The organism is Taklimakanibacter deserti (assembly GCA_003574785.1).
Map to the genome: position 1 here is coordinate 451447 of QORU01000002.1, position 54806 is coordinate 506252.

At 63.7% G+C, this 54806-nt stretch carries 59 protein-coding genes and 1 pseudogene (1 of these 60 running past the window's edge); 23 read left to right on the forward strand and 37 right to left on the reverse strand.

Going from position 1 to position 54806, the window contains the following annotated elements:
• Window positions 1-72 precede the first annotated feature (72 nt).
• Entirely contained in the window at window positions 73-789 is a 717-nt protein-coding gene (locus DS839_RS05385) for a GntR family transcriptional regulator (RefSeq protein ID WP_368911208.1), read from the reverse strand.
• 172 nt (window positions 790-961) lie between these two features.
• Between DS839_RS05385 and DS839_RS05390 the strand changes: the two genes are divergently transcribed.
• The 3 genes from DS839_RS05390 to DS839_RS05400 are packed head-to-tail and all read left to right on the forward strand — an operon-like array spanning window position 962 to window position 2687.
• The gene (locus tag DS839_RS05390) at window positions 962-1549 is read left to right on the forward strand and encodes a hypothetical protein (protein ID WP_162918320.1); all 588 of its coding nucleotides are present in this window, start codon (window positions 962-964) and stop codon (window positions 1547-1549) included.
• Window positions 1546-2139 carry a hypothetical protein gene (locus DS839_RS05395; protein ID WP_119269248.1) on the forward strand — a complete coding sequence of 198 codons (594 nt, stop codon included), beginning with the start codon at window positions 1546-1548 and terminating at the stop codon, window positions 2137-2139. Before DS839_RS05390 ends, DS839_RS05395 begins: the two co-directional genes overlap by 4 nt.
• Window positions 2136-2687 (forward strand): hypothetical protein, encoded by a 552-nt coding sequence (locus tag DS839_RS05400; protein ID WP_119269249.1) that lies wholly within the window; start codon window positions 2136-2138, stop codon window positions 2685-2687. The genes DS839_RS05395 and DS839_RS05400 overlap by 4 nt, the downstream gene beginning before the upstream one ends.
• On the opposite strand, the gene DS839_RS05405 is transcribed toward DS839_RS05400, so the two are convergent.
• The 6 genes from DS839_RS05405 to DS839_RS05430 all read right to left on the reverse strand — a co-directional run bounded on the left by DS839_RS05405 (window position 2659) and on the right by DS839_RS05430 (window position 8706).
• The gene (locus tag DS839_RS05405) at window positions 2659-3909 is read right to left on the reverse strand and encodes a hypothetical protein (protein WP_119269250.1); all 1251 of its coding nucleotides are present in this window, start codon (window positions 3907-3909) and stop codon (window positions 2659-2661) included. The genes DS839_RS05400 and DS839_RS05405 overlap by 29 nt on opposite strands.
• 64 nt (window positions 3910-3973) lie before the next feature.
• On the reverse strand, window positions 3974-4498 hold the full coding sequence (locus DS839_RS05410; RefSeq protein ID WP_119269251.1) for a hypothetical protein: 525 nt from the start codon (window positions 4496-4498) through the stop codon (window positions 3974-3976).
• A complete protein-coding gene (locus tag DS839_RS05415) occupies window positions 4495-5316 on the reverse strand; it encodes a class I SAM-dependent methyltransferase (RefSeq protein WP_119269252.1) in 822 nt (273 codons plus the stop codon). Before DS839_RS05415 ends, DS839_RS05410 begins: the two co-directional genes overlap by 4 nt.
• Before the next feature lie 68 nt (window positions 5317-5384).
• Window positions 5385-6254, reverse strand: a complete 870-nt coding sequence (locus DS839_RS05420; RefSeq protein WP_368911210.1) for a carbohydrate ABC transporter permease — start codon at window positions 6252-6254, stop codon at window positions 5385-5387.
• A gap of 3 nt (window positions 6255-6257) precedes the next feature.
• Window positions 6258-7226 carry a carbohydrate ABC transporter permease gene (locus DS839_RS05425; RefSeq protein WP_368911212.1) on the reverse strand — a complete coding sequence of 323 codons (969 nt, stop codon included), beginning with the start codon at window positions 7224-7226 and terminating at the stop codon, window positions 6258-6260.
• Window positions 7227-7323: 97 nt separating this feature from the next.
• Window positions 7324-8706, reverse strand: coding sequence for an ABC transporter substrate-binding protein (locus tag DS839_RS05430; RefSeq protein ID WP_368911213.1), 1383 nt, complete (start codon window positions 8704-8706; stop codon window positions 7324-7326).
• 231 nt (window positions 8707-8937) lie between these two features.
• Here DS839_RS05430 and DS839_RS05435 point away from each other — a divergent pair, with 231 nt between their 5' ends.
• The gene (locus tag DS839_RS05435) at window positions 8938-9717 is read left to right on the forward strand and encodes an SDR family NAD(P)-dependent oxidoreductase (protein WP_119269254.1); all 780 of its coding nucleotides are present in this window, start codon (window positions 8938-8940) and stop codon (window positions 9715-9717) included.
• Here the strand turns inward: DS839_RS05435 and DS839_RS05440 are convergent, their stop codons facing one another.
• A complete protein-coding gene (locus tag DS839_RS05440; protein WP_119269255.1) occupies window positions 9718-10449 on the reverse strand; it encodes a copper homeostasis protein CutC in 732 nt (243 codons plus the stop codon).
• Window positions 10450-10541: 92 nt separating this feature from the next.
• On the opposite strand from DS839_RS05440, the gene DS839_RS05445 reads away from it, so the two are divergent.
• The 3 genes from DS839_RS05445 (at window position 10542) to DS839_RS05455 (ending at window position 15385) form a co-directional block, all read left to right on the forward strand.
• Window positions 10542-11432: a LysR family transcriptional regulator gene (locus DS839_RS05445; RefSeq protein ID WP_119269256.1), complete on the forward strand. Its 891-nt coding sequence runs from the start codon at window positions 10542-10544 to the stop codon at window positions 11430-11432.
• A gap of 67 nt (window positions 11433-11499) precedes the next feature.
• On the forward strand, window positions 11500-13533 hold the full coding sequence (locus DS839_RS05450; RefSeq protein WP_119269257.1) for a molybdopterin-containing oxidoreductase family protein: 2034 nt from the start codon (window positions 11500-11502) through the stop codon (window positions 13531-13533).
• Between the two features lie 145 nt (window positions 13534-13678).
• Window positions 13679-15385: a chloride channel protein gene (locus DS839_RS05455; RefSeq protein WP_368911243.1), complete on the forward strand. Its 1707-nt coding sequence runs from the start codon at window positions 13679-13681 to the stop codon at window positions 15383-15385.
• Between the two features lies 1 nt (window position 15386).
• On the opposite strand, the gene DS839_RS05460 is transcribed toward DS839_RS05455, so the two are convergent.
• From DS839_RS05460 to DS839_RS05470, 3 genes are read right to left on the reverse strand one after another with little or no spacing between them, the layout of a single operon-like run.
• Complete coding sequence (locus DS839_RS05460; protein ID WP_119269259.1) at window positions 15387-17696, reverse strand: xanthine dehydrogenase family protein molybdopterin-binding subunit; 2310 nt, start codon at window positions 17694-17696, stop codon at window positions 15387-15389.
• Window positions 17693-18676 (reverse strand): FAD binding domain-containing protein, encoded by a 984-nt coding sequence (locus DS839_RS05465; RefSeq protein WP_119269260.1) that lies wholly within the window; start codon window positions 18674-18676, stop codon window positions 17693-17695. The genes DS839_RS05460 and DS839_RS05465 overlap by 4 nt, the downstream gene beginning before the upstream one ends.
• Window positions 18673-19152 (reverse strand): (2Fe-2S)-binding protein, encoded by a 480-nt coding sequence (locus DS839_RS05470; protein ID WP_119269261.1) that lies wholly within the window; start codon window positions 19150-19152, stop codon window positions 18673-18675. Before DS839_RS05470 ends, DS839_RS05465 begins: the two co-directional genes overlap by 4 nt.
• Window positions 19153-19377: 225 nt before the next feature.
• Here DS839_RS05470 and DS839_RS05475 point away from each other — a divergent pair, with 225 nt between their 5' ends.
• Window positions 19378-19965, forward strand: coding sequence for a TetR/AcrR family transcriptional regulator (locus DS839_RS05475; RefSeq protein ID WP_368911215.1), 588 nt, complete (start codon window positions 19378-19380; stop codon window positions 19963-19965).
• Window positions 19966-19989: 24 nt separating this feature from the next.
• Here DS839_RS05475 and DS839_RS05480 read toward each other — a convergent pair whose 3' ends face one another.
• Window positions 19990-20523, reverse strand: a complete 534-nt coding sequence (locus DS839_RS05480; protein WP_119269263.1) for an Lcl domain-containing protein — start codon at window positions 20521-20523, stop codon at window positions 19990-19992.
• Window positions 20524-20843: 320 nt separating this feature from the next.
• Here DS839_RS05480 and DS839_RS05485 point away from each other — a divergent pair, with 320 nt between their 5' ends.
• The gene (locus DS839_RS05485; protein ID WP_119269264.1) at window positions 20844-22010 is read left to right on the forward strand and encodes a M20 aminoacylase family protein; all 1167 of its coding nucleotides are present in this window, start codon (window positions 20844-20846) and stop codon (window positions 22008-22010) included.
• Entirely contained in the window at window positions 22007-23221 is a 1215-nt protein-coding gene (locus tag DS839_RS05490) for a diaminopropionate ammonia-lyase (protein WP_119269265.1), read from the forward strand. The genes DS839_RS05485 and DS839_RS05490 overlap by 4 nt, the downstream gene beginning before the upstream one ends.
• Window positions 23222-23224: 3 nt before the next feature.
• Here the strand turns inward: DS839_RS05490 and DS839_RS05495 are convergent, their stop codons facing one another.
• From DS839_RS05495 to DS839_RS05515, 5 genes and pseudogenes are all read right to left on the reverse strand, one after another.
• A complete protein-coding gene (locus DS839_RS05495; protein ID WP_119269266.1) occupies window positions 23225-23710 on the reverse strand; it encodes an Lrp/AsnC family transcriptional regulator in 486 nt (161 codons plus the stop codon).
• A 68-nt stretch (window positions 23711-23778) separates the two neighbouring features.
• Window positions 23779-25029: a cysteine desulfurase-like protein gene (locus DS839_RS05500; protein ID WP_119269400.1), complete on the reverse strand. Its 1251-nt coding sequence runs from the start codon at window positions 25027-25029 to the stop codon at window positions 23779-23781.
• A 30-nt stretch (window positions 25030-25059) separates the two neighbouring features.
• Window positions 25060-25797 carry an amino acid ABC transporter ATP-binding protein gene (locus DS839_RS05505; RefSeq protein WP_119269267.1) on the reverse strand — a complete coding sequence of 246 codons (738 nt, stop codon included), beginning with the start codon at window positions 25795-25797 and terminating at the stop codon, window positions 25060-25062.
• Window positions 25797-26468: an amino acid ABC transporter permease gene (locus DS839_RS05510; protein ID WP_119269268.1), complete on the reverse strand. Its 672-nt coding sequence runs from the start codon at window positions 26466-26468 to the stop codon at window positions 25797-25799. Before DS839_RS05510 ends, DS839_RS05505 begins: the two co-directional genes overlap by 1 nt.
• Before the next feature lie 76 nt (window positions 26469-26544).
• Window positions 26545-27338 (reverse strand): annotated as a pseudogene (locus DS839_RS05515) (transporter substrate-binding domain-containing protein).
• A 293-nt stretch (window positions 27339-27631) separates the two neighbouring features.
• Between DS839_RS05515 and DS839_RS05520 the strand changes: the two are divergent.
• From DS839_RS05520 to DS839_RS05530, 3 genes are all read left to right on the forward strand, one after another.
• Entirely contained in the window at window positions 27632-28372 is a 741-nt protein-coding gene (locus tag DS839_RS05520; RefSeq protein ID WP_119269269.1) for a FadR/GntR family transcriptional regulator, read from the forward strand.
• 154 nt (window positions 28373-28526) lie between these two features.
• Complete coding sequence (locus DS839_RS05525; protein WP_119269401.1) at window positions 28527-28682, forward strand: YjiS-like domain-containing protein; 156 nt, start codon at window positions 28527-28529, stop codon at window positions 28680-28682.
• Window positions 28679-29521 (forward strand): helix-turn-helix domain-containing protein, encoded by an 843-nt coding sequence (locus DS839_RS05530; protein WP_119269270.1) that lies wholly within the window; start codon window positions 28679-28681, stop codon window positions 29519-29521. Before DS839_RS05525 ends, DS839_RS05530 begins: the two co-directional genes overlap by 4 nt.
• 1 nt (window position 29522) lies before the next feature.
• Here DS839_RS05530 and DS839_RS05535 read toward each other — a convergent pair whose 3' ends face one another.
• Window positions 29523-30080, reverse strand: coding sequence for a 2'-5' RNA ligase family protein (locus tag DS839_RS05535; RefSeq protein ID WP_119269271.1), 558 nt, complete (start codon window positions 30078-30080; stop codon window positions 29523-29525).
• Between the two features lie 119 nt (window positions 30081-30199).
• On the opposite strand from DS839_RS05535, the gene DS839_RS05540 reads away from it, so the two are divergent.
• Together DS839_RS05540 and DS839_RS05545 are read left to right on the forward strand one after the other, a co-directional pair.
• The gene (locus tag DS839_RS05540) at window positions 30200-30499 is read left to right on the forward strand and encodes a hypothetical protein (protein ID WP_119269272.1); all 300 of its coding nucleotides are present in this window, start codon (window positions 30200-30202) and stop codon (window positions 30497-30499) included.
• The gene (locus DS839_RS05545) at window positions 30496-30927 is read left to right on the forward strand and encodes a PIN domain-containing protein (protein WP_119269273.1); all 432 of its coding nucleotides are present in this window, start codon (window positions 30496-30498) and stop codon (window positions 30925-30927) included. The genes DS839_RS05540 and DS839_RS05545 overlap by 4 nt, the downstream gene beginning before the upstream one ends.
• An 88-nt stretch (window positions 30928-31015) precedes the next feature.
• On the opposite strand, the gene DS839_RS05550 is transcribed toward DS839_RS05545, so the two are convergent.
• Together DS839_RS05550 and DS839_RS05555 are read right to left on the reverse strand one after the other, a co-directional pair.
• The gene (locus DS839_RS05550) at window positions 31016-31444 is read right to left on the reverse strand and encodes a CBS domain-containing protein (protein ID WP_119269274.1); all 429 of its coding nucleotides are present in this window, start codon (window positions 31442-31444) and stop codon (window positions 31016-31018) included.
• A gap of 101 nt (window positions 31445-31545) precedes the next feature.
• Window positions 31546-32097, reverse strand: a complete 552-nt coding sequence (locus DS839_RS05555) for a GNAT family N-acetyltransferase (RefSeq protein ID WP_119269275.1) — start codon at window positions 32095-32097, stop codon at window positions 31546-31548.
• A gap of 94 nt (window positions 32098-32191) precedes the next feature.
• Between DS839_RS05555 and DS839_RS05560 the strand changes: the two genes are divergently transcribed.
• Window positions 32192-32791 (forward strand): YdeI/OmpD-associated family protein, encoded by a 600-nt coding sequence (locus tag DS839_RS05560; protein ID WP_119269276.1) that lies wholly within the window; start codon window positions 32192-32194, stop codon window positions 32789-32791.
• A gap of 3 nt (window positions 32792-32794) precedes the next feature.
• Here the strand turns inward: DS839_RS05560 and DS839_RS05565 are convergent, their stop codons facing one another.
• The 4 genes from DS839_RS05565 to DS839_RS05580 all read right to left on the reverse strand — a co-directional run bounded on the left by DS839_RS05565 (window position 32795) and on the right by DS839_RS05580 (window position 37555).
• On the reverse strand, window positions 32795-33757 hold the full coding sequence (locus DS839_RS05565) for an MBL fold metallo-hydrolase (protein ID WP_119269277.1): 963 nt from the start codon (window positions 33755-33757) through the stop codon (window positions 32795-32797).
• Window positions 33758-33856: 99 nt separating this feature from the next.
• Entirely contained in the window at window positions 33857-34432 is a 576-nt protein-coding gene (locus DS839_RS05570) for a TetR/AcrR family transcriptional regulator (protein ID WP_119269278.1), read from the reverse strand.
• 71 nt (window positions 34433-34503) lie between these two features.
• Window positions 34504-35685, reverse strand: a complete 1182-nt coding sequence (locus DS839_RS05575; protein ID WP_119269279.1) for a lytic murein transglycosylase — start codon at window positions 35683-35685, stop codon at window positions 34504-34506.
• 67 nt (window positions 35686-35752) lie between these two features.
• On the reverse strand, window positions 35753-37555 hold the full coding sequence (locus tag DS839_RS05580; RefSeq protein WP_119269280.1) for an FAD-dependent oxidoreductase: 1803 nt from the start codon (window positions 37553-37555) through the stop codon (window positions 35753-35755).
• Window positions 37556-37663: 108 nt separating this feature from the next.
• Between DS839_RS05580 and DS839_RS05585 the strand changes: the two genes are divergently transcribed.
• Window positions 37664-38407, forward strand: coding sequence for a sulfite exporter TauE/SafE family protein (locus DS839_RS05585; RefSeq protein WP_119269281.1), 744 nt, complete (start codon window positions 37664-37666; stop codon window positions 38405-38407).
• A gap of 6 nt (window positions 38408-38413) precedes the next feature.
• On the opposite strand, the gene DS839_RS05590 is transcribed toward DS839_RS05585, so the two are convergent.
• The gene (locus DS839_RS05590) at window positions 38414-39031 is read right to left on the reverse strand and encodes a CGNR zinc finger domain-containing protein (RefSeq protein WP_119269282.1); all 618 of its coding nucleotides are present in this window, start codon (window positions 39029-39031) and stop codon (window positions 38414-38416) included.
• Window positions 39032-39194: 163 nt separating this feature from the next.
• Here DS839_RS05590 and DS839_RS05595 point away from each other — a divergent pair, with 163 nt between their 5' ends.
• A complete protein-coding gene (locus tag DS839_RS05595; RefSeq protein ID WP_162918321.1) occupies window positions 39195-40367 on the forward strand; it encodes an MFS transporter in 1173 nt (390 codons plus the stop codon).
• Here the strand turns inward: DS839_RS05595 and DS839_RS05600 are convergent.
• On the reverse strand, window positions 40364-41260 hold the full coding sequence (locus DS839_RS05600; protein ID WP_119269284.1) for a LysR family transcriptional regulator: 897 nt from the start codon (window positions 41258-41260) through the stop codon (window positions 40364-40366). The two genes, DS839_RS05595 and DS839_RS05600, sit on opposite strands and share 4 nt — an antisense overlap.
• 104 nt (window positions 41261-41364) lie before the next feature.
• Between DS839_RS05600 and DS839_RS05605 the strand changes: the two genes are divergently transcribed.
• Window positions 41365-42219 (forward strand): isocitrate lyase/PEP mutase family protein, encoded by an 855-nt coding sequence (locus DS839_RS05605; RefSeq protein WP_119269285.1) that lies wholly within the window; start codon window positions 41365-41367, stop codon window positions 42217-42219.
• Here DS839_RS05605 and DS839_RS05610 read toward each other — a convergent pair.
• From DS839_RS05610 to DS839_RS05625, 4 genes are all read right to left on the reverse strand, one after another.
• The gene (locus tag DS839_RS05610; protein ID WP_119269286.1) at window positions 42216-42980 is read right to left on the reverse strand and encodes an SDR family NAD(P)-dependent oxidoreductase; all 765 of its coding nucleotides are present in this window, start codon (window positions 42978-42980) and stop codon (window positions 42216-42218) included. The two genes, DS839_RS05605 and DS839_RS05610, sit on opposite strands and share 4 nt — an antisense overlap.
• A complete protein-coding gene (locus DS839_RS05615) occupies window positions 42973-43731 on the reverse strand; it encodes an SDR family NAD(P)-dependent oxidoreductase (RefSeq protein ID WP_119269287.1) in 759 nt (252 codons plus the stop codon). Before DS839_RS05615 ends, DS839_RS05610 begins: the two co-directional genes overlap by 8 nt.
• Entirely contained in the window at window positions 43728-44129 is a 402-nt protein-coding gene (locus tag DS839_RS05620) for a RidA family protein (RefSeq protein WP_119269288.1), read from the reverse strand. Before DS839_RS05620 ends, DS839_RS05615 begins: the two co-directional genes overlap by 4 nt.
• Before the next feature lie 94 nt (window positions 44130-44223).
• Window positions 44224-45150 carry a LysR family transcriptional regulator gene (locus DS839_RS05625; protein ID WP_119269289.1) on the reverse strand — a complete coding sequence of 309 codons (927 nt, stop codon included), beginning with the start codon at window positions 45148-45150 and terminating at the stop codon, window positions 44224-44226.
• A 93-nt stretch (window positions 45151-45243) separates the two neighbouring features.
• Between DS839_RS05625 and DS839_RS05630 the strand changes: the two genes are divergently transcribed.
• Window positions 45244-46065, forward strand: coding sequence for an NAD(P)H-dependent oxidoreductase (locus DS839_RS05630; protein WP_119269290.1), 822 nt, complete (start codon window positions 45244-45246; stop codon window positions 46063-46065).
• A 269-nt stretch (window positions 46066-46334) separates the two neighbouring features.
• On the opposite strand, the gene DS839_RS05640 is transcribed toward DS839_RS05630, so the two are convergent.
• Genes DS839_RS05640 through DS839_RS05655 form a run of 4 tightly spaced genes read right to left on the reverse strand, consistent with a single transcriptional unit; the run spans window position 46335 to window position 51161 of the window.
• Entirely contained in the window at window positions 46335-47357 is a 1023-nt protein-coding gene (locus tag DS839_RS05640) for a c-type cytochrome (RefSeq protein ID WP_368911220.1), read from the reverse strand.
• 15 nt (window positions 47358-47372) lie between these two features.
• Window positions 47373-49796: an endopeptidase La gene (lon, locus tag DS839_RS05645; protein WP_368911221.1), complete on the reverse strand. Its 2424-nt coding sequence runs from the start codon at window positions 49794-49796 to the stop codon at window positions 47373-47375.
• 11 nt (window positions 49797-49807) lie between these two features.
• Window positions 49808-50203, reverse strand: a complete 396-nt coding sequence (locus DS839_RS05650) for an Hsp20/alpha crystallin family protein (RefSeq protein ID WP_368911222.1) — start codon at window positions 50201-50203, stop codon at window positions 49808-49810.
• Between the two features lie 58 nt (window positions 50204-50261).
• The gene (locus tag DS839_RS05655; protein WP_119269292.1) at window positions 50262-51161 is read right to left on the reverse strand and encodes a LysR family transcriptional regulator; all 900 of its coding nucleotides are present in this window, start codon (window positions 51159-51161) and stop codon (window positions 50262-50264) included.
• A 188-nt stretch (window positions 51162-51349) separates the two neighbouring features.
• On the opposite strand from DS839_RS05655, the gene DS839_RS05660 reads away from it, so the two are divergent.
• The 3 genes from DS839_RS05660 (at window position 51350) to DS839_RS05670 (ending at window position 53820) form a co-directional block, all read left to right on the forward strand.
• Complete coding sequence (locus DS839_RS05660; RefSeq protein ID WP_119269293.1) at window positions 51350-52396, forward strand: zinc-dependent alcohol dehydrogenase family protein; 1047 nt, start codon at window positions 51350-51352, stop codon at window positions 52394-52396.
• 246 nt (window positions 52397-52642) lie between these two features.
• Window positions 52643-52930 (forward strand): helix-turn-helix domain-containing protein, encoded by a 288-nt coding sequence (locus tag DS839_RS05665; protein WP_368911224.1) that lies wholly within the window; start codon window positions 52643-52645, stop codon window positions 52928-52930.
• The gene (locus DS839_RS05670) at window positions 52927-53820 is read left to right on the forward strand and encodes a complex I NDUFA9 subunit family protein (RefSeq protein WP_119269295.1); all 894 of its coding nucleotides are present in this window, start codon (window positions 52927-52929) and stop codon (window positions 53818-53820) included. The genes DS839_RS05665 and DS839_RS05670 overlap by 4 nt, the downstream gene beginning before the upstream one ends.
• Window positions 53821-53830: 10 nt before the next feature.
• Here DS839_RS05670 and DS839_RS05675 read toward each other — a convergent pair whose 3' ends face one another.
• The 3 genes in view from DS839_RS05675 to DS839_RS05685 are tightly spaced (at most 21 nt apart) and all read right to left on the reverse strand, a layout consistent with a single transcriptional unit that may run on beyond the window.
• A complete protein-coding gene (locus tag DS839_RS05675) occupies window positions 53831-54247 on the reverse strand; it encodes a GFA family protein (protein WP_119269296.1) in 417 nt (138 codons plus the stop codon).
• Window positions 54248-54268: 21 nt separating this feature from the next.
• Window positions 54269-54727 (reverse strand): SRPBCC family protein, encoded by a 459-nt coding sequence (locus tag DS839_RS05680; RefSeq protein ID WP_119269297.1) that lies wholly within the window; start codon window positions 54725-54727, stop codon window positions 54269-54271.
• On the reverse strand, window positions 54724-54806 hold the end of the coding sequence (locus tag DS839_RS05685; protein ID WP_119269298.1) for an ArsR/SmtB family transcription factor. It continues 247 nt past the right edge of the window; the window shows 83 of its 330 coding nt (coding positions 248-330); its start codon lies off the right edge, out of view; the stop codon is at window positions 54724-54726. Before DS839_RS05685 ends, DS839_RS05680 begins: the two co-directional genes overlap by 4 nt.

Consider the following 54806-nt stretch of genomic DNA (forward strand, 5'->3'; position numbering starts at 1 on the left):
GGTGGCGGCCAGCAGAAAGGTTTTTCCGATCGTGCGGCGTGAAATCATGTTTTCCTCCCTAGCAGTAACGGTTCACGTTGCGTTGGATTGGACGTCGAGACTCTCGAAGTAGTTCGGCCGCAGCTGGGCCAAGACCGGCAGATCGAGCAGAATCTGGCGCAGATGAGTGCGCATCGCCGTATCGGCTCCCTGGGCGTCGCCCCTGGCGATCGCTTCGACGATGGCATGATGCTGCGTGACGGCGCGCCCGGCGGCCGAGCTGTTGAGAAAGCTCAGCTGGCGTAAGCGGTCCATCTGGGCTTTTACATTGTTGACGATGGTCCAGACATGCGCCTTGTCGGCGGCAGTGGCGAGCGTGCGATGGAACGCCTCGTCGAGCTGCATGAAACTGCCCGCATTCTGTCGGGCGACCTCACGCTGCGTCCTGACTTGCTGGCGCAAGTTGGAGATGACGCGCGGATCACGCTTTTCGGTGACGATCTTGACGATATCGGCTTCGACCGCCTCGCGCACGAAACGCGCATCCATGACGGAAGCGATGTTGATCTTGCGCACCAGGGTGCCACGCTGCGGGCGGATCTCGACCAGCCCCTCTTCGGCAAGCTTGATGAAGGCTTCGCGGACCGGCTGCCGGCTGATCGCAAAGGCGCGCGCGATCTCGGCTTCGGAGATCAGCCCGCCCGGCTCAAGTTCACCGCGGATGATCCGTTCACGAAGCGACCGATAGACCTGCGGCCCGACCGGCGCGCCTTGCTCGACGCCCCAATCGATCGTGGTGTGGGTTCCCAACCGCTCCTCCCTACGGTTGCGACCAGTTTGCACCAACTACCATACTAGTCAACAATGACTTTCAGCCAATGGCTCCCCCTGCAAATAGCCCGGCTATCGCGAAGTAAAGCTGAGGGCGCTTTTGATTGACAATCCGTGCTGCGGCCTTCATTTCCATTTCATCCGGAGGGTTGTGCAGCTGAAACGTCCCGACTTCATTTCATACAGAAAAAGAGCAGCCACTTTTGTCGTTGCCGGGCTGGGTGCCGGCGCTGCCGCCGTCGCGTCCTTTTCCGCCGCCCTCTATCACGCAGCCCATCCCGATCAATTGCCTGTCGTCGCGGCGGGCGAAGCTCTCGATACCGGGCGCTTCACCGTCACGCTTCTCGATGCAAAATTCGGCAAGGAAGGCAATTCCTCATCATCGACCAAAGGCGCGCGCCTCGCCGTCGAGATGGAACTCACCAACCGATCGGCCGCGACCAGCAACGCCTATATGCGCCTGCTGACGATCACGAATGCGCCCACCACTCTCGACCCGCCGAGCTTCTACCTCGCGCGCGACAATGCCATTCTCTTCGACCTCCATCCCAATATGCCGGAGCGGGTGATCGCCACATGGTACTGGCCGGCGCAAGCGGCGCCGCCGAAATCAGTCGAATTCAGCGTCGCCAGCCAGATCCATAAGCGTCGCGACAATCTCTATGGCGCGCCGGGCTGGTTCGACCGGCCGCCGGTCGCCAAGGTCGTCCTCCCCGTCAAGACCGAGGCCGCGCCATGATCCGCAAGCTCGCTCACGTTCTGGCGATCGGGCTCGCCATCCTCGTTCTCTACAGCTTGCAGAAGACGCGGCCGGGCTATGGCGAGATCACCAGCCCGATCGCCGTCGCCGGCAAGGCCGGCGAAAAACTCTCAGGCCGCAATTTCGAGCTGACCGTGACGAATATCCGCCTGGCGCGAGAGATCAGACTCACCGCCTTCGGAAAGGATCGGCTCTACAGCACATCCGGCATCTGGGCCGTCGTCGAAGCGGAAGCCGCCGCGCGCCATGAGAGCATCACGCTCACTTCGGCGGCCTGGCTCGGACCGGATGGCGTGCGCTATGCTTCGAGCGAACGCCTGTCCAATGCCCCCGGTCTTCTGACCGTCCAGCGCCTCGAGCCCGGCCTCCCCTCGCGCGCGCTGATGATCTTCGAATTCCCTGAAAGCGAATGGCAAGGCGGTTCGATCCTCGTTGCGCCCACCCCGTTCCTCGCCCTCGAAAATGAGATGCATATCGCGGCCGATCTCCCGGCCAAGGCCGCCATTCATCCCGCACTTGCCCTCGTCCGTGGCTCTTCGTCCACCGATTGGAGCATTGCCACGGAATGAGCGTGCTGCCGCCTTTGACACCGCGCGACCGGCGTATGCGCTGGCTGAGCCTTGCCGCGCTGATCGTGCTCTTGCCCGTCGCCATCGGGGTCAGATCCTATGGCGGCGTGACCGGCTGGCGCGCCGAGCAGGACCTCGATCCATTGACCGCGGAACCGGGCAAGACGATTTCCTATGGCGGGGCGGAATGGCGGCTCGAAGGCCTCTATCAGCTGCGCCAGGACGACAAGAAATCGGCCATCATCCTCGCCGAGTTCGAAGCCAAGATCGCGGATCCCGCCGCCTTCGCCGCCGGCATGTGCCGCATCAAGCTCAGCGACCGCGGCGAAAAAAGGTGGCTGCCGCAATTCCTGACGCCTTACGCGGTCCGCAAAGCCAGGCCTTCGATCGATGAGCGCGTGACCTGCGGCTCGGCGACGATCAAGCCGCTGAAGTCGGGCGAGACGGTGAAGATGGCGGAAACATTCCTGGTGCCGGTCGACGTCACCAAGTTCGATCTCATCGTCTCCGCGGCCAATGTCAGGCCGGCCTACCTTGTACTGCGCTGATCTCGCCGTTGCGCCGATTCTCGGATGAGACGGCATAGTCGAGGACGGCGGCAAGCAGGCAGATTCTCATGGCATCGAGCAGGATGCCGCCGTCGAGATCGCTCGGGCTGCCGATGAAGATGGTGATCGGATCGGCCAGCATCTGCCAGGTGACGAGATCGGCGGCGCCGATCCACCGGGTAAGGCCGACCCACGCCCAGGCGCCAATCCAGCTCACGGCCTGATAGGCGATCACGAAAGTCAGCAAGGTTGCCGGTCCCGCGGCGAGCGTCAGGCGCACGCATTTCCATACCGGCGCATAGCGCGAGCGATAGCCGCCGAGGAAATGGCTGATGAAATCGCCGAGCCATTTGCGCCAGCTCGACGGCTTGGCCCCGGGATCCGCTGCGGGCTTGCTGATGCTCGCGACCTCATAGCCATTGATGATCGCCGCCATGACCAGCCAGACCAGGGGCAGAAGGGCGAAGAAGAAGAGGTTCTGCACATCGGTCCAGAAGCCTAAAGGCTGGAACTCCACCGGCCTGAAAGCCTCGGCCGCTTGCGCCTCGCTTATGAAGGAGAACGCCGCGAAAGCGCCGGCCCCCAGCTTCTCGATCAGCTGATCCTTGTAGAGGCCGATGCCGTAAAGACCGATGAACAGCCAGGTCGCATCGCAGGCGACGACCAGGAAGCGCCAATAGGGCACGGTGGCCCGCCGGTTCATATATTTGGCGAGCCAGCGGATCAGCCAGCAAACGATGATCGAGGCGATGAGCCAGCGCGCCTGCAGGAGATCGAGGAAGCGCGCGCTCTCGCCAAAGGGCACGCGCGACAGAGCGAGCCTCGAATATTCGCGCACCGTATCGCCGAGGAAGCCCCAGGCGGCGTAATAAATGAAGAACGGCAAGATCGCCGCGGCCGTCACGGCGAGAATGTGGTTGCTGCGGCGCTCAGCCTGAGATGTTGCCCTGGTCTTCGCCTGCTCCAGGGCGACAAGCCCCGAGAGCGACGGCCGCAGGACGGAAAACATCATCACGATGATGGCGAGCTTGGCGAGAACGACCAGCGACAGGATCACCATCCCGAACAGCGCGTTCTCCATGCCGACGCGCACCGCCAGATCGAGCAGAAGATCGTGAAGCAGGCAGCCCAGGGCGGCCAGCAGCAACAGCTGCGGCCAGTAGCGAAACAGCAACCGCCCGGCGAGGCCGAGCGGCTGGAACACATCCTGCATCAATACCATGACAACTCATTAAGCCGCCAAAGCCGGTCATTCAATGGCGAAGGCGAGTCACGTAAGGGCAGTCTTATCTTGCGGAAGACCGGCGCGCGTCGAAAGTCTGCTGGATGCGCCAGTCGGCGCCGGTCCACAGCTCGTTTCGCCAGGTAAAGGAGTCTTGGGTGACATCGGCAAAGGACCAGCGCATGCGCGGCACCTCGCCCTCGGTGGTCTCGAGCACCACTTTGTCGTCGATCCGGCGCGCGAGGAAGGTGCGCACCAGGCGATGCATCGGCCCGATCCAGGTCGATTGCCAGGCTCCGAGCTCACTGTCGAAGAAGCGCAGGCTCGTTCCATATTCATAGAGATCGATGCGCCCTCCTCGCTCGTTCCGCGGCGGCACGATCCACACATCCTGGACGCCGCGGCCTTCGAGGATCCATGCGAAATGCCATTCGCCGCGCTCCTCGCGCGCAAGCTTGCCCCTTTCGTCGAACCATTTCACGATCAGGTCCCAATCGCCGATGAAGGGTGCGAAGATGCGATGCTCGTCCGGAATATCGGGATGCGGTCCGGAGCTGATCAGCGAATCGGCGAACAGAAGCTTGCTCATGATTGCTTGCGCGCCAATATGGCGAAGCGCGAGAGCCGTCTTTCTCCGGCGAGCCTCGCTGCGGTTTCGAGGAAGCGCTGCTGGCCGAAGAACACATCGTCGCCTTCGATCTTCCGCAGCGGGGTTGCCCTTTTCTCTCGTGCCGCATGCCAGCCGGCCGCGTTGCCGGCCATGTTCGGCGTGCGGTCCTCGACGCGCTCGACGTCGAACCCTGCCTGCCGCAACAGCGTTTCGTCAAGGCCTTGCGGCGCGAAGACGAAGAGACCGATCGATGCCCTGACGGCGATCTCCTCATTGGTGATGAGGCCGGTCAGGACGATGGGATCGGTGAACAGCAGGCATCCGCCGGGTTTCAGCACCCGGCGCCAGTCGGCGAGGACGCGCGGGCGGTCGGGCAGATGGTTGATCGCATCGATGCAGGTCACGGCATCGAAGCTCGCATTGTCGAAGGACAACCGCTCGGCCGCGTTGGCATGATGGAAATGGGCACGGCCTTCATAGCCCACTTCCCGGGCATTGGCCGTGGCGCTGGTGATGCCTTCCGCATGGATATCCACGCCCGATACATGGCATTGGGTCTTCTGGGCGATGCGCAAGGTCGGCTTGCCCGAGCCGCAGGCGACATCGAGCAAGCGGCTCGACTTGGTGAGCCCGAGCCAGGAGATGAACAGATCCTGCTCTTCGGCGGTAAGCCAGCTCGTCTGGCCGATGTCCTCGCCGAAGGCCTCGCGGCGAATGTCGGCATAGAGGTCATGAGCAAAATTGCGATAGCTCGCGCCATAGAGATCGACGCGCTTGCCGGATTCCGATGGCGTCATGTCTTCCTCCCTGGGCAAGGGGTATATCTGCACTGAACCGGCGCCGGCGCAAGCCTCGGCACGGGATCCTAGCCCTTCACCACGCCTTCCATCAGGCCCTTGAAGAAAAGTTTCTGGGCGAAAGTGAAGGCGATGATGCCCGGCGTCACGACCAGGACATAGACCGCGGCCAGCGCCGGCCAGGACCACTGCCCGAGGCCGCCCTGGGCGCCGGCCAGGACCACCGGCATGGTACGCACGATCTGGTCGTTGGTCAGCGTCGAGCACAAGAGGAACTCGCCCCAGGCGGTGACGAAGTTCACGATGAAGATCACGACCAGGCCGTTGCGCGCCATGGGCAGGACGATCTCCCACAAGGTGCGCCACGGTCCGGCGCCATCGACCTTGGCCGCCTCCACCACCTCATGCGGCACCAGCTGGAAGATGCTGCGCATGATGAGCACGCTGATCGCCAGGTTGAGCGTGACATAGGGCAATATGAGGCCCGACGTGCTGTTGATGAGGTTAAGATAGTCCTGGATCTCATAGACGCTGATGATCGAGACGACGCGCACCGGGAAATAGAGCGAGACCAGGAGCAGCGCCACCACGAGGCCGCCGCCCTTGGGCTTCATATGGACCAGCGCGTAGCCCGCCAGCACCGCGCAAAGGGTGGTGATGATCACCGTGCCGGTGGTGACATAAATGCTGTTGAGCAGATTGATGGGAAAGGTGTCGATCTTGTCGAAGACATAGGCGTAGTGAGTGAAATCGAAACGCCGCGGCCAGAAGTCGGGTCGCATCGCATCGGAGCGCGATTTGATCGACATCATCAGCACCCAGGCCAAGGGTGCGAGGATGATCAGCATGAAAAAGTTGATCACGCCGTGGCGGATGATGGCGCTGCGGTTCTCGCGGAACCAGCCTTGCTGCGGTTTTGCGGATGCGGCCATGGTCATGCGCTAACCCTTGGGCCTGAAGATGCGGATCAGGAACACCATGACGATCATCATGGCGACGGCGCCGATCATGCCGATGGCGGCGGCAAAACCCTGGCGCCAGAGACCGAGCTTGAAGGCCTGGTCATACATGAAGATCGTCCAGGTATAGGTCGGCGAGTCGCGGTTGAAGCCGCCGAAGATCAGATATTCATCGATCACCGCCATGGCGGTGCCGAAGCGCAGGACCACCAGGATCATCATGATCGGCGCCAAGGCAGGCCGCGTGATGTGCCAGAAGATCGACCATTCGCTGGCCCCGTCGATGCGCGCCGCCTCCGGCAGGTCGCGCGGGATCGCGGCGAGCCCCGCCAGGAAGAAGATCGTGTGATAGCCGAGCCCCCACCACCATTCCATGATCGCGATGGCGGGCAGCGTCAGCGGCGTGCCGCCCAGCCATTGTGGCGCATTATACACGGTGAACAGGCCGAATATGTCGACCAGCAGATGATTGATCGGCCCGACCTGGTAATTATACATCCACTTCCACAGCACGAAGACGAGCGTGCTCGGGATCACCGCCGGGATCAGCAGCACCACGCGGTAGAACGTCGCCAGTTTCGGATTGGTGACCCGGTCGACGAGGATGGCGAGCAGCAAGGGCAGGATGATCGTTCCGGGGAGGAACATGATCGTGAACAGAGTGGCGCGCCACAGGCTCGCCCACATCAGCGGATCCTTGAACGCCGCGACATAGTTGCCGAACCCGACGAAATTCGCCGGCTCGTTGGAGAGATACTGATAGTCGGTGAAGCTGATCCACAGGACGCGGATGATCGGATAGGCCTGGTAGCCGATGAAGAAGACGAGCGTCGGCAGCAGGAACCACCAGGGGCTCATCGTGTTGCGCAGCGTCGTCATCCGCGACCCGAGCGTGTCGGCGCTGTGCGCCGGGTGCCGCGTCATTCGATCGGAAAAAGTCGTCTCTGCCATGCGCTATGCTAACGGATCAGAGGGGCTCGAGTACATTACAATGAGAGGGAGAACCGGGGCGCCACGCGCCTCCGGTCCCCACGCCCTCTCATTCAATCTACTGCTTGCCGCGCTTGATCTCGGCCTGTACGGCGTCGACCACCTTCTGCAAGGCCGCCTTCGGATCCGCCTCCTCGCCCTTGAGATAGGTCTCCCAGATGGGCTTGCCGATGACGAACTGCTGCAGGCCGAAGATGTGGTTGTTGATCGCCTTGGCCTTGTCGAGCTGGGCACGGACCAGGGGCACGAAATCCAGCATCCAGTCGGGCCTCTTGGCTTCCCATTCGGCATAGATGGACTTGTAGGGCGGCAACTGGCCCGGATGGGCGGCCTTGGTGCCGGCGATCGAATCCTGCCAGATCTGCCGGTCATAGGTCAGCGCCTTGATATATTCGGACGCCTTCTCCTTGTTCTTGCCGTATTTGAACAAGGCGCAGCCCGTCGTCCAGAACACCGTCGAGCCTTCGCCATTGGCAAATTTCGGCAACTGGCCCATATGCAGGAGCTTGGGATCGTCCCAGTTCTGCGCCATGCGCAAGGGCGCGTTGAAATACTTGCTGAAGTAGCCGACGCGCTCGGCAGCGAAGGCGACCTCGTCCGGCGTGCCGTTGACGCCGCCATCGGAGGCGCCTTCGAGCAGGATGTCGGGATGCGACACCGCCATGATGTTCTTCATCAGCTTCAGCGCCTCGACGGCGGCGTCGCTGGTGAAGTCGAACAGGCCTTCCGACGTATAGACGTTGCTGCTCATGCTGTGCGTGAAGGGAGCGACCGAACGCCAGCCATGCGAGTCGAAAGTGGCGCCGAAGGGGGCGGCCTGCGACTCGACGATCTTCTTGGCATTGGCGAGATGGTCGTCCCAGGTGGCGGGCGCCTCATCCTTGAGACCCGCCTTGGTGGTGATGCCCGAATGCCAGGAATTGCCGATCACATCGAGGAAGAACGGCCAGCCGTAGAGCTTGCCGTCGATCGTGTTCTCCTCGCGGATCGAGGGGATCATGTCGTCGATCACGTCCTTCGGGATATAATCGTCCCACGGCTCGATGACGTCGGCCGCCTTCATCGCCGACATTTCGACGAAAGGCGTCTGGCCGACATAAACGTCCCAGGTGCTTTCCTTGTTCTTGGCCTCGGCGACGAAGCGCTCGATGCCGAAACCCTCGACCGGCGCGATCTGGTAGTTGATGCCGGGGAATTTCTCGTTGACCTTCGGGATGCCGGGATGAAGATCTTCGATCCATTGATAAAAGGTCGGCGTCAATGGACGGTCCTGCGCGAAGGCCGGTCCAACGCCGTTCTTGGCAACGGTGCCCACGCCCGCGGCGCTCAAGCCTGCCGCCATGCTGCGCATGAGGAATGTGCGCCGGTCTATGCGGCCGCGCAACAACTGCTGACGCAGATCCTGCTGGAGGATCATTTCCGCTTCCTTGCGTTTCGTCATTGTCTACTCCCGGATTGATTCAATTTTTTGCTGTGTCGGTCGAAGGCCGAAAAGGCATTCTTATGTATATTCGGCGCGGCTGCAACTGTCTGCGTGAGCGATATCCAACTTCGTCGGGCAGACCAATGCCAGCAGCTCTTTCGCATCCTCCCCCAAGGACCCTCGACAGGGTGGAAAGGCTAGATTATCAGATAATATGATGGTGCCAAGCTGTCTTGCGGGGGCTTTTGCGTGACTGTGATCGATCAATTCCGCCTGGTTGGAAAGCGTGCCTTCATCACCGGCGGCAGCCGCGGCTTCGGCCGCGCCATTGCGCTCGCCATGGCCGAAGCCGGTGCCGATATCGCCATCAACGGGCGCGATCCCGACGCTCTCGCACGCACCGCCGATGAGATACGCGAGCGTGGACGCACCGTGTGGACCTTCGCCGGCGATATCGCGCAGCCGGCGATATGCGAGGACCTGTGCAACCGCGTGCTGGCCGAAGCCGGGCCGATCGACATCCTGGTCAACAATGTCGGCGGGCGCAATCTCGACATCGCGATCGAGGACACCGATCTCGACACCTGGCAGAAATTCATCGACCTCAACCTGACTCATTGCTTCCTCGCCACCAAGATCATCGGCGGCGCCATGTTGAAGCGCGGCAAAGGCCGCGTCATCAACATCGCCTCGATCAGCGGGCTCATCGCCAATCGGGGCATTGGCGGGCGCCATTATGAGACGGCGAAGGCGGCGCTCATCCATTTCACCCGCGCTACCGCCGCCGACTGGGCGCCGCGCGGCGTCACGGTGAATGCCATCTGCCCCGGCCTGTTCATGACCGAGCCCAATATCGCCTGGGCCGAAAAGCACCCGGAAGTCATCGAGACTTTCGTGCGCGCCGTGCCCATGGGGCGCACCGGCGAGCCGCATGAGATCGCCCCGCTCGCGGTCTATCTCGCCTCCCCGGCGTCCAGCTATGTGACGGGCGCTGCCTTCGTGATCGATGGCGGCTACACGCTCTGGTGATCAGCCCTTCGACATCACCGCGCGGATGGTGTCGCCCGAAGTGACGAGGCGGTCATATTCGGGGGCGCGCAATTCGCCGCCCATATAGACGTGATGGCGGCGGAACTTCATACCGCCCGTTTCCGGCTCGAGGGCCGCGAAATGGATCTCCTTAGCCCTGGCCGCGGCGATGATGCGCTCAGCATTGCGCGGCGTGATGCCGGCGCCCGGCATGATGATGATCCGCTCGCCCGCGCGGCGGATGAGCTCGGTGATCAGCGGCAGCCCTTCCAGCACGCTCGGTTCCTGCCCCGAGGTAAGGATCCGGTCGACGCCGAGCCCGATCAGGGTTTCGAGCGCAGCGTAAGGATCACGCGTCATGTCGAAGGCGCGATGGAAGGTCACCGACAAGGGCCGCGCCTTGGCGATGAGACGCTGAGTGCGCGCCGCATCGACGTCGCCCTCCGGCGTCAGGAGGCCGATGACCACGCCATCGGCGCCCTCTTCCTTGGCGGTTTCGATGTCGGTCTGCATGACGGCGAATTCATCCTCGTCATAGAGGAAGTCGCCGCCACGCGGCCTGATGATCACCTGAAGCCCGATGCCGGCGATGGTGCGCGCCTTGCGGATGGTGCCCCGGCTCGGCGTCGTGCCTCCCTCGAGAAGATTGGCGCACAGCTCGACCCGATGCGCCCCCGCCGCTTTGGCGGCGCGCACGCCCGCCACCGAATCCACACAGATTTCGTAGATCACCCCTGCCTCCTTGTTTAACGGGCGACAGATTGCCAGAGCTCATTGCGCCGTGGCAAATGAAACGCATGCCCGCCACTGACGGAGCCTGACCCATGGATTGGGATGATCTCAAGATTGTCCATGCCATAGCGCGGCATGGCTCGCTCTCGGCCGCCGCCCGGGCGCTCGGGACCACCCAGCCCACGGTGAGCCGGCGCTTGAGCGCGCTCGAGAAGGGCATCGGCGGCAAGCTGTTCGAGCGCGAGGCGGGCGGCCTGGTGCCGAGCCCGCTCTGCGCCACCTTCATCGAGGCGCTCGACCAGATGGACCAGCATGCGCAAGCGGTGGAGCGGCGCATCGCCGGGCGCGACACCGGCCTTCAGGGCAGCATCACGCTGACGAGCCTCGCCTGGTTCGGCGACGACATATTGGCGCCCCTCCTCGCGCGCTTCGCCAGCCGCCACAAGCTCGTCGCCATCAATCTCATCAACGATCCCAGGCGCTTCAACCTGTCGCGGCGCGAAGCCGATATCGCGGTGCGCATCGGGAGTTTTGAGCAGGAAGACCTGGTCGAGCGCAAGGTCGCCGACGTCTCCTACGGGCTCTATGCGTCGCTCGCCTATGTCGAGCGCCACGGCCAGCCGGATTTTTCCAGGAAATGCGCCGGCCACAAGGTGGTCTCGCTGGTCGATTCGCCCATCAAGGTGGTGCCCATCGAATGGCTGATGTCCATCGCATCGCGCGCGCAAGTGACGCTCAGGACCAACGATGTCCAGTCGCATATCGCGGCCGCCGAGGCGGGCGAAGCCATGGCCGTGCTGCCGCGCGTCCTGGGCGACCGCAAAGCAGGATTGCTGCGCATCGAGCCGCCGACGCCTGAACCCTTCCAGCCGGTCAAGATCGGGGTTCACGCCGATCTGCGCGACACGCCGCGCGTCCGCAGCCTGATCGATTTCCTGGTGCAGGAGTTGAAGGCGCGCGCCAAGGAGCTGCATCCCTCCTGAACTGGCCTGCGCGGCCTTCACGCAAGTGGACAGGCTGCCCCGGCGGCGTTCATGCTAGGGTCTGTCCATGGCCCAGCGCGAAATCATCAAGACCACTTGCCCCAGGGATTGCTACGATGCCTGCGGCATCATTGTCACCAGGAAGGACGGCGTCGTCGCCAATGTGCTGGGCGATCCCGACCATCCGGTGAGCCGCGGCGCTTTGTGCGGCAAATGCGCTATCGCCTATAACGGCGCCTGGCGTGACCCGGCTTTGCGATTGTCGCGGCCGCTCAAGCGCATCGGCGCCAAGGGCAAAGGCGAATTCACCCCCATCTCCTGGGACGAGGCGACGGCCGAGATCGCCGGCAAGCTCAACAGCCTCATCGATGAGGGTTTCGAGCGCAGCATCATCCACACCCACTATACCGGCACGGTCGGGCTTCTCGGCGGCGCCTTTCCCAATCGCTTCTTCAACCGCATCGGCGCCACCGAGGTCGATCCCGACACGGTCTGCAACAAGGCCGGCCATTCGGCGCTCGCGCTCGTCTTCGGCGCATCGGTCGAGGGCTTCGATCCGCACAGCGCCCGCAACGCCAGCTGCATCATCGTCTGGGGCGCCAACCCGTCCCATTCGGCGCCGCATCAGGACAAATACTGGCTGAAGGAGGCGCAGAAGGCCGGCAGCCGGATCATCGTCGTAGATCCGATCGCGCATGACACCGCGGCCACGGCCGACATCCATCTCAAGCTCAGGCCCGGCAGCGATGCGGCCTTGGCCTTCGGCCTGCTTCATGTCCTGCGTGAGAAAAACCTGGTCGATGAGACTTTCCTTGCCCGGCATGTGATCGGCGCGGAAGAACTCTTGCCCGCCATCGCGGCTATGACGCCGGCACGCGCGGCCGAATTATGCGGCGTGCCTGAAGACCTTATCGAAGCGGCAGCGATCGCCTATGGCGAAGGCCCGTCGCTCCTCTGGCTCGGCCAGGGCGTGCAGCGCCAGCCCATGGGCGGCAATGTCTTCCGGGCGCTCGCGGCGCTCATCGCCTTCACCGGCAATCTCGGCAAGGCGGGCGCGGGCTTCTGCTATATCAATGGATCGGCCATGCGCGGCATCGACATGGCCACGGTCACCGAGCCGTCGCTTGCCCGCAGCGGCACGGGCTCGGTCAGCCATATGGACCTCGCCCCGGCGATCGAGGATCGCGGCCGCGCCAAAGCCTTCTTCAACTGGAACAACAATCCCGCCGCTTCCTCACCCGAACAGGGACGATTGCGCCGGGCACTCGAGCGCACCGATCTGTTCCATGTCGCCATCGACCTCTTCCACACCGACACGACGGCCTATGCCGATATCGTGCTGCCGGCGGCGAGCTTCCTCGAATGCGACGATCTCGTCCTCTCCTATTTCGACCTCACCGTCTCGGCGCAAGTGAAAACCGCGGACCCGCCGGGCGAAGCGCTGCCCAATAGCGAGATCTTCCGCAAGCTCGCCCGGGCCATGGGCTTCAATGACGCGGCACTCTATGAGCCGGACCAGACGCTCATTGCGCGTCTCTTGGCCGCGACGCCCTATCGCGGCGGATTCACCGATCTCGCAAAGGCGGGAACGGTCGCTGTCTTCCCGGAGCCCCGCATCCAGTTCGCCGATCTCGTCTTCGCGACACCGTCGGGGCGCATCGAGCTCGCAAGCGATCGCGCCGAGGCGCAAGGCCTGCCGCGCGTGCCCCTGCCGCATGCCGATCCTCTGCCCGCGAAAGGCCATTTCCGCATCCTGTCGCCCGCCGGGCTGTGGCTCATGAATTCGAGCTACGGCAATGACAAGGTCATCCGCCGCAGGCTGGGACCCGCCACCATCACGCTCCATCCCGACGATGCGGCGGAGAGAGGATTTGCCGAGGGCGATTCGGTGCTGCTCGCCAATGAGATTGGCCGCCTGCCGCTTTCGGTCACCCTGTCGCCCGCGACGCAGCGCGGCGTCGGCATCGTCCATAAGGGCCGCTGGCCCGGCGCATCGCCGGGTGCGGCGAACATCAATGCGCTGGTGTCCGGCCGCAAGAGCGACATGGCCGAAAGCACGACGGTGCACGGCACGGAAGTGGAGCTGCTGCGCCCCGAATAGCTCTGTTCGCCGGTTGCTACGCGCCATCATCGGGCGTATCAGGCAGATGGGGCTTTCCTCATCCCACGAGACCGATTTGCCGTCAGCCGATCCGTTGCCCGACCAGGACCGTCGCCCGCCGCCGCTTCATCTGCGCGCGCTCGCGATGCTCGAGGCGCGCGGCATCGTCATCGTGCTCCTGGCTGTGGTCATCGGCGCAGTGGCGGGCGCGCTCGTCACCGCGATGAGCGCCATCGTGCAGATCATGCATCAGCTGCTGTTCGACCTGCCCACCGGTAACCGGCTGTCGGCGATGATGGCGCTGTCAAATCCCTTCCAAGCCGCGATGCCGGCCATTGGCGGTGCGCTCCTGGGACTGAGCGTGCTCTGGCTCAGACGGCGCAACTATCCGACGCCGGTCGATCCGATCGAGGCCAATGCGCTCTATGGCGGCCGCATGTCGCTCGCCGACACCGCCATCATCGCCGGCCAGACCGTGCTGTCGAGCGGCTTCGGCGCATCGGTCGGGCTCGAAGCGGGCTATACGCAAGTGGGATCCGGCCTCGCCTCGCGGCTGGCACTTCTGTTCCGGCTGCGGCGCAACGACATGCGCATCCTCGTCGGGGCCGGTGCCGCGGGCTCGATCGCTGCCGCCTTCGACGCGCCCCTGACCGGTGCCTTCTACGGTTTCGAGCTCATCATCGGCATCTATTCGATCGCCAATGTGGCGCCGGTGATGGCGGCTGCGATCACCGCCACGCTGGCCGTGCGCTGGCTTGGCGGCGCGCCCTTTCCGATCGCGCTGGCGGGCCTGCCCGAGCTCGCCGCGCAGCAGTATATCCCCTTCATTCTCCTGGGGCTCCTGGGCGGCGCGTTTTCGATCGCCATCATGTATCTGGTGGCGGTGATCGAGCGCGGCTTCAAGAGATTCGATTCCGCGCTGCGTCCCGTCATCGGCGGTGTCGCGGTCGGGCTCCTCGGCCTGGTGACGCCTGGAATCCTGTCGAGCGGCCATGGCGCGCTGCAAGGCGTCTTCAGCCTCGATCACGGCCTTGCCATCCTGGCGAGTCTCTTCCTGCTGAAAATCGCCGCCTCCACCATCTCGCTGGGCTCGGGCTTCCGCGGCGGCCTGTTCTTCGCCTCGCTGTTCCTGGGCGCGCTCTTCGGCAAGCTGTTCGCCGGTGTCAGCGCCCTGGCCATGCCGGCAATCGGCATCGACCCAAGCGTCGCCGCGGTGGCCGGCATGGCCTCTTTCGCCGTCGGCATCATCGGCGGACCTCTGACCATGAGCTTCCTGGCGCTCGAATCGACCGGCGACCTCGCCCTCACCGGCGTGGTGCTCGCCTCGGCGATCATGACCGCGATCCTGGTGCGCGAGACCTTCGGCTATTCCTTCTCGACCTGGCGGTTCCACTTGCGCGGCGAGACGATCCGCAGCGCGCAGGATGTGGGGTGGATACGCAGCCTCACCGTCGCCTCGATGATGACCAAAGACGCGAGCACGATCGCGGCCACGGCAACGGTCGAAGCCTTCCGCGAAGCGGTCCCGCTGGGTGCCGCTCCTTGCGCCGTCGCCCTGGATGCGCAAGGCCACTATGCCGGCATGCTGATCGTGGCCGAGCTCCACAGCCATCACGCCGATCCCTCAGCACCCCTGTCGGCCTTCGTGAAATTTGCCGACAGGGTGCTGGTGCCGGGGATGAATGCGCAGGAAGCCGCCGAGGCCTTCGGCCAGGCCGGCGCCGAGGAGCTTGCCGTCGTCCGGAACCTCGCCGACCGCACGGTGATCGGTGTGCTCAGCGAAAACCGTCTGATGCGGCGCTACGCCGAAGAGCTCGACAAAGCGCGCCGCGATCTTTCCGGTGAGGGATAGGTCAAAGCAGCTTTTCCAGCGTGATCGGCAGGTCGCGGATGCGCTTTCCGGTCGCGTGATAGACGGCATTGGCGATGGCCGGCGCCACGCCGACGATGCCGAGCTCGCCCACCGCCTTGCCGCCCAAGGCCGAGGCATGGAAATCCGGCACGCCGACCGAGATCACCTCGATGTCCGGAATGTCGGCATTGGTGGCGATGAGATAGTCGCCGAGATTGTTGTTGATCACGCGCCCATGACGGCGGTCGACGAGCCCTTCCTCGAGCAGCGCCTGGCCGATGCCCATGATGATGCCGCCCTTCCACTGGCTCTCGGCGAGCTTGGGATTGTAGAGGCGGCCGGAATCGAGCGCCGAGACGACGCGCGACACCCTGACCGTGCCGAAATCCTCATCGACCCTGACCTCGATGAAGTGCACGCACCAGGCATGAAGCGAGTAGTCGCCCTCGGTCGGCGAGCGCATGCGCGTGATGGTGGTGAAGGTCGTGTGCTTATCCTCGGCACTATTGGCGTTCTCAGGCAGGGTGTCGCGCAGGCTCTCGATCCTGTCGCGGCCGAGCCTTTGCATCAATTCGGCGATCGACAGGCTCTCCTTGCCGCGCGGTGATGAGATCCGGCCATCGGCGATGGCGAGCGTATTCGCCTGCAGGCGTCCGAACGGCGATTTGGGATCGCTGATGGCGAGCCCGATCAACTCGTCGCGCGCCGAGCTCGCCGCCTTGTGGACGGCGCCGGTCATGAGATTGGCGAGCTGCGATCCGCCGGCGACGGGCGCTCCCGGCAGCTCGGAGTCGCCGAGCTTCACGTCGACTTTCTCGACGGCGAGACCCAACACCTCGGCCGCGGTCTGGGCCAGGATCGTATAGGTGCCCTGCCCCATGTCGATGCCGCTGCTCAAGACTTCGGCGCGGCCATTGGCGAGGATGCGCACCAGGGCTTGGCCGGCGGTGCGGCGCACCGGATAGGTCCCCGCCGCGACACCCCAGCCGATCAGATGATGGCCGTCGCGCATCGAGCGGGGCTCGGGCTTGCGCTTGGCCCAGCCGAAGGCCTTGGCGCCCTCTTCATAGGCTTCGCGCAGGCGCCGCGTCGACCACGGCTTCTTCGCCTGCGGATCCTCTTCGGCATAATTGATGAGGCGGATCGCCACCGGATCGATGCCGACCTCATAGGCGAGCTCGTCGATCGCGCATTCGATGCCATAGGCCGACGGATTCTCGCCGGGCGCACGCAGAGCGCTGGGCAATACCGTGTTCACCGGCACGACATTCTGGCGCGAGGACAGGTTGGGCGTCGCATACATGAGGGTGGTGACGGCGCCCAAGGGCTCGACCCAGACACCATCGACCGAGGTCTCGTTCGCCCCCGTCTGGATGATCGAGAGCAGCTTGCCGTCGCGCGTGGCGCCGAGCGCCAGCTTCTGGCGCGTCGCCGCGCGACCGCCGAAGGCGGTGAAGGTCTGCGGCCGGGTGACCGCGAGCTTCACCGGGCGCTTGAGCATCTTCGCCGCAACCGCGGCAATGGCGCCATGCGCCATGGCGAAGGCCTTGGAGCCGAAGCCGCCGCCCGTATAGGGCGAGACCAGACGCACACTCTCGTAAGGAATGTCGAACCACTCGGCATAGGTGCGCGCCATGAAATTGATCCACTGGCTCGGCTCCCAGACGGTGAGCCTGTCGCCTTGCCATTCGGCGATGAGCCCATGCGGCTCGATCGGCACATTATATTCGCGTGGCGTCGTGTATTCCCGTTCGATGCGAATGGGCGCGTCGGCATACGCTGTCCTGGCATCGCCCCATTCGACCGTCATGGGGTCGACGGCGTTGCCCTCGCCTGCCTTCGGATCATCGAGGGTCGCGACCGCCCTTCCCTCCTCATAGTCGATCTTGAGAAGGGCTGCTGCCGCCGTCGCCTGCTCGAAGGTCTCGGCGACCACCGCGGCGACATGCTGGCCGGTGAAATTGACTTCCTTGGTCAGCGCCAGATAAGGCCCTTCGGGGCCCGGCGTGCCGAGCCAGGTCGTCGCCGATTTGAGGGGGAGGATATTGTCGGGCGTCAGGACGAGCAGCACGCCTGGTGCTGCTTCCGCGGCGTTCTTGTCGATGGCGCGTATGCGGCCTGCCGGAATCGTGCTCTGCACGATCACCGCATGGGTCATATTGGCGGGATGGTGCTCGAGCGCATAGCGCGCGGCGCCTTTGATCTTGGCGGGGCCGTCGATGCGCGAGAGGCGGCTGCCGAGCGGCGCGCCGCTGTCGGACGCATCGCCGCGCTTCGGCTTGGCCGGAGTCTTTGTGGCAACTTCAGTCATGCAATGCCTCCGACTTTCAGGATGGCGCGGGCGATGACGCGCGGCGCCAGGTCGATCTTGTAGTGATTGTCGCCTTGCGCGACGGCGCTCTCCATGGCGAGGAGGCTGGCGCGCTTCACCGTTTCGGCCGCGAGCGTCTTGCCTTTGAGATGGGTCTCGACCTCACGCGCCCGCCAGGGCTTGGTCGCGACACCGCCCAGCGCCACGCGTACATCGCGAATGGTTTTGCCGTCGGCCTCGAGCTCGAGCCCAACCGCGGCGCTGGCGGCGGCGAATTCATAAGACTGGCGGTCGCGCACCTTGAGATAGGTCGAGCGCTTCGCCGCCGCCGAGGCCGGGATGGTGACGGCAGTGATGATCTCACCCGGTTCCACGGCATGTTCTTGATGCGGCGTCGCTCCCGGCAAGAGGAAGAAGTCGTCCACCGCGATCTGGCGCTCGCCCAGGTGGATGACGGCGTCGAACGCGGTGAGCGCTACCGCGAGATCGCCCGGATTGGTGGCGATGCAATAGGAGCTCGTGCCCAGCACCGCGTGATTGCGGGTGACGCCGCCCTGAGCGGCGCAGCCCGAGCCCGGATGGCGCTTGTTGCAGGCTGGGAAGGATGCGGGGTCGCGGAAATAGGCGCAGCGCGTGCGCTGCATGAGGTTGCCGCCGATCGTCGCCATGTTGCGCAATTGGGCCGAAGCGGCCTGCCACAGAGCTTCCGAGACGGCCGGGAATTCCTTGCGGATACGGGCGTCGTCGGCCACATGGCTCATCCTGGCGAGCGCGCCGAGACGGGCGCCGTCGCGGTCGACCTTGATCGCATCGAGGCCCTCAATATGGGTGATGTCGACGACCTCATCGGGCATGGCCACGCCGCATTTGGCGAGGTCGACCAGGGTGGTGCCGCCGGCGAGCAGCATCGCGCCGGCCTGGCCTGCACGCTCTCGCGCCTCAGCGAGCGAGGCGGCACGGGTGTAGGAGAAATCCTTCATGACGCCATCGCCTCCTTCGCTTCGCGCACTGCCGCCACGATATGCGGATAGGCGCCGCAGCGGCACAGATTGCCCGACATATATTCGCGGATCTCGGCATCGGAGCCGGCATGGCCTTCCTTGATGCAGGCGACCGCCGACATGATCTGGCCCGGCGTGCAATAGCCGCATTGGAACGCGTCATGGGCGAGGAAGGCGGCTTGCACCGGGTGAAGATCGCCGCCGTCGGGGCGCAGGCCCTCGACGGTGGTGATCGCGCGGCCTTCGACCTGTGCCGCGAGCGTAAGACAGGACAGCACGCGCTCGCCATCGACATGGACGGTGCAGGCGCCGCACTGGCCTTGGTCGCAGCCTTTCTTCGAGCCGGTAAGGTGCAGGTGGTCGCGCAGGGCGTCGAGCAGCGTGACGCGCGGCTCGACCGAGACCTCATGCGTCTTGCCATTGACTTCAAGCTTCAGCTTCAGGGGTTTTGTCATGGATTCGGGCCTCACTCTGTCCCCTAATGAAGGGCATGACATTTCGGTTCCGGATGGGATAACACTTAGGGGGCGCCCGTGGTATAAGCGGAGGCGCCTCCGGTTTTCGGAACTTAAGAGCTTGGGGATGACGATTCAAGACCTTAATTGTGTTTGGTGTGTGAATTGACCGCCAAGCGACCCGTTAAAAAGCCGAAGGCCGCCCCTGCCCCAGCGGAAAAGACCTTGCGGGCCGATGCCCAACGCAACCGCGACAAGCTCGTCAAGGCTGCCTCTCTGGCTTTCGCCGAGCACGGCATCGATACCTCGCTCGAAGAGATCGCCGAACGCGCCCAAGTCGGCATCGGCACGCTCTACCGCCATTTTCCGACGCGCGAGCATCTGGTCGAGGTGGTCTATGCAAGGGAAGTCCAGGCCCTGTGCCAGGCGGCCGACGATCTCGCCAGGAAGCATCCCCCCGATGTCGCTCTCGGCCTTTGGATGCAGCGCTTCGTCGACTATATCGCCGCCAAGCGCGGCATGGCGCAAAGCCTGAAGCTGCTCCTCGCCAGCAATTCAGAATTCTTCGCCGAGGCGTCGGGCAAGATCCCGGCGGCGCTGCAAAGGCTCATCGATGCCGCCATCGCCCATGGCTCGATCCGCGCCGATATCGACAACTCGGATCTCATGAGCGCGCTTTCCGGCATCTATGGCGCGCCGCAGACGCCCGACTGGCGCGATCGCTCGAAACGGCTGGTGGCGCTCCTGATGGATGGACTGAGGTCGGGGGTGAAGAAAAAATCCCTCAAGCCTGCTCCGCCGGGCAAAGAGTAAGGGAATTTTCAGGCCCCGCGATGGTCACTTGAGACCGGTTGCGCGCAGTCCCTGAACACACCAGACGCCGGCCTTCTCGGTTGCGGGCGCTGGCACGACGATCGTCGTCCGCCCGCTGAACATGACGGTGGCGTATGAATTGTCCGATCCCGGCCATTCCGTTATCGTCCAATAGGGCGTCTCGCTCCGCTTCGTCGACGGGAGATCTGCCCCCTGGCTTTCGCCATCAAGGCTGGTGAGCTCCGCCATGGTCGGAAGCTGCCATCCCATCTCGCCATAGGGACCGCCTTGCCCCAGCGTGGCGCAGCGGGCCATCGCCTCACTCAAGGTGACGGGCTCGGTCCAGATATCGGTGCTCGCCACGAGGCATGTCTTCTTGTCCAGGACAGCCCGGCCGCCATGCTCGGCGAGCGGCCAGAAGCGCTGGCCCTCAAGCGGCTCGCGGCGCTGCTGGTGAACGATCCCGCATGCCTCTTCTTCACTTGAGGCGGGCGATGCGATCACGAGCAATCCGACGAAAAGGACTGCAAGCACGGCTGGTTTTGCAATTCGGCGCATGGGATTCCTCCTGCATTGCAATCGGCCCCCGGTGCGGCCTGCGGCCCGCGCGAAACGGGCCGCATCCTCAGGGCTCAGTCTACCCGAAAGATCACTGTTTGAACGGTTGCGGTCGGCATTGTCGCGAGACTGCCGAAGCGGGACTTACGTTTGGCTTACGCGAGATGGGAACCGCTTCCAGGACTGTCCCATTATCTGACATCGCCCGGGACGCTGAATGGCGCCGCAATTCTGCATTTGGCCGGTCTTTTTGCCGAGTTTAGCTCTCGCTGTTCGGGCAAAAGGGGCGGCATCACGAAGCGCAGATCACGGAGCCGCCCATGCCCGCGCGACCGGACGACCTCACTATCGAAACCGCCACCGAATGGCGGCGCCATCTCCATTCCATACCGGAGCTGGGCTTCGGCGAGCACAAGACCTCGGCCTTCGTCGCCGACAAATTGCGCGACTTCGGCCTCGAGGTGCATCAGGGGATCGGCGGGACCGGCGTCGTCGGCGTGCTCAAGCGCGGGCTGGGCAATCAGGCCATTGCGCTCCGGGCCGACATGGACGCCCTGAAGATCACCGAGAATACCGGCCTCCTCTATGCCTCGAGCCATCAGGGCCAGATGCATGCCTGCGGCCATGACGGCCATATGGCAATGCTGCTCGGCGCCGCCCGCTATCTCACCGAGCGCGGCCAATTCTCAGGCACCGTCTATTTCATCTTCCAGCCCAATGAGGAACATGGCCGCGGCGCCAAGGCGATGATCGCCGACGGCCTTCTCGAGCGCTTCTCCTTCGAAGAAATCTATGGCCTGCACAATATGCCGGGCATGCCGGTCGGCGCCTTCGCCACACGTCCCGGCCCGTTGATGGCGTCGGAAGATAATTTCGAGATCCGCATCCGCGGCAAAGGCGGCCATGCCGCGCGCCCGCATGTCGCCAATGACCCGTTGGTGATCGCTGCTCATCTGATCCTGGCGCTGCAGACGATCGTGTCGCGCCGGGTCTCGGCGCTCGATACCGCTGTCGTTTCGGTCACCGAGGTCCTGACCGACGGCACGCGCAATGTGCTCCCTGAAAACGTGACCATCAAAGGCGACACCCGCAGCTATTCCCCCGAGGTGCAGAAGACGATCGAAACCGAGATGCGCAAGCTCGCGCAAGGCACCGCCTTGAGCTTCGGCGCCGAGGTCGCGGTCGATTACAGCCATGAATTCGCCGCCACCGTCAATCACGAGGCGCCGAGCCGGCATGCCTTGGCCGCCGCTCAGGCGACGCCCGGCATCACCAGCGTCGACGCCGATCCGGCGCCGCTCATGGGATCTGAGGATTTCGGCCTCTTCCTCAATCACAAGCCCGGCAATTTCGCCTTCCTCGGCAATGGCGATCAAGGCGCCAACGGCCAGCCGCTGCACAATGCGCATTATGACTTCAACGACGCAGCCATCGGTCCCGGCATCGCCTATTGGTCAGAGATCGTGCACAGCAGGCTCACCGCATGAACAACTTTTCCGCGATGATCGATAACGCAACCGCCGTCATTCCGGCACCCGGGACGCGCCCCAAGCTTGGGCCCCTGCCCTGGTGGTGCGCCGCCGATGCCGCGGCCGTGCCGCGCCAATTCCTGAAAAACTTCCCGCATCATCCGCCGACACCCTTGCTGGCGCTCGATGCGCTGGCCGCGAGGCTCGGCATCGGAAGCCTCCACGCCAAGGATGAATCCTTCCGGCTCGGGCTTTCGAGCTTCAAGGGCCTGGGCGGCGCCTATGCGGTCATGCGCGTGGCGCAAAAGCATGCCGAAGCGGCTCTCGGCCGCCCGGTCCTGCCGCATGAGCTTCTGACCCCCGAAATCCGCGCGCTCTCCGCCGATCTCACTTTTTGCTGCGCCTCCGACGGCAATCACGGCCGCTCGGTTGCCGCCGGCGCCCGCCTGATCGGCGCCCGCTGCACGATCTTCCTGCATGCCGGGGTGAGCGAAGAACGCGTCGCCCATATCGAGAGGCTGGGGGCGACCATCGTACGGATCGATGGGTCTTACGATGACTCGATCGCGGAAGCGGCACGATCGGTCGACCGCCGCGGCTCGATCCTCGTTCCTGATATCGTCTCGGCCGGCGATCCTGAAACGGCGCAGGTCTGCGGCCATGTCATGCAGGGCTACTCGATCCTGGTCGACGAGGTCTTCGAGACGGCGCGAGAGCGCAAGCTCGATTTCACCCATGTCTTCGTGCAGGCAGGCGTCGGAGGCCTCGCCGCGAGCGTGCTCGGCCATTGGAGCGCTCTTGCCGGACAAAACGGGACGCCGCGCTTCGTCATCGTCGAGCCCGAGCGCGCGGCCTGCCTCACCGAAAGCGCCAAAGCCCAACGCCTGGTCACGCTGCCGCATGGCCCCTCCACCGTCATGGCCATGCTCGAATGCCAAAGCGCCTCGCCGCTCGCCTGGCCCATCGTCCATGCGCTGGCTGATGCCTATATCACCGTCGCGGAAGAGGATGCGCGCCAGGCGGTCAAGCATCTTGCCTGGCCCAAGGGTGTGGACCCCGTCATCGAAGCGGGTGAATCGGGTGCCGCAGGCCTCGCCGGCCTCGAGCGGCTCCTCGCCGACAAGACGCTCGCCGCCCAATTGGGGCTCGACGGGAAGGCGAAAGTCCTGGTGATCGTCACCGAAGGGCCGACCGACCGCAGCCAATGGAGCGGCCGAACCCGGCAATGACCGTCATTCCGCGATGTGGAATTTGGTGGTGAACTTCACCGTCTGCATCGAGGCATAGGTCTGGAACGCCTTGACGTTCTTGTCGCCGAAAAAGGCCCGTTCGGTGAAAGCGCCATAGTCTTCCATCGAGGCGACGCGGACCACCAGGATGAAATCGGCATTGCCGGTGACGTAGTAGCATTGCGTGACCTCGGGATAGGTGGCGACCCGGCGCTTAAAGCCGTCAAGCAGGTCGCGCTGCTCACGCTCGAGCGAGACGAGGACGATCAAGGTCACGGGTGTGCCCGCGGCTTCCGGCGACAGCAGCGAGACGTCGGCCGCGATCACCCCTTCGGCGCGCATGCGCTTGAGCCGGCGCTGGCAGGCGGTCGCCGACAGGCCCACCTTTTCCGCCAGTTTCTCGGTCGTCAGGAGATTGCTCTCCTGAACGACATTCAGCAAAGCAATATCGAAATGGTCGAGCTCCGGATCGACCTTGCCGCGTTTCATCTATCGGCCTCCAACATGGTCATTCACACCATGTCATAGCGCATGATCCGGAAAAGTGGATACCGGTTTCAGCCCGAGGCTGCCGCTTTCGCCGATCTGATCGCCGCCTCCAATGCCGCAATCAGGCTGTCGACTTCCGCAACAGTGTTGTAATGCGCCATCGAGACCCTGAGCACGCCGCTCTTGTCCGAGAGCCCCAGCGCCTCGATCAGGCGCCTGGCATGGAAGTCGCCGAAGCGGACGGCAACATGAAAGGGATCGACGGCCTCCGCCAGAGCGCCGCTGTCGACACCTTCGACCACGAAGCTGATGGTCGGCACGCGTTTGGCATCGGCGCGCGTGTTGCCGATGATGCGGCAGTCATTGCGGGTTCGGAGCCAGGTGAGCAGCCGCTCGCCGATCACCTGCTCATGCGCGGCGATGCCGGCAAAGGCGGCGACGATCTTTTCTCTGGGCGTGCCTTGGGGCGCACTCATCGCGCCGAGCTCGGTCAGATAGTCGATGATGCCCAGCGCCGAATAGGACAATTCGTAATTGACATTGCCCGGCTCGAGTTTGTGCGGAACCCGATCGCGCCCATAGAAATAATGATAGAGGCTGTCGAGCTCCAGCAAATGCCCATATTTGCCGTAGAGCACGGCGTGATGCGGCCCGAACACCTTATAGAGGCTGAAGACGTAGAAATCGACGTCCCAACCCCTTACATCGATGGCGCCGTGCGGCGCATAGGCGACCGCATCGACGCAGATCCTGGCGCCGTGGCGATGCGCGATGCGCGCGATCTCGTGAATCGGGTTGATGGTGCCGAGGACGTTCGATACATGCGAGACGGAGACGAGCTTCGTCCTCGGCGTCATCAGCCTTTCGAGATCGGCGAGGTCGAGCTCGAAGGTCTCCTGGTGGACGCGCCAGGTCCTGATCACGATACTCTGCTCGGCGAGACCGAGCCACGGGCCGATATTGGATTCATGATCGGCATCGGTGACGATGATCTCATCGCCGGGAGAGAACTGCCGGCGCATGGCGCGCGCCAGCTGCTGCAGCAGGACCGTCGTCGAAGGCCCCATGACGATCTCCTCAGGGCGGCCTGCATTGACGAAGGTGGCGAGCGCCATGCGGCTCTGCTCCACCGCCTGGCGCGCTCTGACCGACACTTCATAGCTGCCGCCGGTCTGCACGTTGCGGGTGAACAGGAATTCCTGGATGCGGTCGACGGCGCGCTTCAGGATCTGCGATCCGCCGGCATTGTCGAAGAATGCCCAGCCCTGGCCGAGCCCGGGAAACTGCCGGCGCACGAAGTCCATATCGAGGGCCGTCATCTGTTCTTGCCTTGCATTCATCTCATTGCCTCAATGGGTCAGGACCGCCTGGAGGAAATCACGGGTGCGCTGCTCGCGCGGGCGGTCGAATATCTCCTTGGGAGTGCCCTCCTCGATGATCCGGCCGCCATCCATCATGATCACCCGGTCGGCGACCTGGCGGGCGAAGCCCATCTCGTGAGTGACGACGATCATGGTGACATGGGCCTTGGCGAGGTTGCGCATGACGTCGAGCACCTCGCCCACCATCTCGGGGTCTAAGGACGAGGTCGGCTCGTCGAAAAGCAGCGCTCTCGGCTCCATGGCGAGGGCGCGGGCGATGGCGACGCGCTGCTGCTGGCCGCCCGACAGCTGCTCGGGATATTTCTCCGCCTGGTCGGCGATGCCGACGCGGCGCAGCAGTGTCAGCGCGCGCGTCTCGGCTTCGGCGGCTTTCAGCTTGCGCACCCGCATCGGCGCCAGCATCACATTGCGCTTCACCGTCAGATGCGGAAAGAGATTGAAGGACTGGAACACCATGCCGACATTGGCCCTGACCTTGGCGAGATGATCGCGGTCGGGCGCTACCTTGACGCCGGCGATGGAAATCTCGCCCTGCTGGTAGCGCTCGAGCAGGTTGATGCAGCGCACCAGCGTCGACTTGCCCGAGCCCGAAGGACCGATGATGCAGACGACCTCGCCCTCGGCGACGTCGAGATCGACATTGTCGAGCGCCTGGAAGCTGCCATAGGCCTTGCACACACCTTTGAGCGAGATGAAGCCCGGCATCAGCGCCTCCCCGCCTTGAAGCGCTTCTCGAGGCGCGTGACCAGCGCCACCAGCGGCCACAGCATCGCGATATAGATCAAGGCGGCGCCGATCAGCGGAGTGGGGTTGGCGGCGAGCGCCTGCGCCTGCGTCGCCTGCTTCAGGAGATCGGGCATGGCGACAACGGAAGCGAGCGCCGTGTCCTTCATCACATTGATGCAGTTGTTGGTCAGCGGCGGTATGACGATCTTGAAGGCCTGCGGCAGGATCACATCGACCATCATGTGGAAGTAATTGAGCCCCAAGGCCTGCGAGCCTTCGAACTGGCCCTTGGGAATGGCTTCGATGCCGGCCCGGAAGATCTCGGCCGTATAGGCGCCCGAGATGAGGGTGAGGGTGAGCCAAGCGGCCCAGAAGGAAGTCAGGCGGATGCCGATGAAGGGCAGCGCATAATAGACGATGATGAGCAGCACCAGGATCGGGATCGAGCGGAAGATGTCGATATAGACGATGGCCATCACCTGGAAAGGCGTCGCCGCGTAGAGGCGCACCAGGGCGATGAAGAGGCCGAAGACCATGCCGGCGACAATGCTCGCAAGGCCAAGGCCGACCGTGACCTCGAGGCCCATGAGCAACAGCGGCAAGGTCTCGACCAGTACCCGGCCATTGAAGAATGTGGTGAAAATATCCAAGAGCGGCCTTACTCAGTCGAAAGATGCGAAGGGCGATGCAGGTTTTTCCCCGCATCGCCCCGTTGCTCGGATAGGCCTAGTGCGTCGCCGGCATGTCGGTGACTTGCACGGTCGAGGTCGTGTCCTCGGCCTTGGCGCCGAACCATTTCTCGTGCAGGCCGGCGATGAAACCTTCCTTCTTCAGCGCCGTGATCACTTCATTGACGTCCTTGGCCAAGGGATCGTTCTTGGCGAACATGATCGAATATTTCTCGCCCGTCGGGATGCGCTCGACCACTTTCAGCTCGGGCTTGTCCTTGGTGTAGTAAAGGAGAGCCGGGATATCGCTGATATAGCCGTCGATGCGGCCGGCCTGGAGATCGAGCATCGCCGGCGCCAGACCCTCATAGCGGTTGATGGTGCCGAAGCCGATCGTCTCATTGGCCTTGGTGGCCCAGATGTCGCGGTCGATGACGTATCGACGCCGATGACCTTGCCCTTGAGATCGCCCGTCGACTTGATGCCGCTGTCGGTCTTCACCGTCAGCGACTGGTCGCTGTCGTAATAGGGCTGGGCAAAGGAGAGCGAGCCCAGGCGCTTCTCGGTGATGGTGATCGAGGAGACCGCCATGTTGATGCGGCCCGACTCGACCGCCGGGAACAGCCCGTTGAAGGGGATGTTGACGATCTCGACCGACTTGCCGAGACGCTTGCCGACCTCGTTGACGAGGTCGATCTCGAAGCCGACGATGGCACCCGATTGATCCTGGAACTCCCAGGGCACATTGCCGACATTGGCGCCGACATTGAGATCGGCGGCCTGCGTTGCGCCCAGGCCCGCGACGAGCCCCAAGGCCAGCGTCAGCTTCCACAAAATTGAGCGAGATTTCATTCGATGGTCCTCCCGTGATTCCGCGCGCCATCGCGCCTTGCGGATGTGAATCTTGTCTGTCCACTTCGTGCCGCCGACCCATTTGCTTTAACAGGTCAGACCGGTATGATCTCTATAGGACCAGGCTGTCATGGAGGCAAGACGTGCCCTCGCGGATCCGCCCTTTTGGAGCCGCGCCGACTTCGCTAGATGATTCAAGAAGCCTGCTGATCCTTTTGAATCGGCTGGATAAATCAAAAGGAGCATCGGACCGGGCGGCCGACGCGACTGGGCAAGGATGATCCGAGGATAAGATGCCGCGCGCCAACGTCACCGATACCGCTGCCAAGCGACTTCAAGAGATGATCCTCTCCGGTGAATTGGCTGCCGGCGCGAGACTCCCCTCGCAGCACGAACTGTCACGCCAGCTCGGCATCTCGCGCGCTTCGTTGCGCGAAGCCGTATCCATTCTCGAGACCCTGGGCTTTCTCAGCATCGAGCCCGGGCGCGGCACCTTCATCGCGTCCAATATCGTGGCTGCCGGCGGCCAGCAGCTGACGCCACGCGGCTTGAGCGACCGCTATGCCAAGCAGGATATCTACCAGACCCGGCTCTATATCGAGAGCCTGATCATCGCCGATGTGGCGCGCACCGTCGTCCCCCAGACGCTCACGACATTGCGCGAGGCGACCGCGGTCATGATCGAGGCCTGGGACCGGCGCGATCTCGTCACCATCATCAATCACGACCGCATCTTCCATCTGACCATTTGCCGGGCCTGCCCCAATCCGATGCTGCGCGACATCTATGAGGGCCTGAGCGAGGAATTCCAGGGCACCTGGCGCTACCCTCTGCCGGTGACGCGCACCCAGCGCTTTCTCGAATCGATGAGCGAGCATTACGCCATGGTCGATGCGCTGGAAGCCGGCGACAGCCAGAAGGCCGCGGCGATCATGCAGGAACATGTGTTCAAGACCGCTGCTGCCGCGGGCATCGCTTTGAGGCCGCTGCCCAATCCCATGATCCTCGACGAGCGCCCTGCCCCATCCGCCTGATCCCTGATTACCGGGTGGTAATTGCGCCGGCCAGGCGCTGCCGCCAGGGTTGCCCGGACAATTCCGAGGTAGCTCCGTGGCTCACGCGATCTTCACGGCGTCGCGCACAAGGCGTGACCGCCGAACAAATATCTTTCGCGTCTTCTTCAGGCTCATGGCAGCCTGGCGCCGCCGGCGCCGTGACCTGAGATGTCTTCAGCATCTCGACGAACGGGCGCTGCGCGATATCGGCATCGACCGCTCCTTGGCCTCGAATGACAGCGCCATCCCGTTCTGGAGCCTGCAAATCTCGCGCGATATCATGCTATGAAGAGCCAAAGTCATGAGGTCATGCGGGGCATGGGTGGCGCCGGGCACAGGAATTTCGGCCAGCAACTGCGCTGGTGGCGCAGACGGCGCGGCATTTCGCAGCTCGAGCTCGCGGGCGCCGCCGGCACGTCGCAGCGCCATCTGAGCTTCCTCGAATCCGGCCGCGCGACCCCGAGCCAGCAGATCGTGCTCAACCTTTCTGCCGCCCTCAACATATCGTTGCGCCAGCAAAACACCTTCCTCGCTTCCGCCGGCTATGCCGCCCTCTGGCGGGAAGGCAGATTGGGCGAGCCCGAGCTCGCGCAAGTGGACAGCGCGCTCGATCATATCCTCGCGCAGCAGGAGCCCTATCCGGCCTTCGTCGTCGACCGGCATTGGAATTTGAAGCGCGCCAATCAGGGCGCCGCGCGCCTGGTCGAGTTCATCCTGGGTGCTGTGCCCAAGGGCGAGGTCAATTTGGCGGACGCCCTCCTGTCGCCGGCCATCCTCAGGCCTTTCGTCGTCAACTGGAAGGAGGTCGCCCTCCATTTCATCCGCGGCGTCCAGGGCGATGCCGTGGTCGACGGCTCGCCGCAGTCGACGGCGCTGCTGGCACGCCTCCTCTCCTATGAAGGATTGCTGGAGTTGTCGCACTCGCCGGCGATCGAGGAAACAGCGCTGCCGCTGCTTCCCATCCATATGCGGAAATCCCAAGTCTCCTTGCATTTCTTCACCACCATCGCGACGCTCGGCACGCCGCAGGACATCACTGTCCAGGAAATCCGCATCGAGAGCTTCTTTCCGATGGACGAGCCGACGGCCCGCTTCTTCCGCGAAACGTCGTCAGCGGCACGTGGATAAGCTAATTCTGTAGCGGCCACCTATCGATTACATTGTGCCGCGATAAGCCCCATTCGCTACGGATGAAAACAAACTCCCGGACTACGAAAGAGATGGGCTCAATCGGCTGTTCAGGTATCACCTGTGAACAGTAGTGCAACGTCATATGCGGGTTGAAGCTTTTGTCAGCCCTGAAGCCGTTTCTTCTCATTTCGCTAGCCATGCCCTGGTGCAATCCCTGGAGAGCATTACTTCTTGCAAGCAGGACTAGCGGGATGTTCCCTTTGGACTGAGGATAGCTCCCGATGGCGTACAGCGTCACCCAGAAGGGCGGCATCGAAATGGCATTGGCCGCTCGTCTTGCCGCGGCGATGATATGCTTCGGCAGATCCTCATACCTGCCGGCACCATGCAGAGTGATATGAAGCAGACCTTTGTCACGCAACTGGCCATCAAGGCACCTCTCTCGCAAGAATCGCCGTTTGTATTGATCGATGAGAAGGCCCGTTTCAGCGTCTGGACGCACACAAAAGAACAGCTGTTCTCGCTGGTCTCGATAAAAGCTGAATGCATACTGCATGAACACCTCACCACGCCTTTACTCACATTCTTCAATATAGTACAAAACAAGAACAAATACACTCCTGCCTTGCCAAGAGAGAGGCCTCTGGATATATTACTGGATATAAGGAAGATTTCATGAGCGCATCGCAAAAGCGAGCCATCCATAACTATCGCACTCGCCTCGGCGAGCGTGGGCTTGCACGTTTCGAAGTGCTCGGCCGCGACAGTGATCGTGACCTCATCCGCTCGCTGGCGCGCCGCCTGGCTGAGAATACGCCCGAAGCGACGCGACTGCGCGCCACCGTCAATCAAGCCGTTGCGGAGGAGCCTCCCCGGAAAGGCGGCATCCTAGCAGCACTTCGCCGCTCTCCCCTGGTCGGGGTGGATCTCGATGTCACACGACCTCGCGAAGTTGGCCGTAAGGTCGAGCTCTGATGCGCTTTCTGCTCGACACCAATATCATCAGCAATCTCGTTAAACCTCATCCCTCCGACGCGTTGGTCAGCTGGATGAGCGAGCAGATTGATACGGATCTTTTCATTGCTTCACTGACGGTAGCCGAAATCCGCCGGGGCATTCTCGAGAAACCCGCCGGCAGGAAACGCCAGCAGCTCGAGGCGTGGTTTTCTGGTCCTGACGGTCCACAGGCTCTTTTCGCCGGACGCGTCCTTGCCTTCGATGAGAAGGCTGGATTGATCTGGGCGTGGCTCATGGCAGATGGCACGGCAAAAGGCCGGCCGCGGAGTGGTTTCGACGCGATGATCGCAGCAGTTGCCGAAGCGAATGAGTGCGTGGTCGTCACTGACAATGAAAGAGATTTCGTCGGAATAAAGGTTATCAATCCTCTTCGCCCGACTCCCTAAAACGGCGCAGGTGTCCTTAGCCACGTACCCTGGCACGCTTTTCTTGCACAACGAGCCTCAGGCTCCACGCTCCAAATCCGCGTTTGGTCTATCGGCGCTCGGTGTCGGTCGGCTCCGAAATGCCCTTGAGCGCGTCCTGGGCGGCGCCGTCGGCGGAGCGTCCGAGGTCGGCGAGCGCCACGACACCGACGAGCTGCTGCTCGCCATTGATCACCGGCAGGCGCCGAACCTGATGGCGGGCCATGACCCTCGCCGCCTGGTCGAGCTCATCGCTCTCAAAGCAATAGCAGACGCCTTCCGACATCACGTCGCGGACATTGGTGGCTCCGTTGCCGCCATCTTCGGCGACGGCACGGACCACGATGTCGCGATCGGTGACCATGCCCACAAGGCGGCCATTGTCGGTGACCAGCAATGCGCCAAGATTATCGGCCCGCATCTTCCGCGCCGCGTCACGTATGGTCATATTGGGTTCGGCGAAGCTCACTTGCCGTTGCATGATCTGTTGCACTTGCATGGCTAGTCTCCTGAACAGACGTATAGGAGAATCAACGCACGTGCCGCGGAATTGTTGCCTTCGGATTCTCACAAACCGGCAAGGGCGGGCTTACCTTGGGTTCAAATGGCGCGCCGCATCACATGGCGCTGTGATCCGGCGCGGCCCGCCAGCTTGAAACCGCGGCCCGTGAACAGCGAGACGAAGCCCATGAAGCGATAGCTCGGCGATTGTGGATCGACCGGATAGGCTTCCACCACCTTGGCGCCGCGCTTCTTGGCGAACTTCACCGCCTCATCCAACATGTGTCGCGAAAGCCCGCTCTTGCGGTGATCGCGGCGGATGAAGAAGCACACGACCGACCACACACCCTCTTCCGCGTCATCCTGACCGTCCGACAGCTTCACGAATGTTTCGCGCGGCGCCACCGAGCACCACGCGACCGGCTCGCCGGCGATATATCCCAAAAGCCCGATCGGCATACGCTTTCGCACACGTTCATAAAGCGCCTGCCTCCGTGCCACATTGTCGGCCTCGACACGGTCGGCCATCGGCCGCCAGGCCATGCACCAGCAATATTTGGGCGCCCCCTTGCCTTCGAAGAGCGTCTCGAAATCAGGCCAGGTCGACTGGGTGACGGGCTTCACTGAAAGTTTCGGGGCGGATACGGGCATGGCTCCTATACTCCTGCGTCATCCGGCATTTGCCAGAACCAGCCACGGCTCTACTATGCGCTCATCTCCCTTCCCTCCTCAAGCCGACACGCCAATGCCCCCCGTCAAGGTCGATCCCGCCAAGATTCGCGAATTCAAAGATGCCGAGAGCTTCTACGCCTGGCTCAGCAAGAACCATGATCGCCAGGATGAAATATGGATCAAGATCCACAAAGTGGGATCGGGTCTCAAATCGATCACGCCGCGGGAAGCGATCGATGTCTGCCTGTGCTGGGGCTGGATCGATGCGATCCGCAAAAGCTTGAACGACAAAAGCTATCTGCAACGCTACACGCCGCGCGGGCCTAAGAGCATCTGGAGCCGGATCAATGTCGACAATGTCGCCCGCCTCATCACCGAAGGGCGCATGACCGAACACGGGCTGAGACAGGTCGACGCCGCCAAGGCCGACGGGCGCTGGCAGCGCGCCTATCGGAGCGGCAAGGAGATGACGATCCCCGCCGATCTTCAGGCGGCCATCGATGCCGAGCCCAAGGCCAAGGCGATGCTCGCCAAGCTCAGCGCGCAGAACCGCTACGCCCTCGCCTTCCGCGTCCATCATATGAAGACGGAAGCCGGACGAAGGAAGAAGATCGAAACCTTCGTCCGGATGCTGAAGCGCGGCGAGACGATCCATCCGCAGAAGAAGAGTTGACGATCAGCCGCTCAGTTCCCAGTCGGCGGGCGCCCAGAGGAGCCCGTCCTTCTCGCGGACGATCCGGCCGAAGCCCGGAAACGGCATGTGGGTCGCGGCCAGGAGTGCCTGTTCTTCCGCCGCGCGCGGGAAGAGCTTCCTGCGCATCGCTGCGGCCGCGGCCGGATCCGGCTCGAAGGCGATGCCGATGTCGGTGCGCCCGGGATGGATCGCCGGGTGGAACAGCGCATCGCCGACGATCATCAGGCTCTCGCCGCCGTCGCTGATGCGATAGCCCATATGGCCCGGCGTATGTCCCCTGAGATCGACCGCCGAGATGGCGGCGGTCAGACTGCGCTCACCGTCATAGCGCTGCAGGCGGGGAAGGGCCGCAACTTGCTTTCCCACCGCGAAGCTGCGCTTCAGGATATCGGGCGCGGCGGCGGCGCGTGTTTCATCGGTGAAATAGGCGACATCGTCGCGATGGATGAACACATCGGCGTTGGGGAAAGCATGTGTTCCCTCCGGCGTGACGAGGCCGCTGGTGTGGTCGTCATGCATATGGGTGATGAGCACCGCGTCGATGTCCTTCGCCTCGACGCCGAGGACGGTGAGGACATCGGCCAGATGCCCGGTCGTCTTGGTGGCGCCGGCATAGCCGCTGTCGATCAGCACCAGGCGATCGCCGTCATCGACGAGCCATTGGGTGAAGCCCAGGCGATAGGTCCCGTCCGGGCGGCGGGCGAAGTGCCTGGCAAAGGCCTTCTCGATCTCGGGCGTCGGTGCGCCGGTGAAGACGCCAATGGGGATATCGACGAAGCCATCCGACAGTGCCGTGATCTCGACCTTGCCGACCTTGCGGCGGGAAATGGTCGGCAGCGCTACCTTGCTTCTGTCGGACTGGGCCATGCCGGAAAGCGGCGTAGCGGCGAGCGCTGCCACGGTTGCGAGGCCAAGGCCTAAGCGACGGCGAGTGATGCGGGTCATGTGTCTGCTCCTGGTTGCGTGGGGATGAGATTTAAGATGACCGGTCATTTTCGATGCGGTCGTAAAAAATAGCCTGCGATGGCAGCGTGCATGGGCGCCTCAGGGCCTCAGAAGGGTTTCGAGCGTGCGATGGAAGGCCGAGGTCGCGCGGCCATTGCGCTCGACCTTGGCGCGCTGCACCGCGCCATGCCAGGCGCCGACGAGGAAGCGGGCGAGCGTTTCGGCCGGAAGCGCTGTGCCGACCGAGCCCTCTTTCTGGCCCTCTTCCAGGCAAGCCGCGAGCCGCGTCGTCCAGCGCGCGAGCAGTGCCGAGACATGCTTGCGCAGATTTTCCGAGAGCGGCCCAGCCTCGATGGCGAAATTGCCGAGCATGCAGCCGGCAGCGTAGGACTGACCACAAACGAGCTTGTCGACCGCCTTGAAATGGGCGCGTACCCGCTCATCCGCAGGGCCTGCGCCTTCGAGCAGCACAAAGGCCGCCTCGCCCTGCGCGCAATAGCTGTCGAGAGCCGCGGAAGCGAAAGCCTCCTTGCTCTCGAAATGACTGTAGAAGCTGCCTTTCGGCACGCCCGCCGCCGCGGTGATCTCGGCTATGCCGCTGGCGCTATAGCCCTGGCGATGGATGAAATCGCGGCCGGCTTCGAGGATCTGCTCACGGTTGGAGATGCGGGGCATGATGCTGAATATGACCGGTCGTCTTAGATCTGTCAAGACCCCGGCCGGCCAGTTGAATGCCCGATCGCCGATCAGTTCCCGGCCAGCACATTCAATATGCGCGTGCCGGGCCGGCCCGTCGGTTTCATGCCGGCTTTCTTCTGCGCCGCCTTGATCGCCGTTATGGTGACTGGCCCGATCCGTCCATCGGCTTCGCCCTTGTAATAGCCTCGCGCGATCAAGAGCTCCTGCAGACGCTTGCGCTGCGCCCGCGTCAGCCCCGGATCATCGGTCGGCCAAGGAGTCTTGAACCCGCCCTTGCCCCTGAGCCGGTCGGAGAGATGGCCGATCGCCAGCGCATAGGACTCTGCGGCATTATAAGAGTAGAGCACATCGAAATTGCGCGAGACGAGGAAAGCGGGGCCGGAGGCACCTGCCGGCCGGATGAGTCCGAATGATCCCGCCGACGGCAGCGCGCTGCCATCGGCCCGGACGACGCCCCTCTTGGCCCAGGCGGAGATGGGCGCCTTGCGCGACCGGCCGACCGGACCCGAATAGGAACTCGGCAGCTTCACCTCAAAACCCCAGATGAGACCCGACTGCCAGCCGGCCTTCTTCAGGAAGTTGGCCGCGGACGCTAGCGCATCGGGCACCGAGCGGATCGTGTCGCGGCGGCCGTCGCCGTCGAAATCGACCGCGAGGCGGCGGTAGGTCGAGGGCATGAACTGCGTCTGGCCGAAGGCCCCGGCCCATGAGCTTTTGAGATCCTGAAGCCTCACATCGCCCGCGGCGACGATGCGCAAGGCCTGGATCAACTCGGTCGTGAAGACGCCGGGCTTGCGCCCGCCGCAAGCGACATTCGGCAAGGCATGCGGCAGGAAGAAATCACCTTCGTCCTGGCCATAGTCGCTCTCGACACCCCAAAGCGCCGCCAGAATGTAGCGGTCGACGCCATAGGCCCTCTCGACGGCGCGCAAGGTCTTGTCATGCCGGCGCAGCATCTTGCCGCCGTCGGCGATGCGCAAGTCATCGACCAGGAAGGCCATGTAGTCCCAGATCGCCGTGCGGTATTCGGGCTGGGTGCGCGAGAAGCGCACCGCCTTCTCATCGAAAGCGATGCCCTTGAAGGCGGCATTGACGACATCGGGCTTGATGCCGGCGCTCAGGACCTGGGCGCGGATGTTCTTCACGCAGGATTCGAACGACGCCGCGGCCGGTGTGGCGAACAGGCAGGCTGCGACCGCCATGGTCGAGGCGGAAAGGGAAAGTTTCATGGGGCCATCCTCAGAATCGGATCGGCCTAGTAATAGCCTGTCCGGGCGGGATTATGGCGGCGGAATTTCAGCCGGACCGGGTGAAACCGTCAGCGCTCCAGCCCTCGCTGCCGACGCCGTGATGCACGATGAAGAGGCCTTCTGGATCATACATCTCCTTCGCGGCGCGGAGCCTCGCATAATTGGCCCCCCAGAACGACGTCTGCCAGTCCTTCTCGAAGAAGTCGCTTTCCGACACATAGGATCCGGCGTCCGGCATCAGGCTACGCAGTTCCTGCATCGCGCGAGCAACCGCCGCGGCCTCCCGGCGGGCTTGCTCCACATCGGGCTCGCGTCCTGGAACACCCGGATAGGCCGGCGGTCCATTGGCCCCGATGATCGCGAGCGCCGCGGCATCGAGCACTTTGGGGTTCATCGCCGTGTCACGCGCCGCTTCGATCGCGGCGGCCGGCGCACCGGCCAGGCCCTTGTTGAAATGGAGCGACACGCTCCAGTGCAGTGCCGCGCGGAACAAAGCATCGGCCAGTCTCTCCCGCCGCTCGCCGGCGAGGAAGGCCGCCGCGATCCATGAGGACTGGTAGCCATAAAGAACCTGCCCCGCCTCTTCCTTGTTGCTCGCCCAGAATATGTTGCCTTCGGGCGCCTGAGGCCGGTCATCCGCCAGGACGAGGCCCGGAAGCTGCTTCAGGAACTGCGGGCGCCAGAAATCGCGCGCCGGGGCCGCCATGATGACGGGCTCTCCGGCCATGCTGAAATCCTGAGGCGCGCCCTTCACCCATTCGAAGTAGGGCCGCCAGATCTTTTCCGCTCCGCCTTGATCGAGCCCCTGGAATACCATGCCGATATTGATCTCATGGTTCGGGCGGAAGGCGATCTGCTCACCCCAATGCGGATTGAACAGGCTTTCGCCATAAAAGGCGATCGTCTTCGCGATCAGCCGGCGGAAGGCTTCGGCCGATGATGCCTTGATGGTGGCGAAGACGGCGCCGAAGAACGCTGGAAATTCGTGCGTGCGCAGCGTGAGCTTCGTCACGACGCCAAAACTTCCGCCGCCGCCACCTTTGATGGCCCAGAACAATTCCGGATCGGTGCAGGCATTGGCGATCCGCGCCTTGCCGTCGGCAGTCACGATCTCGGCCTCGATCAGGCTCGCCGCCGCCATGCCATAGGCTTTGGAGAACGGGCCGAAGCCGCCGCCCTGGACAAGCCCCGCGACCCCGACCGTCAGGCAGCCACCGCCCTGCACATAGCGGCCGGCTTGGCTCGCTACCGTGTCATAGGCCTGTCCCCACAAGGCGCCGGCCGCGATCGTCACCGCGGGCACGGCTGCGTGCCTGCCTTCGCAGCCTCTGGCGATGAAAGCGTCATGCACCGCGATTGCTTTCATCCGACGCGTCCAGATCAGGAGTGAGCCGGCGGCGTTCGACGTGCCCTGATAGCCGTGGCCGCCGCCTTTGACGATGAGCCGCAATCTGTGCTCGCGCGCAAAATTCACCGCCGCAACGACATCTTCCGTCGTTTCGGCGGCGACGGCATAGGCGCTGGGCTCGGACGTCCAGGCGTCGACCCAACCCAAGGCCTGGGTCAGTCCCGCTTCGTCGCCCAGATAATAGGGATTGGCGAGCTTTCCGAAGGTTTCCGCTATGCGCGCCGCGTCCGGCGAGCCGACGCAATCCGAAACGGGCGACGTGACCTTGAGGAGGCGACCGCCGACTTGCCGGTTGAGGCGATCCCAATCCGTGATTGAAGGCCAACCTTCATCGCCGGGACGCAGGCGCGACAGCTTTTGGTTTACGGCCGTCGCGCGCTCCGGCGCCATGGACAGGAAAGGCAAGGCCGCCGCGGCACGCAGCATCGAGCGTCTCTGCATATGGCTGTCCCCCGGTTTGAGATCGCGTGGCCGATAAATATCATGGTTCGACCATGGCGGTGCAATCTTATCGCCAAAGCCACTACTTTGCTCTAGGCGCAATTGACCATGACGGATCAGTCGACACTCATTGCCATTGCGGCAACTTTCCTTGTCGCGGGAATGGTCAAGGGCGTGACCGGCATGGGTCTTCCGACCGTCGCCATGGGCGTGCTGGGGGCGCTCATCTCTCCCCTCGCCGCCGCTTCCCTCCTGATCGTGCCGTCCTTGGTTACCAATGTCTGGCAGCTTTTCGCCGGACCGAGCTTCGGCGCGATCCTGCAACGGCTATGGTCCATGATGATGGCGATCGTCCTCGGAACCATCCTCGGCACGTCGCTTCTCACCAGCGGAAACACGGATCTCTCGACGGCGGCGCTCGGCGCGGCTTTGGTCGTCTATGCCATCTATACCCTGCTCGCCCGGCAGCTCGCAGTGCCGGCGAAATTGGAGCCGTGGCTGTCGCCGCTCATCGGCTTCGCCACCGGCATCGTCACCGGCGGCACCGGCGTCTTCGTCATTCCGGCCGTGCCCTATCTCCAGGCTCTCGGCCTTCAGAAAGATGACCTCGTCCAGGCGCTCGGCCTGTCCTTCACGATCTCCACCATCGCTCTCGCCATCGGCCTTGCCTGGCGTGGCCAGTTCCATGTGGGAAATCTGACGCTGTCGGCCCTTGCCCTGGCGCCCGCGCTCATCGGCATGTGGGCGGGCCAGGCGCTTCGCAAAAGAGTGAGCCCGCCGGCATTCCGCCTGGGCTTCCTCATCTGCCTCTTGCTGCTCGGCCTCGAGATGCTGATGAGGCCCCTGCTCTGAGCGTTCTCAGCTCTGCTTGGTCTTGGAGTAATGGCGGCGTGCCTTGGCGCGGTTGCCGCACGAGGCCATGTCGCACCAGCGCCGCGTGCCGCTCTTGCTTTCGTCGAGGAACAGCCACAGGCATTCCTCATTGGCGCAGCGGCGAATGCGGCGGCGATCGGCGGCGAGGATGAGATCGCCGGCCGACCACAAGACCGGCGCCAGGAGATGCGCCACGACGGGGCGAAGCTCGGCGATGCGCCAGCCGAAGCGCCCATCCGAACGCACCAGCGCATTGCGCGGTGGTGTCTCGGCGATCGCTCTTGTCAGGCGAGCGAAATCCTTGTCCGGGACCGGTTTGCCTTCGGCGATGGCGCTCAAGATGCGATAGATCGTCTCACGCGTCGTGACCGCTTCATCGAGAAGCGCTTGCGCGTATTCCGGGTTGTCGCGAGTCCAGCGCCCGATCCGTCGCAGGACCTCACGTTCCACGCCCGCATTGTGCTCGATCCATTGGAGAAGATCGTCGATGTCCTCGAGCCGCTCGATCGGCGCATCACCGCCACGCCAGGAGACGGTGTGGGTGTAGTCGAGGCAGAGGTCCTCGCTGACCGTTGAAATCAGCATCGCTGTCATGCGGAACATTCTAACCCCCTTGGGGGTTGACAGTCAAATACATGAGTGACAGACTCTAACCATCAACCTGGTTATATGAAGGGAACGGATCATGGGACGCTCCGGCGCATTCTCATTGGCAGACGCTCGTTCCGCGCCCACCGGCAAAGCCGTGCCGCTCTGGATGATGCTCATGGCACTGACCGCGGTCGCGGCCATGAGCCAGGCCTTCCGTACCGTCGCCACCGTCATCGCCGGCGGGCTCAAGGCGGATTTCGCCGCATCGGATCAGGATATCAGCCTCGTCGCCGCCGCCTTTCATCTGGCTTTCGCCCTGGCGCAGTTCCCGATCGGTGTCGCGCTCGACATCTATGGCCCAAGGCGCACGGTGAGCGCCGCCTTCCTGATCGCCGTGCTCGGTGCGCTGCTCTCAAGCCTGGCACCCAGCCTTCCCCTTCTCATGGCGGGCCAGTTCCTGATCGGCATCGGCTGCGCGCCCGCTTTCCTCGGCACCATCGTCTTCATCACCAACCGCTATCCGCGCGATCACTTCGCGCGGCTTTCGGGGCTGGTGCTCGCGCTGAGCGGCATCGGCATGCTGGCGACCGGGACACCGCTCGCCTGGATCGTCGAGCACGGATCATGGCGCCTGGGCTTCCTCGTGCTCGCCGCCTGCGCCGCCCTGGTGCTCGTCGCGGTCTTCCGCCTCGTCTCCAACGAAGCGCCGCAGCGCCGGCAGGAGCGCGAAACTTTGTGGCAGGCTTTTGGCAAGATCGGCCCGATCCTGGTCGAGCAACATACGCTCGGCATATTGGCTCTGGGGGCCGCCGCCTATAGCGCGTTCATCTCGCTGCGCGGCCTTTGGGCCGTGCCGATGCTCATGGACCGGCATGGCTTCACCCTCATCGAAAGCGGCCATGTCATGCTGGCGGTCTCGATCGCGACGATATTGGGGCCGCCGCTCTTCGGGCTTCTCGCCGTGACCGACCGCATGCGCCGCTTCTGGATCATCGGCACGGCGATCCTCTATGTCCTGGTCTTCCTCGCGCTGGCCTTCTCGGGGCAGGCGATCATCGATGTGTTGCTGGCCATCCTCGCCGGGATCCTGACGGGTTTCACCGTCCTGCAATATGCCGATGTACGCGCCGCCTATTCCGACGAGGTCGCCGGGCGCGCGCTCGCGGTATTCACCATGGCGGTGTTCCTCGGTATCGCTCTGATGCAATGGCTCACCGGTCTTGCGGCGTCACTCGCGACCGCCAGTGGCACCGATCCCCTCCTCACCGCATTCCTGGTGATCGCAGGCCTGCTTGCCGCGGCAACGGCCGGCTTCACCTTCCTCCCCTGGCCGCGCTTCAGGCGCTAGCGCTTGTAGGACTTGCGCAGCAGCCTGATCAACTCCTGCGTCGCACCGCTCAGATAGCCGCCCTTGCGCGTCACCAACATGATCCGCCGCGTCGCCTTCAGGGATCTGACGGTGATGGTGCTCAAGCTGCGCGTCTTGAGCTCATCGGCAATAGCGCTCTGCTCCATGAGCGCCAGGCCGAAGCCAGCCTCGACCAGGCGCTTCTGGGCGGTGAGGCTGTCGACGCCGATCCAGTCGATGTCGAGACCCTGCGCCAGGAACAGCGAGAAGACATGGGCGGCGGAAATTTCCCGCCGGCCGGGAATCTCAGGGAAGGCGAGCCAGCGTTCGTAGCGGAGATCGGCCAGCCCTGCGACCGAGCGTCCGGCAAGCCTGTGGTCCTTGGCGCAAATGACCGCCAGCGGCTCGCGCGCGATGAGCTCGCAATCGAGATCGGCCAGCAGGTCCTCCTCATAGCGCAAGCCCAGGGCCGCATCGCCGCGGCGGACGAGATCGGACACCTCCGCACTCGTCGCGGTGCGCAGCCTGAGATCGGCCGCCGGATGGCTCTTGGCGAAGGCCCTGAAGGCCGCGCTCAGCGGCGTGTTGGCAAGGGTCCCGACGACGGCGAGCGAGATTGTTCCCGCCTTGGCGCTCTTCAACGCGGTGACCGCGTTCTTCGCGTCCATCAGCGCGGCAAGCGCCCGTTCCGCGTAAGGCAGCAGCGCGTGGCCGGCCTGGCTCAGGACCGGCCCTTGCGCGGCACGCTCGAAGAGCGGCACGCCAAGCTCCTCTTCCAGGAGGCTGATCCGGCGCGAGATGGCGGGCTGTGTCCGCAGGAGCTTTCGCGCTGCGTTGGAGAAGCCGCGCTCGCGATGTACGGCGAGAAACGTCTCGAGGGCTTCGGCATCCATGAAATCACCTATGCGCTTCGCTTATGATCAAGCAAAAAACTACAAATTTTGCTGATGAGCAAGAACGATCTAGAACATCGTCATAACGATGAAGGATCAGTCCGATGGCTACACAGCTCGAAAAAGCCGAAACCTTGCGCGCGTTACATCATCGCGGCTGCGCTTTCATCATTCCCAATCCGTGGGATGCCGGCTCGGCGCGTCTCCTCGCCGATGCGGGCTTCGAGGCGCTGGCGACGACGAGCGCCGGGATTGCCTTCTCGCGCGGCCTGCCCGACGGCATCCTCGACACCGACGCCATTCTCGCCAATGCCGTGGAGATCGCGCAAGCCGTCAACTTGCCGGTGAGCGTCGATCTCGAGCATGGCTATGGCGACACGCCCGAAAGCGTCGAACGCACGATACGCCGCACGCTCGATCTGGGCCTCGCCGGTGGCTCGATCGAAGACAGCACAGGCCGTCCCGATGCGCCGATCTATGAATTCGGCCTCGCGGTCGAGCGCATAAGAGCGGCGGCCGACGCCGTCCGCGGCCAGGCCATTCCGTTCCAGCTCGTGGCGCGCGCCGAGAATTTCCTGCATGGCCGGCCCGATCTCGCCGACACCATCAGACGGCTGCAGGCATTCCAGGAAGCGGGCGCCGATGTGCTCTATGCACCGGGGCTCAGAACGGCGGAACAGATCCGCGACGTCGTCGGCTCGATCGACCGGCCGCTCAATGTCGTCATGGGCCTCGTCGGCGCGGACCTGACCGTCGATCAACTGTCGAAGCTGGGCGTGGCGCGGATCAGCATCGGCAGCGCCCTCGCGCGCCGCATCTATGGCGCGGTCATCGACGCGGCGGCCGAGATGATGGAGAAAGGCTCGTTCACATTCGCTGAAGCCGCGACACCGATGCAGCGCCTCAACGGTATCTTCGCGGCCTGGCAGCGCAAAGCCGCCTCGATCGGTGTGAGCTAGAACTTGCCTGCCGAATAGCCGAAATCGATCGAGAGCGCGGCCCCGGTGATCGGCGCCGCCTCGGGGCGCGCCAGATAGAAGATCAGCGAAGCGATCTCCTCGGGCGCGATGAAACGTGCCCTGCTTTCGCCTTGCGGATAGCCTTGCAGCAATTGGTCGAGATACCCCTTCTCGTCGCCATTGCCATAACGGCGCGCCTGGAAGGCAAGCATCGGGCTCATGACGTCGCCCGGACAGACGGCATTGACGCGCACGCCAAAGGGTGCGAGCTCGAGCGCCAGCGCCTTGGTGAAGAGCGTGACCGCCCCCTTGGAGGCGCAATAAAGCGCCGCACCCTGATTGCCCTGGATCCCGGCGTCGCTCGACAGGTTGACGATGAGGCCTTCGCTCAGCTTCAAGGCCGGGATCGCCGCCGCGGTCAGGAAATAGAGGCCTTTGACATTCACGGCGAAGACCGTGTCGAAATCCTCCTCGCTGCAGCTCTCCGTCGGCCCCTCGCGCCATATGCCGGCGGCGTTGACCAGCGCATCGAGGCGGCCCGTTTCCTTGACCGCCCAATTGACGATATCGAGACAGGTCGTACGCGCGCGGATGTCGCCGGCAAGGAATGGCGCGCCGAGCTCCCGCGCGATCGATCGAAGGCCCGCTTCGTCCCGGTCGGTGAGCAGCACGCTCCAGCCTTCGCTCACGAATTTCCGTGCGGTCGCGCCGCCGATGCCGCCGGCAGCACCACTGATGAGAGCCGTTTTTGCTTCAGCCATGTTTGTCCTCGATGATCGAATTGCCGCCGTCGATGACGATCAACTGGCCGGTGATGTAGGAAGCGCCTTCCGCGCAGAGCCAGGCGACGCAACTCGCGATCTCGGCCGGCGTGCCGGAGCGCCCGACCGGTGTCGCACGCCCCGCTCGCGCCTCCGCCTCCGTCTGCGAGCCGGTGGCGATCCAGCCGGGCGCCACCGCATTGACCGTGATCCCATGAGCCGCCACTTCGAGGCAGAGCCCGCGCGTCAGGCCGAGCATCCCCGCCTTCGCTGCCGCATAGGCACTGTCATTGGCGATGCCTGCGACCGTCCCGGTGGTCGATGAGATATTGACGATGCGACCCCATTTTCGCGCCTTCATTCCCGGCAGCACCGCGCGCGTGACATGGAAGGCCGTGGTCAGGTTGCGATTGAGCGTCAGCATCCAGGTTTCATCGCTGATGGTCTCGAGCGGTCCCGTCTTGTCGAGCGTGCCGAGGTTCGCCATGCCGGCATTGTTGACCAGCACATCGACATCGCCCGCGGCATCGACTAGCGACCGGACGGCCTCAGGATCCGTCAAGTCCGCAGCAAGGCCGGTGGCATCGATGCCGGCATCGCGCAATTCGCGTGCCCGCTCCTCGATGCGCGCCGTCGTCGAGGCGACGACCACGCGGCAGCCCTGCCCGCCGAGCGCCTCGGCGATCGCAAATCCGATGCCGGTCGGGCTACCGGCGCCGGTCACCAGGGCATTGATGGGGCGTTGCGTCATTCACCTTCATCCACGACCGCGATCACGTCCACTTCCAGCATGAAATCGGGATGCGAGAGCGCCGCCACGCCGACCAGCGTGTCGGTCGGCTTGTGATCGCCGAACAGCGACACGCGGCCCTCCTCGATCTGAGGCAGATAGTCCCGCTGGTAATTGGCGACGAAGATGCCGAGCTTCGTCACCTGGTCGGGACGTGCGCCAGCGGCCTTCAGGCAGCGGCCGATATTGGCGAAGACCTGCCGCGCTTGCGCCACCATGTCGCCAGGGCCGACGAGCTCGCCATTGTCTTCGGCAACCTGGCCGGCGATGAACACCATCCTGCTGCCCTTGGCGGTGATGACATGGGTGAAGGATTCGGGCGTGGAAATACCTTCCGGGTTGATGCATTTCACTGACATCGTGATCACCTTCGGATTGTTGGGAGAATTCGGCTTGCGCGCGGCAAGGGCGTCATTCTCTCATGCACATCCATTTCTGACAACACCTGACCGTTCAGGCCTTTCGCCGCCCGATGCCGGGAACGCTCAAGATCTCTACCGCAAGAAAATCGACCAGGAGCCTGACCCGCGCAATGCCCGAGCGCTCCGGCACGATGAGCAGGCTCACCGGTACGGCGGGCGGCGCATGATCGGGAAGGATTGCTTCGAGCCGGCCGTCGGCCAGGAGATCATCGATCAGCCAATGATGCGCAGGCGCGATGCCGCGTCCGGCGGCGAGCGCCTCGCGCGCTGCAAGCCCATGGTCGATGCGGAACCGTCCGCCGAAAGGCACTTCATGGCGCGCGCCGCGCGGCCCTTCCAAAACGAGCGTCTCGCTTCCCGCTATGTTCGACATGCGGATGCCTTCATGGCCGATGAGGTCGCGCGGCGCCTTCGGCCTTCCGCGCGCCGCAAGATAGGCAGGCGCCGCGACCAGCAGCCGCCGGCTCATGCCCAGCGGGCGCAGCTTCATCGAGCTGTCGGTGAGCGGCCCCAGGCGTAGCGCGATGTCGACGCCTTCGCGCACCAGGTCGATGCGCTCGTCGGTGAGGCTGAGATCGATGCCGATATCGGGGTAGCGGTCCTGGAAGGCGAAAAGCAGCCGGCTGATATGGAGGACGCCAATGGCGGCCGAGCAGGAAATGCGGATCTGGCCGGCGGGCGCCCCGCGTGTGCCGCGCGCTTCATCGCCTGCCTGCTCCACCAGCCTCAGGATCTGAACACAATCGGCATAATAGCGGCTGCCTTCATCGGTCAGCGTGATCCGTCTGGTGGTCCGGCTCAGCAAGGGCACACCGACCGCCTCTTCCAACTCGCGCAGATGCCGCGTCACCGTCGACTGGCCGAGGCTGAACTCGCGCGCCACCGCCGACAGGCTGCCGCGCTGGGCCACGCGGACGAAGCTGCGCATACGTTCGAGGGTGATGTCCGATTTATCCATTTTTCGGCATAATCATATGCATTCCCTATAACTACCGGAATGCTCATGAAGCGTCTACCTCAGGGGCCTGTCGCCACGTCGAGGATCTCGCCCATGAAAATCCTGTTTGTCTTCGCCCATCCCGAACAGCGCTCGCTCACCGGCGCGCTGCGCGATGTCGCCATTAAAGAGCTCGAGGCCCAGGGCCATGAAGTGCGCCTCACCGACCTCTATGCCGATGGTTGGAAATCTGAGGTCGACCGTGCCGATTTCCCGCTGCTCAGACCTGAGGAACGGCTCAAGCCGGTCACGGCGTCGCATGATGCATATGCCCAGGACGCGTTGACCGGCGACGTCAAAGCCGAGATCGAGAAGCTGCTCTGGGCCGATGCGCTCATTCTTCACTTTCCGCTCTGGTGGTTCGCCATGCCGGCGATCCTCAAGGGCTGGGTCGACCGGGTCTTCGCCTATGGTCTCGCTTATGGCGTCGGCGAGCACAGCGAGAAGCGCTGGGGCGACCGCTATGGCGAAGGCACCTTCGCCGGCAAGCGCGCCATGCTGATCGTGACCGCGGGCGGCTGGGCGGAGCATTATGCGCCGCGCGGCGTCAATGGGCCGATCGACGACCTCCTGTTCCCGATCAATCACGGCATTCTCTATTATCCGGGCTATGACGTGCTGCCGCCCTTCGTCGTCTATCGCGCCGACAAGCTCGACGAGGCGGGCTTCGCGCCAATCGCTGAGGACTTGCGCGAGCGGATGCGCAGCTTCGCGACCATAGCACCCATCGCCTATCGCCGGCAGAATGGCGGCGACTATCTCATCCCCAGCATGCAGTTGCGCCCCGAGATCGGTGACCCCGGCGCCACCGGCTTCGCGCTTCATGTCGATGAAGGCAAGCCCGCAAGCAGAACGCTGATTTCCGCGGTCGGTTAGCCTTTGAGTGCAACTAACTTGGGATTACAGACTGTGCAGTTTCCATGTAATATGTGCACCATGAAAGATTTGGATGCTATCGCCTGGTCATGATTCTAGAATATGCCCGCCTGAAACGACGCAACCGTCGCGCTGTCAGGCTCGAAGAGTTCAGCGAAGAGGAGATTGCGCTTATCGCTAAGGCCGAGGTGCCAGGCGAGCACGCCCATCTCGACGATGAGCTGAAGGATTGGCGGTCTTGAGGTGGTCGGCTCCTGAGCTCGTTTTGATCACTGATCCGATGTCGAAGGCGTCTTCTCGGCCTTGAGTCGCTTCAGCATTTCACGGATCGGCGCGTACGGTCCGTATTTATGCTGCTCTTCGCTGAAACCGTCGGCATAAGGGCCGTAAGGCGCATCCACCGGCTTGGTCAGCAGATCCGGATAGTCGCGCTCGAGGCCTTCCTTCTGCGGACGCGGCTGCGACACGACATAGGCCGCGACGTCCCACGCATCCTCCACCGACAATTGCGGGTTCCGATAATCGGCGCCGTGCGGCATGTTGTAGTGAAGGAAATTCGCGATGGTGATGAGGCGGTTCATGCCGGCGCCGTCGTTGAACGTATCCGGGCCCCAAAGCGGCGGCACCCAGTAGCCCCCTTTTACCTCGAGGCCGGTGCGGGCGATGCCCTCGCCATTGGGATAATGGCATTGGGTGCAGGCCATGGCATAAACCGATTTCCCCCTTGCCGGATCGGCGGCGCGGTCGAGTTCGGGCATCTGGCCGGCGCCGAGCCCCGGCAATTTCTCTCCGGCCGGAACACCGGTCGACAGGAATTTGACATAAGCGACGAATGCCGCCATTTCCGGCGCATCGGACGGCAACGGACGTCCATTCATGCTTCGTGTCATGCAATTGTTGATGCGATCCTCGATCGTGATCTCGGCACCGGCCCGTGTGTTGTATTGCGGAAACAGCTCGAACAGCCCGAAGATCGGCAGCCCGAATTTCTTGGTGCCGGCCTGCAGATGGCAATTCGTGCAGGCCAGGTTGTTGCCGGCATAGCGCTTGTCCGCCGGCGCGCTCGGTCCGATATGGACATAGGTGGCGGTGATCAGATCGCGCCCCTTGCGCACCAGATTGCCGTAGTCGTCGTAGGGCAATGCGCCGATTTCGGGCACGGTCCAGATCGGCGGGCTGGTCGATGCATCTTGCGCGAAAGCGGTTTCGGCAAGGATCGCGAGCGCGGTTGTCAACGCCGCGAGCACGGCCCTTCTGAAGGCTGCTCCGCGCTTTGCTCCATTCATCTTCATGGGTTCTCCGAAGCCTCAGCCGCTTTCGGTAAGCGAGCGCGCGGCACGGCGATCAGGCGATGAAGTGTCGCTCGCGGCGGGTTGGCTCCCATCGCTCTCACCGGCCGGCACGAGGGCCGCCTTGACCGCATCGTCGACCGTTTCCAGCCACACGAAACGCACCTGGTTGCGCGCCGATTCCGGCACGTCCTCCAGATCTTTCCGATTGCGCGCCGGCAACATGACGGTGGTGATGCCGGCGCGGGCCGCGGCCAGCACCTTCTCCTTCACCCCGCCGATCGGCAGCACGAGGCCGCGCAGCGAGATCTCGCCCGTCATCGCCGTATCGCTGCGCGCCACCCGGCCGGTCAGCAGCGAAGCAAGTGCGGTGAACATCGCGACGCCGGCGCTCGGCCCATCCTTCGGTATGGCGCCTGCCGGCACATGGACATGGATATCGGATTTCTCGAACACAGCCGGATCGATGCCGAGGCTCTTTGCCCGCGACTTGATCAGGGTCAGCGCCGCTTGCGCGCTCTCCTTCATCACCTCACCCAGCTGACCGGTGAGGATGAGCCGGTTGCCGCCCTGCACCCGCGTCGCCTCGATGAAGAGAATGTCACCGCCGACCGGTGTCCAGGCAAGACCGGTCGCGACACCCGGCACGCTGGTGCGCATCGCGACCTCATTCTCGAATCGGCGGGCGCCCAGGATCGTCTCGACCGCCGCCGGATCGATCTTCACGTGATCGACCTCTCCTTCCGCGATCCTGACCGCGACATGCCGGCAGATCGCCCCGATATTGCGTTCGAGATTGCGCAAGCCCGCCTCGCGCGTGTAGTCACGGATGATCGCGAGTATGGCCGCCTCCGTGATCTCGCATTGTTCGGGCTTCAGGCCCGCGGCGGCGAGCTGGCGCTTCAGCAAATAGCGCTTGGCGATCTCGAGCTTCTCCGTCTCGGTATAGCCCGGCAGCTCGATGACCTCCATGCGGTCGCGCACCGGTCCCGGCACCATGTCGAGCACATTGGCCGTGCCGATGAACATCACCTTGGAGAGATCGAAGGGGACGGCCAGATAATTGTCGCGGAAGGTCCCGTTCTGCTCAGGGTCCAGCACTTCGAGAAGCGCCGCAGATGGATCGCCGTGAACACCGGTGCCGAGCTTGTCCATCTCGTCCAGCATGAGGACCGGATTGCGGCTGTCGGCCTTGCGGATCGCCTGGATGATGTTGCCGGGCAAGGCGCCGATATAGGTGCGGCGATGGCCGCGGATCTCGGCTTCGTCATGCACGCCGCCGAGGCTGAGCCTGGCGAAGTTGCGTCCCGTCGCGCGCGCGATGCTCTGGCCGAGCGACGTCTTGCCGACACCCGGTGGTCCGACGAAGCACAGGATGGGACTCCTGCCCTCGGGATTGAGCTTGCGCACCGCCAGATATTCGAGGATGCGGCGCTTGATCTTGGACAAGCCATAATGATCTTCGTCCAGCACGCGCCGCGCCTCGGCGATGTCGATCGTGTCGGGCGTCATCTTCGACCAGGGCAGTTCGACGAGCCAGTCGAGATAGGTGCGGATCATGGCATATTCGGCGGCGGCCTCCGGCATGCGCTCCAGCCGCTTGAGCTCCTTCTTGGCCTGGTCCTCGGCCTCCTTCGACATCCCGGCTTTCGCGACCGCTTCACGCAAGGCGGCCAGCTCGACGGATTTCTCGTCGCCCTCGCCCAGCTCCTTCTGGATCTGGCGCAACTGCTCGCGCAATATGTGCTCGCGCTGCTGCGAGGAGAGCGTGTGCTGCGTCTGCTCGCCGATGCTCCTGGTGATCTTCAGCACCTCGATGCGTTCGGCCAGCATCGCCAGGACCTTGTCCATGCGCTGGCCGAGGTCGATGGTCTCCAGGATCTGCTGCTTGACCTCAGGCGTGCTGTCGGAAATGCCGGCGATGAAATCGGCAAGGGCTGAAGGCGATGTCAGGCTCTCGATGGCGGCAGCAAGCTCGGCGGGTGCCGCCGGCAGAAGCGCCAGCGCTTCACGCGCCCGCTCCTTGAGCAGGCGCAGGCGCGCCTCGATCTCGGGCGTCATCGTCTCCGACACGCCGATCTCCGCGACATGTGCGGCGAGATAGGGATGGCCTGGCACGAAATCGGTGACCCGGAAACGGTTCAGGCCCTGGCATACGAGATGATGGGTGCCGTCGCCTCCCGTGACATAGCGCAGGATTTGTGCCTTCGTGCCGATCCGGTGAAGCTGCTCGGGCGACGGATCCTCGGCTGTCGGATCCTTTTGCAGCAGGATGCCGACAGGCCGCTCGGCGCGAACCGCCTCCTGGGCGGCGGCAATCGACTGCGGACGGCCGAGTGCCAGCGGCAATACGGTGCCGGGAAACAGCACCATCTGGCGCACCGGAAGAATGATGAGGCTGTCGGAAGGCAGGGCGCTCTGCGGGGAGGAAGCTTCAACCATGGCACCCTCGCTCATGCTTTGCCGAGACGAATGACCAGGCAGCCATTCACCAGCTCGGATCGATCGAGCGTCAGGAGTTGCGCCGGCAAGCGGATGCTGCGCTCGAAACGGCCATAAGGGATTTCCAGGCGATGGACGGCGGCGGTCCGCGCGGCGACGTGCAGCCGGCGCCGGCCGGCCACGCGCAAGACATCGCCGTCTATGGAAAGCTTCAGATCATCCTTTTCGACTCCCGGCAGGGCGGCGATGATCCAGAACTCATCCGCGGTCTCGAAGATGTCGACGGGCGGCTCCCAGCAGGCCCCCGAGCCTCCCGGCTCGATGAACCGCTGATGCAGTTGCTCGGCCCGCGCGATCATCGCGAGGGCTTCATTCCACATGATACGGCGCGGATCGGATGTGGTCATTCATGGGCCTCGCTGTTCCATTGTCGGCATCCAGCATAACGCCAGTACCCCGCCTCGCCTACCCCATCATCGCCGGCAGCCGCGCCGCCAGCGCATCGATGAGGACGCGGACGCGCAGCGGCAGGAAGGGTGCGCGCGGCCATAGCGCAGATGTCGCGAATTCCGTCGCGGGACCGTTGAAAAGGCGGACAAGCTCGCCACGCGCGATGCGCTCACGAATCAGCCAGCAGGGCAACCAGGCAAGCCCCAGCCCTGCCGTTGCGGCATCGCCAATGGCTTCGAGATCGTCGAGCCGGATGCGGCCCTTCATCGTGATCTCGGTCGTGGCTCCCTCGTCGCTCGGAAAGAGCCAGCTTCTTGTATAGCGCGGATTGGCATAGTCGATCGCCTGATGCGCCGACAGGTCGGCCAAATCAGCGGGTCGGCCATGCTTCTCGAGATAGGCCGGAGAGGCGCAGACCGTCATGCGCTGGCGCACCAGTGCCCGCGACATGAGACCTGGATCATCGGGCAGCGCGCCGTTGCGCACCGCCAGATCATAGCCTTCCTCGATGAGATCGACCGGCCGGTCGGTGAAGGAGACTTCCAGCACGAGCGCCGGATGCTGGCGCGCCACATCGAAGAGCACCGGCGCCACGCAGCGCCGGCCGATCACCACCGGGACGGTCACGCGCACCTTGCCCGCGGGCTCCGCGCGTCCAGATTCCAGCGCCAGTTCCGCCTGCTCGAGCTCACTCAGAGCGCGCGTGCAGCGCTCATAGAAAGCGAGGCCGTCTTCCGTCAGGCTCAGCACCCGCGTCGTGCGCTGGCACAGGCGCGTGCCGAGCCGCGCTTCGAGCCGCGCCACGGCCTTGCCGACGGCCGAGCGCGAGAGATTGAGGCGCAAGGCCGCGGCGGCAAAACTGCCCGCCTCCACCACCGTGACGAATTCACGAATTCCGCTCAGCCGGTCGCTCATGCCTGGACCTTGATTGTAGATAATTTCTCTACATTCTGAAGAAAAATGACCCCCAGTGCAATCCAGAGGTCGCGAATATATCTGGACAAGATCCAGGTGCGGGGACGGCGGACAAGCGGATCACGACACGCTTGTCACTCACGATTTCAGCACTGCGGCTCTTATCACTGACCCTTAGGAGCAACGTCATGAACCAACATGTCAGGACCGACACGATGAAGCAGTGGACACTGAAAGCCGCCGGCCGCACCAATCTGGAATTGGCGACGACCAGGATTCCTGCGCTCAAGGAGAACGAGATCCTGGTCAAGGTCGGCGCCGTCTCGCTCAATTATCGCGACCTTATGCTCATCGATCGGGGACTCGGTTTCACCCCAGGGACCGAGCCCTTCGTGCCGGCATCCGATGCGGCGGGCGTGGTCGTTCAGACGGGCCCTGCCGTCACGCGTTTCAAGGACGGGGACCGCATCATCTCGACCTTCATTCCGGGCTGGATCGATGGTCCGGCCTTGGGCTCGGCGCGCCAGCCGAATCATCTGACCTTGGGTGGCGCGCTCCAGGGCGTGCTGTCCGAATTTGTCGCGCTCGACCAGGACTGGGCGGTGAAGGCGCCCGAAAGTCTCGATGACGCCGAGGCGAGCACGCTGCCTTGCGCCGGTCTCACCGCCTGGGAAGCATTGATCGAGCGCGGCCATCTCCACGCCGGGGAGACCGTGCTGGTGCAAGGCACGGGCGGCGTCGCGCTGTTCGGACTGCAGATCGCCGCCGCTCATGGTGCCGAGATCATCGTGACTTCAGGCGATGACGAAAAGCTCGCGCGCGCCAAGACGCTCGGCGCCACACATGGAATCAACCGCAAGAAAGGCGACTGGGTCGAGGCGGTCTATCGGCTGACGGGCGATCGCGGCATCGATCATATTCTCGAAATCGTCGGTGGCCCGCATCTCGAGCAATCGATCAAGGCTGCCGCCGTCTTTGGCCGGATATCGCTCATCGGGGTGCTCGAAGGCTTCGATATCTCAGGACCGTTCTTCCCACTCGCCGCCAAGCAAGTGACCGTCGAAGGCATCCAGGTCGGCAACCGCAACGGGCTCGAAGCCTTCGTTCGCGCCGTCGACCGAATCCGCCTCAAGCCGGTGATCGATGCCGAATATGCACTGGCCGACTTCCCCGCGGCGCTCGATCACCTGGCCCGCGGGCCCTTCGGCAAGATCGTGGTGAAGGTGGCGGGCTAACCGCTCAGCGGCCTACGTGGCGAGCTCGAGAAGGCCCGTTCATCAAAGCGCTCTACTTCATCTCTAGGCTCGAAAACCATGTCCAAGCCGAGCCGCTGAGGTCGGTCGGCTCTTGATTTTCCACCCCAGAAGTCCACAAGAAATCACCCGAAGGGATCGGCGGCCCAGGTCGATATCGACCTCATAGAGCGGCGGCTGAAGTCGCGCGGCAGGACAGCGAGGGCGGCTATGGCAAAGCGAAACGTTATGCGAGTGAAGAAAGATGAGACGACGATCATCCGTGGCACGGCTAATGTGTTTGCCGATCTGGGCTACGCCGACGCCGAGGAGCGCCAAACGAAACTGCGCCTTGCCCGCACGATCAACGGCATCGTTGCCCGTCGAAGCTTGACCCAGGCCGCGGCGGCGGAAAAGCTTGGCACCGATCAGCCGAAGGTATCGGCGCTTGCCGGATACAAGCTCGACAGATTCTCGGTGGAGAGGCTGATGACGTTCCTGACCGCACTCGATCAGGGCGTCGAGATCGCCCCATGACGCGCATAGTCGTCGTCTTCGGCGGAACCGGCTTCCTGGGACGGCGCGTCGTTCACCACGTGCTGGAACATGGCTTTGCCGTGCGCGTCGCCGCGCGGCATCCGGACCGCGGCAAGGACGTCTTCGCCGGAAGGTCGCCGGAACTCGAAATGATCCGGGCCGATATCGGCGATGACGCCTCGATCAGAGACGCGGTCGAGGGCGCCTACGGCGTCGTCAATGCCGTCAGCCTCTATGTCGAGCGGGACGGCCGGACCTTTCATTCCGTGCATGTCGAAGCGGCGCGCAGACTTGCTGAGATCGCGCAGGCAGCGGGCGTCGCGCGGCTCGTCCATGTTTCGGGCATCGGCGCCGATGCCGCATCGCCTTCACCCTATATCCGCAGCCGGGGAGAAGGCGAGAATGCCGTCCGTGCCGCCTTCCCGCAGGCGGCCATCGTCCGCCCCGCCGTCATGTTCGGACCGGATGACGCATTTCTCGTGCCGCTCGCTGGATTTCTACGCGAATTTCCGGCCTTTCCCCTGTTCGGCAGCGGCCAGACGCGGCTGCAGCCTGCTTATGTGGAAGATGTCGGGGAAGCCATAGCGCGCATCATCGCGACGGTATCGCCGCAAGCTGTCTATGAATTTGGAGGTCCCCGCGTCTGGACCTACAGAGAATTGCTGCAAAAGATCGGCGATCGCCTCGGTCGGCAGCGCAAGCTGATCCCCCTGCCCTTCGCGGCCTGGCAAGCTCTCGCCTCCATGGCCGAGTTTCTGCCCGAGGCTCCGATCACACGAAACCAGGTGGAGTTGATGGCGATCGACACTGTCGCCTCTCCCGCCTGCGCCGGATTCGACGCCCTCGGCATCGCGCCCGCCGGAATCGAGAAGGTGCTGGCCGAAGCGTGACCAATGTTTTTCACATCGGCGGCATCTTGTCGAATTTCTGGAGCGCCGGATCGAGTCTGTCCCAGGCATGGCCGCGCATGGCATAGGTCACCACTTGCGGCTTGTAGCGGCCGGGATCGTCGAGGCTCCCCACATGCACGATGAAGACGTCAGGCATGGCCTTGACGGTCAGATAGACGGGCGAGCCGCAAGTGGGGCAGAAGGCATGCGTCTTCACATTGCCGCTGTCGCTGGCGACATCCCAGAGCGTCGCCTCGCCGGTGACCTTCACTTTTTCCCTGCCGGAAAAGCTCAGATAGGAGCCATGCCCGGTGCCGCTTTTTTTCTGGCAGGTCAGGCACTGGCAGTCGTTCGTGAATATCGGCTCGCTTGCGATCTCGTAGCGGATCGCGCCGCAGGCGCATCCACCGCTATAGGCTTCGCTCATGTCCTTCTCCTTCGCTGTCCTTCAATCCTGCTCGTCGGTGACGGCGCCCAATCGCGGGATGATCTTCTTCCAGCCTTCGCTCATATTCTTGAAGGCGGTATCGTTGCGCGGCGTGACGAAGCCCGAATGGACCAGGCGCACGCGTGTTCCATCGGCCACGCGCGACAGCGTCCAGGTGACGATCGTATCGAGGAGCGAGCCATAGCCCGAATTGCCCGCATCTCCGCCCTTCCAGCTATAGGAAAAGCGCTCATTCGGGATCACTTCCAGCACCTCGCAACGAATGACGCCGTCCCAGGCGCCGGCCGGCGTCGTCTGATAGGTGAAACGATTGCCCGGCACGGGCGCGAAGTCCTTCGGCGGCATCATCCAGCGCGTGATGAGCGCGCCGGTCGTCAGCGTCTTCCAGATCGTTTCCGGCGCATGCGGCATGACCTCATCGACCACGATGGCATGGGTGTCGGGCTTGGCGTCCTTCATGGATCGATTTCCTTCAACAAACTGCGGAGATTGGCGAAGCGCTCGCGCCAGAAGACGCCATAGTGATTCATCCAATCGA

Coding starts and splice junctions, on each gene's coding strand:
- DS839_RS05395 (WP_119269248.1), top strand. CDS start 1,546: ATGATCCGCAAGCTCGCTCACGTTCTGGCGATCGGGCTCGCCATCCTC.
- DS839_RS05400 (WP_119269249.1), top strand. CDS start 2,136: ATGAGCGTGCTGCCGCCTTTGACACCGCGCGACCGGCGTATGCGCTGG.
- DS839_RS05405 (WP_119269250.1), bottom strand. CDS start 3,909: ATGGTATTGATGCAGGATGTGTTCCAGCCGCTCGGCCTCGCCGGGCGG.
- DS839_RS05410 (WP_119269251.1), bottom strand. CDS start 4,498: ATGAGCAAGCTTCTGTTCGCCGATTCGCTGATCAGCTCCGGACCGCAT.
- DS839_RS05415 (WP_119269252.1), bottom strand. CDS start 5,316: ATGACGCCATCGGAATCCGGCAAGCGCGTCGATCTCTATGGCGCGAGC.
- DS839_RS05420 (WP_368911210.1), bottom strand. CDS start 6,254: ATGACCATGGCCGCATCCGCAAAACCGCAGCAAGGCTGGTTCCGCGAG.
- DS839_RS05425 (WP_368911212.1), bottom strand. CDS start 7,226: ATGGCAGAGACGACTTTTTCCGATCGAATGACGCGGCACCCGGCGCAC.
- DS839_RS05430 (WP_368911213.1), bottom strand. CDS start 8,706: ATGACGAAACGCAAGGAAGCGGAAATGATCCTCCAGCAGGATCTGCGT.
- DS839_RS05445 (WP_119269256.1), top strand. CDS start 10,542: ATGGATTGGGATGATCTCAAGATTGTCCATGCCATAGCGCGGCATGGC.
- DS839_RS05450 (WP_119269257.1), top strand. CDS start 11,500: ATGGCCCAGCGCGAAATCATCAAGACCACTTGCCCCAGGGATTGCTAC.
- DS839_RS05455 (WP_368911243.1), top strand. CDS start 13,679: ATGCTCGAGGCGCGCGGCATCGTCATCGTGCTCCTGGCTGTGGTCATC.
- DS839_RS05460 (WP_119269259.1), bottom strand. CDS start 17,696: ATGACTGAAGTTGCCACAAAGACTCCGGCCAAGCCGAAGCGCGGCGAT.
- DS839_RS05465 (WP_119269260.1), bottom strand. CDS start 18,676: ATGAAGGATTTCTCCTACACCCGTGCCGCCTCGCTCGCTGAGGCGCGA.
- DS839_RS05470 (WP_119269261.1), bottom strand. CDS start 19,152: ATGACAAAACCCCTGAAGCTGAAGCTTGAAGTCAATGGCAAGACGCAT.
- DS839_RS05480 (WP_119269263.1), bottom strand. CDS start 20,523: ATGCGCCGAATTGCAAAACCAGCCGTGCTTGCAGTCCTTTTCGTCGGA.
- DS839_RS05485 (WP_119269264.1), top strand. CDS start 20,844: ATGCCCGCGCGACCGGACGACCTCACTATCGAAACCGCCACCGAATGG.
- DS839_RS05490 (WP_119269265.1), top strand. CDS start 22,007: ATGAACAACTTTTCCGCGATGATCGATAACGCAACCGCCGTCATTCCG.
- DS839_RS05495 (WP_119269266.1), bottom strand. CDS start 23,710: ATGAAACGCGGCAAGGTCGATCCGGAGCTCGACCATTTCGATATTGCT.
- DS839_RS05500 (WP_119269400.1), bottom strand. CDS start 25,029: ATGACGGCCCTCGATATGGACTTCGTGCGCCGGCAGTTTCCCGGGCTC.
- DS839_RS05505 (WP_119269267.1), bottom strand. CDS start 25,797: ATGCCGGGCTTCATCTCGCTCAAAGGTGTGTGCAAGGCCTATGGCAGC.
- DS839_RS05520 (WP_119269269.1), top strand. CDS start 27,632: ATGCCGCGCGCCAACGTCACCGATACCGCTGCCAAGCGACTTCAAGAG.
- DS839_RS05525 (WP_119269401.1), top strand. CDS start 28,527: ATGGCAGCCTGGCGCCGCCGGCGCCGTGACCTGAGATGTCTTCAGCAT.
- DS839_RS05530 (WP_119269270.1), top strand. CDS start 28,679: ATGAAGAGCCAAAGTCATGAGGTCATGCGGGGCATGGGTGGCGCCGGG.
- DS839_RS05535 (WP_119269271.1), bottom strand. CDS start 30,080: ATGCAGTATGCATTCAGCTTTTATCGAGACCAGCGAGAACAGCTGTTC.
- DS839_RS05540 (WP_119269272.1), top strand. CDS start 30,200: ATGAGCGCATCGCAAAAGCGAGCCATCCATAACTATCGCACTCGCCTC.
- DS839_RS05550 (WP_119269274.1), bottom strand. CDS start 31,444: ATGCAAGTGCAACAGATCATGCAACGGCAAGTGAGCTTCGCCGAACCC.
- DS839_RS05555 (WP_119269275.1), bottom strand. CDS start 32,097: ATGCCCGTATCCGCCCCGAAACTTTCAGTGAAGCCCGTCACCCAGTCG.
- DS839_RS05560 (WP_119269276.1), top strand. CDS start 32,192: ATGCCCCCCGTCAAGGTCGATCCCGCCAAGATTCGCGAATTCAAAGAT.
- DS839_RS05565 (WP_119269277.1), bottom strand. CDS start 33,757: ATGACCCGCATCACTCGCCGTCGCTTAGGCCTTGGCCTCGCAACCGTG.
- DS839_RS05570 (WP_119269278.1), bottom strand. CDS start 34,432: ATGCCCCGCATCTCCAACCGTGAGCAGATCCTCGAAGCCGGCCGCGAT.
- DS839_RS05575 (WP_119269279.1), bottom strand. CDS start 35,685: ATGAAACTTTCCCTTTCCGCCTCGACCATGGCGGTCGCAGCCTGCCTG.
- DS839_RS05580 (WP_119269280.1), bottom strand. CDS start 37,555: ATGCAGAGACGCTCGATGCTGCGTGCCGCGGCGGCCTTGCCTTTCCTG.
- DS839_RS05585 (WP_119269281.1), top strand. CDS start 37,664: ATGACGGATCAGTCGACACTCATTGCCATTGCGGCAACTTTCCTTGTC.
- DS839_RS05590 (WP_119269282.1), bottom strand. CDS start 39,031: ATGTTCCGCATGACAGCGATGCTGATTTCAACGGTCAGCGAGGACCTC.
- DS839_RS05595 (WP_162918321.1), top strand. CDS start 39,195: ATGGCACTGACCGCGGTCGCGGCCATGAGCCAGGCCTTCCGTACCGTC.
- DS839_RS05600 (WP_119269284.1), bottom strand. CDS start 41,260: ATGGATGCCGAAGCCCTCGAGACGTTTCTCGCCGTACATCGCGAGCGC.
- DS839_RS05605 (WP_119269285.1), top strand. CDS start 41,365: ATGGCTACACAGCTCGAAAAAGCCGAAACCTTGCGCGCGTTACATCAT.
- DS839_RS05610 (WP_119269286.1), bottom strand. CDS start 42,980: ATGGCTGAAGCAAAAACGGCTCTCATCAGTGGTGCTGCCGGCGGCATC.
- DS839_RS05615 (WP_119269287.1), bottom strand. CDS start 43,731: ATGACGCAACGCCCCATCAATGCCCTGGTGACCGGCGCCGGTAGCCCG.
- DS839_RS05620 (WP_119269288.1), bottom strand. CDS start 44,129: ATGTCAGTGAAATGCATCAACCCGGAAGGTATTTCCACGCCCGAATCC.
- DS839_RS05625 (WP_119269289.1), bottom strand. CDS start 45,150: ATGGATAAATCGGACATCACCCTCGAACGTATGCGCAGCTTCGTCCGC.
- DS839_RS05630 (WP_119269290.1), top strand. CDS start 45,244: ATGAAAATCCTGTTTGTCTTCGCCCATCCCGAACAGCGCTCGCTCACC.
- DS839_RS05640 (WP_368911220.1), bottom strand. CDS start 47,357: ATGAAGATGAATGGAGCAAAGCGCGGAGCAGCCTTCAGAAGGGCCGTG.
- lon (WP_368911221.1), bottom strand. CDS start 49,796: ATGGTTGAAGCTTCCTCCCCGCAGAGCGCCCTGCCTTCCGACAGCCTC.
- DS839_RS05650 (WP_368911222.1), bottom strand. CDS start 50,203: ATGACCACATCCGATCCGCGCCGTATCATGTGGAATGAAGCCCTCGCG.
- DS839_RS05655 (WP_119269292.1), bottom strand. CDS start 51,161: ATGAGCGACCGGCTGAGCGGAATTCGTGAATTCGTCACGGTGGTGGAG.
- DS839_RS05660 (WP_119269293.1), top strand. CDS start 51,350: ATGAACCAACATGTCAGGACCGACACGATGAAGCAGTGGACACTGAAA.
- DS839_RS05665 (WP_368911224.1), top strand. CDS start 52,643: ATGCGAGTGAAGAAAGATGAGACGACGATCATCCGTGGCACGGCTAAT.
- DS839_RS05670 (WP_119269295.1), top strand. CDS start 52,927: ATGACGCGCATAGTCGTCGTCTTCGGCGGAACCGGCTTCCTGGGACGG.
- DS839_RS05675 (WP_119269296.1), bottom strand. CDS start 54,247: ATGAGCGAAGCCTATAGCGGTGGATGCGCCTGCGGCGCGATCCGCTAC.
- DS839_RS05680 (WP_119269297.1), bottom strand. CDS start 54,727: ATGAAGGACGCCAAGCCCGACACCCATGCCATCGTGGTCGATGAGGTC.